Source organism: Fibrella aquatilis, assembly GCF_017353255.1.
Taxonomy (GTDB): Bacteria; Bacteroidota; Bacteroidia; order Cytophagales; family Spirosomataceae; genus Fibrella; species Fibrella aquatilis.
Window position 1 is genome coordinate 1 of sequence record NZ_JAFMYU010000027.1, and the last position, 57,064, is coordinate 57,064.

Sequence of the window (57,064 nt, forward strand, 5' to 3'; positions counted from 1 at the left end):
CGCCCCAATCCAAAATCCCCAATCCCATGACAACCAACCTTACCAAATCATTTGATGTTGAGCAGCCCATAGACCTGGTCTGGGCCACGCTGACCAACCCGCCCGAAATCGTGGATTGCGTGCCGGGGGCTTCGCTGACCGAGCAGGTCGATGCCGACAATTACAAAGGCTATGTCGGGCTAAAATTCGGTCCCGTGAAAGCGGGCTACGATGGCCTCGTTACGTTCGTAGAGCGTGATGTGGTCAATAAGAAAATGGCGCTCAAGGGCCTGGGCCTGGACAGTAAGGGCAAAGGTTCGGCAGAGATGCTGATGAACGCCACGCTGACAGAAGTAGACGGCCATACCCATGTGGAAGCTACCATGGATATCAGCATTACGGGGATGCTGGCGCAGTTTGGCGCCCGGCTGATCAACGACGTCTCGAACCAGGTGTTCGATCAGTTCGTGGGCAATTTCAAAAAGAAGTTAGCCAGCGCAGGTGCCGCCACTGCCGAGAGTGCAACAGACGAATCAACAACGGGTATTGGTGGATTCCTTAAAAAACTCTTCTGATATCCTCGCGGCTTTAGAGACGCACAGGTACGTCGCCGACGATGAGTTGGCGACGGCACTTTTTCTGATGCTGGCGCTCCGCAAACCCCTCCTGCTGGAGGGGCCACCGGGGGTTGGTAAAACCGAAATTGCGCTGGTAGTCAGTGAGTTATTGCAAACACCATTAATCCGGTTGCAGTGCTACGAAGGGCTGGACGTGAACGCGGCGGTCTATGAATGGAACTACCAGAAGCAGCTGCTGGGCATCAAACTTCAGGAGGGCAGCAGCCTGTCGGTGGGGGATAAGGAGAAACATATTTTCGGACCTGACTACCTGCTCAAGCGGCCACTGCTACAGTCTATTACGCACGAGAGCCAATCGCCGGTATTGCTGATTGATGAGCTGGACCGGTCGGATGAGGAGTTTGAAGCGTTTTTGCTCGAACTGCTGTCGGCCTTCCAGATCAGTATTCCCGAAATGGGAACGATCCGGGCCACGCACAAACCCTACATTATCCTGACCTCCAACCGCACCCGCGAGTTGAGCGACGCCCTGAAACGGCGGTGCCTCTACCACTGGATCGACTACCCAAGCCTGGAAAAGGAAATGGCCATTGTGCAGAAACGACTGCCTCAGATCGAAACCCAGTTGCTGACGCAGGTGGTGGCGTTTGTGCAGGACCTGCGGCAACAGAAACTGCTGAAAACCCCCGGCATTTCAGAAACCATCGACTGGGCCGAATCGCTGCTGGTGCTGGGGCATCGCGAACTAAGTCAGCAGGCCGTCCGCCAGACGATGGGTAGCCTGTTAAAATCGGTCGATGATATCCGACTGGTACACCATGAAGCAGCAAGCGTTCGCTACGAATAGCCTGACCGAGGCCATTGTTGCCTTTGCCCAGTTTGCGCGAAGTCACGGGTTGAACGTGGGCATTCAGGAAACGCAGGAGGCTCTGCTGGCGGCTGGTAATGGGCTGTTGGTCAGTCGATTATCATTAAAATTTTCGCTGAAAGCCCTCTTCTGTACCTCACCTGAAGAACGGCTGCTCTACGACCGGCTGTTCAGTTTGTACTGGGATACCAACCCGATTGACCTGCACGAAGAGCGGAACAAAACCACCATTCAGGGGTCGATTAATAAAAAGGCGAACAGCCACCTGGTGATGCTGGGGCAGGGCAACAACACCGACGCCGTGGAGGAAGCCAAGAGCGTGTCTGGTGCCAACGAGGCCGAGCGGCTGCAACAAACGGACTTTTCCAAAGTAAGCGCCGTAGAAGCCAAGCAGCTGGAAGACCTTGCCCAGCGGCTTTTCCACGAAATAGCCCTGCGCCTCCGCCGCCGGATGAAAGCCAGCCAAACAGCGGGGCAGATCAACCTGCGGCGCACCATCCGGCGGAGCCTCTGCTACGGCGGCGAACCGCTCGACCTGTTTCGGCAGGCGCGCAACCCCAAAAAACAACGCCTCGTGATCCTGCTCGACGTCAGTGGGTCGATGGACAAATACAGCTTTTACCTGCTGCGGTTCATCTTCGCCCTGCGCGAACACTTCCGGCAGCTGGAAGCCTTCGTGTTTAGCACCACGCTCATCCGCATCAGCAAAGCCGTGCAGGCCAACCGCATTGAAACCCTGCTGGACGTGCTGGCCAAACAGGCCGACAACTGGTCGGGCGGGACAAAAATTGGCGACTGCCTGGAAACGTATTACGACCAGTATGGCAAGCGAACCCTGAATGGATCGCCCACGGTCATTATCCTGAGCGACGGCCTGGAAACCGGCAGCGTGGAAAAACTGGCCGGGCAGCTACAGAAAATTCAGCGCCGGGCCAAAAAGGTAGTGTGGCTCAACCCGCTGAAAGGCATGCAGGGCTACGAACCCACAGCGCGGGGCATGGCCGCCGCCCTGCCTTCCGTCGACGAATTTCGGTCGGCCCACAACCTGCGTAGTTTACTTGAACTTGAAACCATCTTAGCCCATGCTTGACGAATTTTTAACCCAATATGCCCACCGCCGTCAGCAAAACGAGCTGTTTGCCACGGCCACCGTGGTCTGGCGCGAAGCCCCCAGTTCGGGCCATGCCGGCGACCGCGCCATCATCGACAGCCGAGGTGATGTTTGGGGCTGGGTGGGCGGCGGTTGCACCAAAGGCATTATGCTGAAAGAAGCCAGTGCGGCCATGCAGGAGGGGCAATCGCGCCTGGTGCGGGTAAGCCCCAACCCCGATATGACCCCGCAGACAGGCGTAAAGGCATACAAAATGACCTGCCAGAGCGGGGGGAGCGTCGACATTTTTATTGAACCCGTTATGCCCAAAACGCACCTCATTATCATGGGTAAATCGGCCATTGCGCAGGCAGTGGCGGCCACGGCTAAACTGCTCGACTACCGCGTTACGGTGATGGCCATGGGTGTGCCGGAGGGGGCGTTTGCGGGCGTCGATGAGATCAAAATGGCGTTCAGCCTGTCGAAAACGCCCATCAACAACCACACGTTTGTGGTAGTAGCCACGCAGGGTGAGCAGGACGAAATGGCCCTGAAAGCCGCCCTGAAGGCCCCATTGCGGTATCTGGCATTTGTGGCGAGCCGCAAAAAGCGCGATGCCGTGTTTGCCTACCTCCGGCAGTCGGGGGTGACGGAAGATGAACTGGCTACGGTCAAAACCCCTGCCGGGCTGGACATTAAAGCGGCCACCCCCAACGAGGTAGCCATCAGCATTTTGGCCGAAATCATTCAGACCATCAGGAGCCAGTCCACGCCGCCTAGCCTGCCGGAGAACCTGACCGGCGAGGAGAAATTTTACATCAACCCTGTTTGTGGTATTCCTGTAGACAAGACGGCCCCCAAACACGTTGTTGCGTATAAAGGAGAGGCCGTTTACTTCTGTTGTGACGGCTGCAAGGTGAAGTTTGATGCCAACCCTGCCAAGTACATGAAGGTATGAAAGAGATAAAAGCAATCATTGCCGGCTATGACCAGATCGACTGGGCCACCACGCAGGCGGCGCTGGCTACGGTGGTGCGGGTAGAGGGGTCGTCGTACCGGCGCACCGGTGCCCGGATGCTGGTGTTGAGCAACGGCGTCTGGATTGGCGGCATCAGCGGCGGCTGTCTGGAAGGTGACGCCCTCAACCGCGCCCGGCTGGCTATTGCCCGAGCTACCCCCTCGAAAATTACGTATGACACCACCACCGACGATGAACATCAGATTGGCGTGGGCCTGGGCTGCAACGGCATCATCGACGTGCTGTTTACGCCCCTGAACCCTGATGACCCTAATAACCCCGTCGAAGTGCTTAAACACTGCATGAACGAACGCCGCCAAACCCACGTCCTCATCACCATCACTGGCCTGAAAGGTAGCTGGCCAACCAGTAAGGAAGGCGACGTGATCCGGTACGTATCGGCTGATAGCCTGGCTGGACTTGATAATGCCGCTATTCAGGCGCAACTGGACGAAAAAGTACAGCAGCGGATTGCTAAAGGCGTGTCGGCTCCGTTCCGGTTTACGGGCCTGGCGGGCGAGGTGCTGGAGGCGTTTGTGGAAATACTGTCGCCCGAAATCCATTTGGTGTTGTGGGGGCATCAATACGACGTGTATCCCCTCACGCGGCTGGTGAAAGAACTCGGCTGGCGGATCACAGTGGTAGCTAATCCGCTGAAAGTCAACCGGAAGATTGCCGAACTGGTGGATGCCATCGTGGTGCCTGAACAGTTTTCCGACATCGTCATCGACGAGCATACGGCCGTAGTACTGATGTCGCACGATTACAAAACCGACAAGACCAACCTGCCCACCGTGGTGGCTACGTCGGCGCCTTACATCGGTATGCTGGGGCCACGGGTACGGTCGGAACGCATCTGGGCCGAACTCGCCGACGAAGGCCACCCCATTGCCGACGCTGACATGGTGCGTATTCATGCCCCCGTGGGCCTGGACATTGGCGCGGTTTCGCCCGAAGAGATTGCGCTGTCGCTGGCGGCTGAGATCCGGGCTTCGTTTTCGGGTCGCGATGGTACCTACCTGCGGCTGCGGCAAAGCACGATTCACGTCCGGGAAACGAGTTTATGACGTAAACGCATCTCAACAACGGTATGATTAACTCCATAAAGATTCTGATTGGCCTGCCCGTTCTCCTGCTGATCGTCATCGGCTACATACCCCCGCAACCGGCCACACCCCCGCCCGCCGCCCATCGGAAGGCCGTACTACCCAACATCATCTTTATCTTTTCAGACGACCACACCCATCAGGCCATCAGCGCCTATGGGAGCAAACTGGCCCGAACGCCCAACATTGACCGGATTGCCAACGAAGGAGCGATGCTGCATACCAACATCGTCACCAATTCTATTTGCGGACCCAGCCGGGCCACCTTGCTTACGGGGCAGTTCAGCCACGTGAACGGCTATAAACTCAACGAGAAAGTATTCGACGTTCGGCAGTCGGTGTTCCCAGAAGAATTGCAAAAAAATGGGTACCAGACGGCCTGGATTGGCAAGCTGCATCTGGGTGATCTGCCCAAAGGGTTCGACTACATGAACGTGCTGCCCGGGCATGGGCATTATTACAATTCGCTGTTTGTCAACTCGAAGAAAGACACCGTGCAGTACCCTGGGTACGTGACAAACGTGATCACCAAGCTGTCGCTCGACTGGCTGGGGCAGCGCGATCCGGCCAAGCCGTTTTTTCTGGTGGTGGGGCATAAAGCAACGCACCGGGAGTGGCTGCCCGACCTGCCGGACCTGGGGGCTTACGACAAGGTGACGTTTCCGCTACCCGCCACCTTCTACGATGACTACAAGGGTCGGCTGGCGGCGCAGGATCAGGACATGACCATCGACAAGACCATGCGCCTGAAAGAAGACCTGAAAGTACACGTCGACTTCAACAGCGATGGTCCCACGGCCCAGCCCCCCATCGATTCCAGAAAGCAGGGCGCTTATCAGCGCTTGACTGCTGACCAGAAAAAGATATTCGCTGCCTATTATGATCGAATCAGCCGCGAATTTGATGAAAAGAAACTCAGTGGAAAGGCCCTTGTCGAGTGGAAATACCAGCGTTATCTGAAAGATTATTTATCCGTAGCCAATTCACTGGATCGCAACATTGGCGAGTTGCTGAATTACCTGGACAAAACGGGACTGGCGAAAAATACCGTGATCGTGTATGCCTCTGATCAGGGTTTTTATTTAGGTGAACATGGCTGGTTCGATAAGCGATTTATTTACGAAGAATCGCTTAAGACACCGTTTGTTATCCGGTATCCCGGTGTCATAAAACCGCACACCCACATTAACCAGTTAATTTCCAATATCGACTGGGCACCAACGCTACTCAGCCTGACCGGAACGGCTATTCCGGGCTATATTCAGGGTAAATCGTTCCTGCCGCTGCTTACCGGAGCAAAGACCAACTGGCGTAAAGAAGCCTATTACCATTACTACGAATTTCCGCAGCCCCACCACGTTTATCCACATTTCGGCATCCGAACGGAGCAGTATACGTTAGCCCGGTTTTATGGGCCAAAAGATTTCTGGGAACTGTATGATATCAAACAGGATCCGCACAACCTGCATAATTTATACGGTGCCAAAGGTTATGAAACAATAACGGCCGATTTGAAGCGTCGACTCACGCAGGAAATTGACAAATACAACGATAAAGAAGCCCGCGCATTACTAGCCAGTAATCCGTAAATAAGAATTGTCAAAGCTGCTTATGACAATGCCTGCGCCACGGCTTTACCTATTCATTGGCTTGATCGGCACTTTTCAGGCCTGCTCACCCAACCGGTCGGCCAATATTGATCATACTGGCATGGTGCGTATCCCGGCGGGTCAATATGCGATGGGGGCCGATGGGCAACAGGGCCGACCCGACGAATACCCGAAGCATCAGGTGCAGGTAGATAGCTTCTGGATGGATGCCACCGAAGTGACCAACGCGCAGTTTGCCCGGTTTGTGAAAGCCACCGGCTACGTCACCACCGCCGAACGTAAACCAGACTGGGAAGAACTCCGCAAGCAACTGCCCCCAGGTACGCCCCACCCCGACGAAAAACTACTGGTTGCCAGCTCATTAGTGTTTAAATCTCCTTCGCAGGCCGTCTCCCTGACAGATTACAGCCAATGGTGGCAGTGGGTAGCCGGCGCCAACTGGCGGCATCCCGACGGGCCGGGTAGTTCTATTGTCAGTAAAGACAACTACCCCGTGGTGCAGGTCTCCTGGGACGATGCGCAGGCCTACGCTACCTGGGCGGGCAAACGCCTGCCTACCGAAGCCGAGTGGGAGTGGGCGGGACGTGGTGGGCGCACCAACGCCCTATATCCATGGGGCAACGAACCGGTTGAGGCCGGTACCCCCAAAGCCAATAGCTGGCAGGGCCATTTCCCGGATCAGAACACACGCTGGGATGGTTTCTACGGTGCCGCACCGGTGAAATCCTTCGCCCCCAACGGCTACGGGCTTTACGATATGGCGGGCAATGTCTGGGAATGGTGCGCCGACTGGTATGGAGCCGATTATTACCAGACCCAGGAAAGCATTAATCCTAAAGGCCCTGCGCAACCCTATGACCCACAGGACCCCACGGTACCTAAACGGGTGCAACGGGGCGGCTCGTTTCTCTGCAACGACTCGTATTGCAGCAGCTACCGGTCGTCGGCCCGCATGAAAGCAAGTCCGGATACGGGCTTATCACATACCGGCTTTCGGTGTGTTCAGTGAGCGCTTCGAGGGGCGTGTTAACCATTGCGTCACTTGCCGGTTATATGATTTCCAACGTTTACGAAAACTATGAATCGGGTATGGTGTATTTGTTTACTGGTATTGATGGGCTTAGGGTGTGGGTCGACGGTGAGGGCGCAGGCCAAGGTTGAACTCGATAAGCCAACACAACTCTCCACCACGGCTGGCGCTTCGCCTGATTCGGTCAGGGCGCGTGTAGGCAAGCCCCACGCGCTCACGTTTACGGCCTCTACCGATCAGCGTTTTTTCTTTTTTGGCGACACCCGCAACGACAATGGCAGGCGGGTGCCGGTAAGCGTATACGGTTTGCGGGCAGGGTTTTTATATCCCGTGCGGCACCCCGAACGGCAGGAAGCCGGTGGTATGCGGGCGGCGTTTAAGGCAGGCGGTGGTTTTTACTTCGTCAACCAGACGCTGAACCGGCCGGGGCTGTTGCCCAACACGTCTGAGGCCATAACCCGGCATCTGCGCATTGCCACGCTCTTTTTCGAGCCGTATCTGTACCGCAAAAAGGCCATTGAAGTGAGTGTGCCGTTGGAGATTGGCTACGGGCATTCGCGATATAATCGGGTGAGTGACCAGACGCTGGAAGGCGAAGAGGCACGGGGCGTGTTTATCCCGGCAGGGGCGGGGCTGTCGCTCTCGTATCAGTTTCCGGCCCTGAAGTGGTTTCGACCCCTGCACTGGACAGGCTTCAATATTCTGGGTGGGTATCGGTTCACGCTGAAACGGGATATCCCTGAAAGTCAGGTCAATTATAGCGGGTTTTACATCTCTATCGGCCCGTCGTTCTACCTCGAAAACCTCACCGCCGACATTGCGTATTGGCGTAAAAAGCACAAAGAGAAGAAAAAGTGAGTCTTCTGTCTTTAAAAGGTTGTCTTCTGTTGGCTGACGCGAGAGATGCTGGCGCGTCAGCCAACAGAAGACAACCTTTTAAAGACAGAAAACTTGTTCTATGTTTCGGTTTAAACAATTCACCATTCAGCAGGAGCGGGCGGCTATGAAAGTCTGCACGGATGCCTGTGTGCTGGGGGCATGGAGCGGGGTGGCAACGGGCATCAGGCTGCTGGACATTGGCACTGGAACGGGACTGCTGGCGCTCATGGTGGCCCAACGCAATGCCGATGCCCGGATTGATGCCGTAGAGCTGGATGCTGATGCTGCTCAGCAGGCGTGTGACAATGTGATGAACAGCCCGTTTGCCAACCGGGTCACTGTGGCACAAGCAAGCATTCAGGCATTTGCCGACACCATGCCTGCTCAGTTCTACGACCATATCCTGACCAATCCGCCGTTCTATACTAACTCCCTGCGTTCACCCGACGCGGCCGTAAATCGTGCCCTGCACAGCGACGAGCTGCCATTTCCTGATCTGATTAGGGTGGTTCATCGGTTACTCAAACAAGACGGCGCGTGGTGGGTACTGCTGCCCCCGCCAGAATCCGACCGGCTGGTGACACTAGCCCAGAAAGTCGGTTTACAACCCGTGCGGCAACTTTATCTGCGCCATCAGCCTCAGAAGCCCGTGTTCCGGCACCTGACCGAGTTCCGCTTTGCCGAAGCCGCCGCCCCACAAATTGCCGAGCTGTCTATCCGCGAACACGACGGCCAAACCTACACCCCCGATTTTCGCCGCCTGCTGCAACCCTATTATCTGGTATTCTGAAATCTTCCAGCGAGAAAAATGCACAATGCACAATGAACAATGCACAATGAGGCCTTTGGAGTAGCTTCGCGCCTGCAATCTGGCTTACGTAGCACCATTGTACATTGTGCATTGTTCATTGTACATTCAAGAAGCGCATGCAACTCACCCTCCTCATACCGCTTTATAACGAAGACGAATCGCTGCCCGAACTCCACGACTGGATTGTGCGGGTGGTGACTGAACATAACTATTCCTACGAACTGATCTTCGTGGACGATGGCAGCACCGACCAGTCGTGGGCGGTGATCGAGCATCTTGCCACGATCAATCAGCACGTGCGGGGCATCCGGTTTGCGCGTAATTCGGGGAAGACGGCTGCCCTGCAAACGGGGTTTCAGGCCGCCCGGGGCGAGGTCGTGATCACGATGGATGCCGACTTACAGGACAGCCCCGACGAGATTCCCGGCCTCTATAAAATGATTACCGAAGACGGCTACGACCTGGTGTCGGGCTGGAAGCAAAAGCGGTATGACCCCATCACCAAAACCCTGCCCACCAAGCTCTTTAATGGGGTAGCACGCTGGATTTCGGGCGTGAAACTCCACGATTTCAACTGCGGCCTGAAAGCCTACCGGCAGGAGGTAGTGAAGTCGCTGAACCTCTACGGCGATATGCACCGCAACATCCCGATTGTGGCAAACTGGAACGGCTTTGGTCGCATTGGCGAGAAGGTGGTGCAGCACCGTGCCCGCAAATACGGCACCACCAAATTCGGGCTGGAACGGTTCGTCAATGGCTTTCTCGACATGCTCGTGATTGCCTTCGTGCATAAGTTCAGCAAGCGGCCTATGCACTTCTTCGGCGGGCTGGGAACGCTGTCCTTTTTCCTCGGAACGATGATGGCGCTGACTATCGTTGGCCAGAAATTGTACAATATTTACCAGGGATTACGCTACCGCAACGCGACCGATAATCCCTTGTTTTACTTTGCCCTCGTGGCCATCATTCTGGGGGTGCAACTGTTTCTGGCGGGCTTCCTGGCCGAGCTATACATTCGGCAGGCAACAAACAAGACCACTGAATACCAAATAGCCCGAAAGATAGGTTTTCAGGACGTAGTGACGGTTTGATCTAACCAACCGGTTATCTTTGTGTTATCTAGTCAGTAAGCACACCGACCCGGTTATCCCGGCCTTTCCGATGGCATCGTTTGCGGTTGAGTATCACCCACGAGCCGTTGTCGAAAGCCGGGATACGTCGTTTTAGACGGAGCGTGTGTTTCGACGAATAGTACAATTTTATCAAACTCGAATTATGCAGGCTGAATTCTCAACCAAAGAAATTGAAACTACCGTTAAGGCCCAGTTTAAAGCCCACCCCTGGCACGGTATCACCCCCGGCGACGCGGCACCCGAACTGCTCACGGCCTTTATTGAAATTGTCCCGTCAGACACGGTGAAGTACGAGATCGACAAGCAAACGGGCTATCTGAAAATTGACCGTCCGCAGAAGTATTCCAACTTCATTCCGGCCTTGTATGGCTTCATTCCGCAGACCTATTGCGGAGCCGGTGTGGCGCAACTGGCTACCGACAAAACCGGTCGGCACATTGCCGAAGGTGACGGTGACCCGCTCGATATCTGCGTACTGAGCGAACACACCATCACCCACGGCGACATCCTGTTGCAGGCCCGGCCCATTGGTGGTTTCCGCCTGATCGACAAGGGCGAGGCCGACGACAAGATTATTGCCGTGCTCAAAGGTGACGCCATGTACGAAGCCTACACTGATCTGGACCAACTGCCCGAAAGCGTGGTTGACCGTCTGCAACACTACTTCCTGACCTACAAAAACCTGCCCGACCAACCCTCGGTCATGGAATTGGCCAGCATCTACGGCCGCGAAGAAGCTTTTGAAGTCATCCGCACGTCGATGGAAGATTACAAGGCGTTGTAAGCGAGTTTAAAGTCTAAAGTTCAAGGTTCAAAGTTGGCTGACGTGTTAGCAATTCTTGCGTCAGCCAACTCTGAACCTTGAACTTTAGACTTTAAACTACCCTTTCCCCATTCATCCCCTATTTCGCGCATTCAACCTAATAATGGCTTACCTCGGCGGGTAGGCCATTATTTTTGAGTAACTATATATTTCACGCAAACGAGTTATGCGACAATTCTTGAAATTCTTATTGGCCGTGCTGGTTGGTCTCTTTGTTTTCAGCCTGCTCAGCGTTATCATCTTTGCCGGTATTATCGGTGCGGCATCGTCTTCCAAGGGCGAAACTAAAATTGAGTCTAAGTCAGTACTGAAGCTGGAATTGAATGAACCCATTCAGGAACGCAGTGCCGACAATCCGTTTGCCCGGTTTGGCGGCGGCAGCGGTCCGGAAAGTGCCATGGGCCTGATTGACATTAAGGAAGTATTGAAGCGGGCTAAAAACGACGATAATATTCGCGGCGTGTATATTGAAGCTAAAAGCCCGCAGGCGGGTTGGGCCACGCTGGAAGAAGTGCGCAATGCGCTGATCGACTTTAAATCGTCGAAAAAGTTCGTGTACGCCTATGCAGAGGGCATGACCGAGAAGGCCTATTACATCGCCTCGGTGGCCGATAAAATCTACCTCAACCCCGCCGGCGACATGGAATGGAACGGCATCAGCGCCGAACTGTCGTTCTTTAAAGGCACCCTGGATAAGCTGGGCCTGAAACCCGAAATCTTCCGCGTGGGTGAGTACAAGAGCGCCGTGGAACCGTTTCTGCGCGAAGACATGAGCGAACCCAACCGGCGGCAATATGGCTCGTTCCTTAACTCGATCAACAACCACTTCCTGACGGGCGTATCCAAAAGCCGGAGTATCACCGTCGATTCGCTCCGCCGCTTTGCCGATAACCTCACCATTCAGCACCCCGCCGATGCCCTGCGCACGAAGCTGGTAACGAACCTGGGGTATTATGACGAAGTAGACGGCGACATGAAAACGCGGCTGGGTCTGGGTGACAAAAAGAAGGTCAATTTCGTGGGTCTGTCGAAATACAAAAACGCCAAGTCAGACGGCGAAGATGATAAGGAAGGTGACGACGAAGACAAAGCGCTCAGTAGCAACCGGATCGCCGTGATCATTGCATCGGGCGATATCAACACCGGCGACGGCGACGACAATAGCATTGGCTCTGACAAAATTGCGGGCGAGATCAGGAAGGCGCGGCTGAACGATAATATCAAAGCCATTGTGCTGCGCATCAACTCGGGCGGGGGTAGTGCCCTGGCCTCCGACGTGATGTGGCGCGAGGTGCAGCTTACCCGGAAGGTGAAACCCATTGTGGCGTCGTTCTCCGACTATGCCGCTTCGGGTGGGTATTACATGGCCATGGGCTGTAACAAGATTGTGGCGCAGCCCAACACCATTACGGGGTCTATCGGCGTGTTTGCCCTGCTGTTCAACACCCAGGATCTGTTTAAAGACAAGCTCGGCATCACCTTCGACCGGGTGCTCACCAACCCCCACGCCGACTTCCCCAGCGGTACCCGTCCGCTCACGGATTTCGACAAGAAAGTGCTTCAGAACGGCGTAGAACGTATTTATGCGGGCTTCACCAAAAAAGTAGCCGATGGCCGCAAACTGCCTATCGACAGCGTACGGGCCATTGCCGGTGGGCGCGTCTGGACGGGTACGCAGGGCAAAGCCATTGGCCTGGTAGATCAGCTTGGCGGGCTGGACGAGGCCGTGAAAGTGGCCGCTTCCGAAGCCAAACTGAAAGACGGCGACTACCGTCTCCGCTACCTGCCCACGCAGGAAGATTCGTTCAAGAAGATCATGAAGTATTTCGGCGGTGGCGACGACGATAACAACAGCCGGGTTCAAGCCGCGCTGGGTCCGCTAGCACCATATGTAAAGCAGATCAAAAAGCTGCAAACCCTGCAAAACGGCGTGCAGGCCCGGTTGCCGTTTGAGATGGATATCCGGTAAGGATGGATTGATTCGTTTAGTGAAAGCCCCGTCTGGATGCAGACGGGGCTTTTTTGTTGTGGCTTGGTGACAAGATTATCCTGCGGGCTGGCTTCGCGCTGTAGTGGGCTGACGCCCGGCCCCTCGACTGCGCTCGGGGTGACAACAAACTTGAATCAACTCAAGAACTTGTTATAATGCCCTGTCACCCCGAGCGCAGTCGAGGGGCCAAGCGTCAGCAACCTACAGCGCGAAGCCGACTCCGCAGGAGCACCTTGGTGCTTAACAGACAATTTATTCGCAGAATAACTATTTTACATACGCGGTTTTTCATTGGCTTGAACCCCCGACATTCGTTATGCACAACGTCATACCAACCGTCTATGAATCAGCTAACCAACTTGTTGCTCATTGCTACGGTCTTGCTCTTCAGCACTTGTCAGAAGGAAGACCCCCTGCCTCAAAGTACACAGACAGGGCAAAATACGCTGGGCTGTCTTATTGATGGCAAAGCGTATATACCCGATGGGGGTAAGCCATTTTCGGGCATAAAACCAGTGAACGGAGGGTTTCTTCAGATGTATAATCCGCTCAGATTAGGGATTAATGTCCGCTGTTATTCACAAGACAAAAAGCGCCTCTCACTATACCTGAACAATTACAAGCTTGGCAACCACGCTTTAAACCAAAACCCTGGCTCTGTCCCAGCAGCGCTATACGCTGCGCTTAACCCAAAGGACTATGGGTTATATGAGTCAAGCGAGGGTGACGTATATGCTACCTCGTCTAAGTATACTGGCTGGATTAGCCTCACCAAAGCTGACACTATCACTGGCGTAGTAGCCGGTACGTTTGAGTTCCAAGCAGCAACGCTTGATGGCAAAACGGTCTCTGTTACCAACGGTCGGTTTGATGTTAACGTACGTACTCAGTAAATTCTTTCAAGGTTCTTACCTTAAACCAGCTATTCATTACTGCAATTGTGCCGTGCTAGTCGCGTTAGCGACGTAATGTTTGTAGCCCGCAGGGGTAGATGAGCACCGTATGGGCAGCGTGCCGTAGGTACGAGACCACCCCGCCTGTGTTGTAGCGTACCTACGGCACGCTGCCCATACCTGGCCCATCCATCCCTGCGGGCTACAAACATTACGTCGCTACGCGACTGGCACGACCTTCGTTTAAGTGCGATTTGTAATAAAAAAGGCCCGGCTACTTCTAGCCGGGCCTCTTTGTGCAATCGGACGAAGAATGTCTATTTCTTCGTCAGTGTGTATTTGTTGGTACTCAGATCGAACTTCACGTCGTAGGTGCCAGCTTTCACAGCGATGTTGGCACCCTTGGCTACCAGTGCTCCGTTGGCTCCGCCGTATTCCACGTCCCACTTGTTGTTCTGGCGGAATTTGATGTCGCCATCCACCAGCTTCACGCCGTTAGCAAAGTAAACGCCTTCATTGGCAAAGTCGGGCATGAGGTTCACGTCGGGGCCGTCCCAGCCTTTGGGAGTAGCGCTACCCACAATACCCCAGCTATTGTAGGGTTCAACTTTGTAGGTCAGCTTGTTGAAATCGGCGGTAATCAGGTACAGGCCAGCTGCGGCCACTTTGAGGTTGTCGCCAGCTGAGACTAGCTTACCGGCACCACCACCAAAATTCACCGCCCAGTCGTTATTCTGGCGGAATTTGAACTCGTCGGCTTTCAGGCTTACAATAGCCCGCCACTGATCGGTGGAGGCATCGTACATAAACGGTTGATCGGGTCCGTTCCAGCCGTTAGCCGTAGCGGCACCCACCACACCCCAGGTAAAGGGTTCAATCTTGTAAGTAAGCACCGTGGGGTTGAGTGTAATTTTGTACGTCCCCGCTTTCACAGCAATGTTGTCGCCGTTGAGGGTGAGCTTGGCGGGTGTGCCGCCCAGGTTCACGTCCCACTTATTATTCTGGCGGAACTTGATCTCACCATCTTTCAGGCCAACGTATGCCACAATCTCGTTGGGGTTGGCCGTTTTGTAGAACGGTTGGTCCGGGCCATCCCAGCTATTGGCCGTGGCGCTGCCCACCACGCCCCAGATCGTGCTCAGGTCGAGCTTATCAAGGTAGGTAGTGGCTTTAACAGTAGCCAGTGCCGACGACAGCACGGTGCTGCCCCCCAATGCCGACATCACTTTCATGTCGAGGTCGGCGGTGGCGGCGGGGGCAATGCCCAGGCCCAGGATCAGCTTATTTAGTTCAGCCGTTTTAAACGTCTTGGTCGAGGCCGTGCCGAGGTTGATAGACACGGCTTTCGAGAAATCACCGCCCTTTTTGTCGACCATCAGGGTGTAGTTGGCGGGGGCATCGAAACCGTAGTTTGGCTTCGACCAGTTTACGGTGAGGGCATCGGTACCCTTATCGCCGTTTTCTTTGGTGAGCACCACCGTTGGTGCCGACACGCTCACAACGGGAATGGCCGTCGTGTCCAGAACAGGATTTATGCCTTCTTTTTCGCAGGAAGCCAGTAGCCCCAGGGCAACGCCAAACAGGGCTAACTTTTGTAGGTGTTTAAACATTGGTTTGTTGATTAATAGCCAGTATTCTGTTTCAACGATGGGTTAGCCACCAGGTCAGTCGATGGAATGGGATACAGGTTGAACTTGGCGTCGATGGCACGGCCTTCTTTCACGCCACCTTTCCAGGGCCAAAGGTAGGTCCCCCCCGCAAACCGGTCGTAACGGATGAGGTCGGTACGGCGGTAGCCTTCCCAGTACAGTTCGCGCGCGCGTTCCTGCAAGATCTGTTCGAGGTTAAGCGATGTCAGCGGGGCTGCTTTAGCACGGGTACGCAGCAGGTTTACGTAGCTGAGCGCCGTGGTCAGGTCACCGCCCGTGCCGCCGCGCAACACGGCTTCGGCATAGGTCAGGTACATGTCGCCCAGGCGAATAAGGGGGAAATCGGTATCTACGAAGGTGTCTGACGAACCAGGCTTACCAGCCGAGGTTACGTTCTTATATTTCGTTGACGGAATACCCTTGGTGAAATCGCCCAGGTTACTAATGTCCTGATCCTGCCCGTCTGTGTAAAACAAGCCCCGCTTGTCGGCGGTGGCCGTTACGTCGGGGAATTGGTCGGTTAGGTTTTTGGTAGACCGAATACCCCCCCAGCCACCATTTACGCCAAAGGTTGAGGGCGACATGCTGCCGCCCACGGCTGCGTGTACCAGGAAGGTCATGCCGCCGTAGGTTTGCGTACGGGTACCATCGAAGGTGATCGGGAAGATGATCTCCGGCGAGTTGTTATTGTCGGCCAAAAACAGGTTGGCGTAGCTGGCATCCAGCTTATAGGCACCACCATCGATTACTTTTTTGGCGTAGGCAACAGCGTCGGTGTAGCGGGCCGTACCCGTATACACCTGTGCGTTGAGGTACATGCGGGCCAGCAATGCCTGTGCAGCAGCGCGGTCGGCGCGGCCGTACTCACCAGCTTTGGGTGCTGCCAGTTCGGTTTCGATAGCTTTCAGTTCGCTCTCTACGTACGTGAACAATTCAGCCCGGCTAACCTGCTTGGGCAGGAATGAACCCGGCGCGTCGACTTCGGTTACGAAAGGTACCGCCCCAAACATGTCGATGGCGTGGAAATAGGCCAGGGCACGCAGGAAGCGGGCTTCGGCGCGGTAGGCCTTGGCGTCGGTAGCTGCCTGCCCGCTGATACCCCGCTCGCTCAGTTTACCATCCGACGTTTCGCGGATGAACTCGTTCGAGAGCGACACCATGTAGTAGATCCGGTTGTACATGGCCGTAATAAACCCATCGCTCGACGACCAGGTGATCTTGTTGATGTCCTGGATGGTGGCGTCGTTCCAGGCAATCTTGGCTTCGTCGGTTGGTAACTCCTGCAACTTCCACAGCAGACGCATGTAGTTGGAGGTACCCTCGTCGATGCCTGAAATGTCGGGCTTACCCGCAGGACCCTGCTGCCCGCTCACCGACAGGATGGCGTAGAGTTTGGCCAGCACACTTTTGTAGTTGGCCGGGTTGGCGTAGACCGATGCCGACGTGACATCGTATTTAGGCGTACGGTCGAGGTCACCGACACAGGCCGACACAGTGGCGAGGGTAGCGGCAAGCAAGCCTACTTTAATGGTTGATTTAAACATGGTTTGTTCGTTGATTAAAGATCAAGATTGAGACCTACCGAGAACGTACGCGGGCGGGGGTAGAAGTTGTTGTCGATGCCATTCGAAATTTCGGGGTCGATGCCGGTGTATTTCGTAATAACGAATACGTTTTGTACCGTTGCCGAAGCCCGCAGGTTCGACCGGCCACCAAACACATTGCCGAAATTGTAGCCCAGATTCAGGTTGTCCATGCGCACAAAGGCAGCGTTCTGAACATAATAGTCAGAGAAAAACTGCTGGTTGCGGAAGCGCGTATCGAGCACGTTGGTCGACCCGTTGGCCAGGTAACCAAACGAATTCACCAGGGTTTGGTAGGTACCTAATCTAGACTGTAGGTTGTTATAGACGTAGTTGCCGAAGTTGCCCCGCAGCACAAATCCACCTGAGAACCGACCGGCCGTCACCTGCGAGGTGAAGCCCAGGAATAGCTTAGGATTGGCCGTTTGGTACCGGTAGCGATCGTTTACGTTGATCGTGCCATCAACGCTACGATCTACGTAGACGCCTTCCAGCGGACGACCATTGGCACCGTATACCTGCTGGTTTACGAAAAACGAGTTAGTTGGATATCCTACCGACTGAATCTGAATTTGATTGCCTGTACCGCCTGAAATGTCGCCGGTCTGGTTGCCAATGTTATTTGGGTCAGGTACTTTCGAGAGGTTGGTGATCTTGTTTTCGTTGTAGGTGATGTTGAAACCCACATCGACACTCAGGTCTTCTTTCTTCACAGGCGTGGTGTTGATGGTAAATTCAACGCCCCGGTTTTGCAGGTTGCCTACGTTGGTCAGAATCCGGTTGGTCAGGTTAGAACCTGCTGCCACTGGAATAACGGCCAGAAGATCTTTCGTTTTCTTGTCGTAGAAGTCAATGCTACCCGAAATACGGCCGTTGAACAGGGCGTAGTCGACGGCGGCGTTGAGCGACTCGGTCTGTTCCCACTTCAGGTTGGCATCATAGCCTTCAGCCCGCAGGGTGGGGTAGAAGGTATTGCCAAACTGGTACTGCGCCGTGGGGTCCGAGCTTGTGTAGCGCGGTAGGTAGGCATAGTTGCTGGCACCCGTACCCGACAAATCCTGCTGACCCGTTACACCATAACCCAGCCGGAGTTTCAGGGCCGAAATGGTGGTCGAATTCTTCAGGAACGCCTCGTCTTTAATGCTCCACGCAGCCCCCACCGATGGGAACCAGCCCCAACGGGCGTCCTGCCCGAAACGCGACGTACCATCACGACGAATGGTGGCCGTGGCCGTGTAGCGTTCGTTGAAGGTGTAGTTGGCGCGGCCAAAGAAAGCCAGCAGCGTATACTGCGTATTGAACGGAATACCCGCCGGGTTCAACTGCCGACCGTCGTAGAGATTGTCAGCGTAGGCAGGCTCATCGCGGATGAAATCCTGATACGAATAACCACCCGTTACGTCTACCCGGCTGTTGATCGACTTGATGTCTTTGGCGTAGTTCAGGTAGAACTCCAGCGTTTTGTTGGTGCGCGTCTGCGAATACTGGTTGTTCCTGCCACCGATGGTGCTCAAATCGCCAGTGATGCCGGGACGGTTGGCACCCCGGGCATACTGCTCACCAGCGTAGGAAGGTATCACAATCGTACCTTTCGACGATGAGGCATCAAGTGCCAGGTTCAGGTTAGCCCGCAAGCCAGTCAGGAAGGGCAGTTTATAGTCGAGTTGCACATTACCAACGAACCGGTTTACCTGGCTACGATCTTCTTTGTTGTAGAGTAGACCAAGCGGGTTGCGGGGGGCCAGCGTATTGGGCCGACCAGTGGCGGGGTCGAGCCACTCGAAGAAACCACCGAACGTATCAACGCCGCTAAACACGGGCCGGGTAGGATCGAACTCGGCCGCCGCACCAATGGCACCTTCGTTGGCGAAGCGGTTGTTGATAATCGAACCTTTGGCACTGATGTCAACGCGCAGGTTGTTATTCAAAAACTTCGGCGACAAGTTCAGGGCTACCGAGTTACGCTGGAAGTTCGACGTTTTCAAGATACCATTTTGCGTGGTATACCCGTATGAAAGCCGGTAGGGGATGTTGTTCATCGACCCCGACACGCTGAGGTTATTGTCGCTGCTGATACCCGCCTGGAAAATCTGATCCTGCCAGTCGGTGCTGGCTGTGCCCAGCAGCTTGCGCTGATCGGCGGTGGCGAAGTTGGCTTCTGGCGAGGTATCATTAATAAGAGCGCGGTAGGCATCAGCGCTGAAAACAGACACTTTTTTAGTGAGCAGCGACACTGATCCCAACGTGCTAAAACTAATACGCGGAGCACCCGATGCACCCCGTTTGGTCGTGATCAGAATGACGCCGTTGGCTGCCCGAGCACCGTAGATGGCCGCTGCCGAGGCATCTTTCAACACCGTAAATGTCTCAATATCATTGGGGTTTATCAGGCTAAGTGCGTTGGCTGCACCTGAAACGTTCGTGTTGTCGACGGGTACGTTGTCGATCACCACGAGCGGATCATTGCTGGCGTTGAGCGACGAACCACCCCGAATACGGATTTGGCTAGTACCACCTGGCTGACCACTTGGCGGTGTGATGGCCACACCAGCCAGTTTACCCGTAATCAGCTGTTCGGGGGTTACGATGTTACCCTTCTGAAATTCTTCGGATGAGATGGCGGCAATAGAACCAGTCAGGTCTTTGCGGCGCTGCGTACCATAGCCGGTCACAACTACCTCCTGAAGGCTCTTCGAGTCATCGGCCAAGGTAATGTTCACTACTGTTTTGCCGCCAACGGGTACCTCCTGTGGCGTTTTGCCCACGAAGCTAAACACCAGCGTGCCGGTGGCGGGGGCCATAATCCGGTAGTTGCCCGTAGCGTCGGTGTTGGCACCGCGTGAGGTGCCTTTCAGTGCTACGGTAACACCGGGTAGGGGTGTGCCGTCTGTTTCGGTAACAACACCAGTAATAGTCTGGTCCTGCGCCATCACCCGGCCAGTGCCGAGGACGATAAGTAGAAGGAACGCCGCCAACGAATTGACGTCTATCGTCAACGCTCCCAAAAACCTGCTGATAAAGAGGTTCTTCATTTGTGATCGATTAATTGGTTGAATGTGACAAGAAGTTGCCTGGACGTAAGCGGCACAGACAACTTTATCTTACAAAATTACTATTAATCGGTATGAGTAGTCGTTCCAGTTTCTGTGTAAGTGTATATGACTGTTCTCTGTCTATTGATTTGACATATTATGTTGATTGTCAGAGATTTACGTAAAAAAAACGCGTACCATTTTAAGAAAACGGTACGCAGGGAAGCACGCAATGGCGAAAATTATTGGATTACGCTTCCAATTTTTCCAGTTCGCTATGAGCATTCAGGTACTCACTGGGTGTTTGATTGGTCAATTTCTTAAAGGAACGATTAAACGCTGTTTTTGAATTGAAACCTACTTCCAACGCCATACTCAGCAGCGTGTAGGAGCGGAACTGAGGGTTGTGTAGCCGCATCTTCAGTTCGTCGATCCGGTGCATGTTGATGAAATCGAAAAAGTTTTTCTCATAACCTTCGTTCAACACTTTCGAGAGCGCATGTGGGGGCATTTTCAGCTTAGCGGCTAGTTCGGCCAGGGTTAAGTTGGGGTTGGTGAACGGCTTATGACGGAGCATATACACGTCAATCTGCCGCTTGGTTGCTGTGATCTCTTCGGTGGTACGTAGGGCATCATCGACGTCAGTAGTCAGCAAAGCGGGCGTAGCAGTAGGGGGTACATGGGTAATGGTATTGAGTACTGGCTCTAACGGGTAGACCGGGGCAGTTTCCAGCAGCGGAAGGTGCTCTGTATCGGGTAGTTTAAACAGTTCCGGCTGATGAATGGCGTAGTAGCCCAGCAGGTAGACGATAGTAGACAGTGTAAGCCAGATAAAGTCGACGTACTTTTCCGCAATCGAGATCGTGTCGAAGGCGGCCAGGTTACTAGTGCCGATTAGCACGAAAAAGAAGGCCCACAGCCCCAGACATACTGCCAGGATGCCCAATACCGTATTGAGGTAATGCACCTGTGGTTCAGTAGATTGGCTCATCTGATGCTGATCCTGATAGGTACGTACTGCCCGCCAGCACAGCCACCAATAGAAGCAGTTGTAGGCGAGTGCCAGCAAACCTACCGTCAGAAAAACAGCCTGTAGCCACGGGTCTCGGTTCACGATCTTAAGTTGTAGCAGCTTATTGTCGGTCAGCAGAAACGGCATGTAAACCAGCGCCTGTATAATGGCAGGGACGAAATGCCGCCACCAGCCCGACGCAGGCCGGGCCGTGTTAAAAAGCAACTTACGGAGGTAGATATAGAGTAGGGGGCCGTACAGGAACAGCAAAAAATCGGGCAGCAATAGCAGTTTGGTATAAGCCTGGGCTACATCGCGGTAGGCAGCCACGGTGCGCACCAGTATCACTATTGACGTTAACCCAAGCAACAAACTCAGCCAGCGGTTGGCCGGCTGGTTATTGTTCTGAATGCCAGGAATAGCAATGAGTAGCAACACCCCCTGAAACGCCGCAAAAAGCATCAGAAGGTCGTAAAGCGAATAAAAATGGAACGTACCGGAGAGGTCTTCCCACGACTGAATCGTAACGTCTATTTCCTGATCTACGCCACTTGCAGCCCGGTAGAGTACCCTGTTTACACGGGCTTTGCCACTCTCGCGCCCCTCTACCGACGACCAGTCGCCCCGCGTAAACTTATATTCCAGCTTATCCAGCTTTGTCTGGATGGCTATGGTGTACGTACCGTCGGGTTGGTGTTTGAGTTGGTAAGCTGGGTTACCGGGGTTCCACTTGTTGAAATTGCCCGTCACAAAAAGCTGGGCATCGTGGGGTGTGTTTGGCGGAAAATCCGCCACCACAAAACGGTAGGTCGGCACGGTTGCCTGTGGTTGCGCCCAGCCCAATACAGCTACCAGCAGAAAGGCCCAGAACAACAGGCAGTTACGCATTTTGCTACTGAAAAGAGACTGTTGAACAGGGGTTACGTAGGGCATGGTGCACGAAAAAAGGCATTATTCGCAATAAAAACGCCAACACTGCCCCTCCAGATTGTGTTACTAAAGTACAATGCAAAACGCAACAAGCTGATGAAAATTAACGTAGAAGAAGGGCTGGACAAAGCATTCTTGCCAGACGGTCGCCATGAAGTCGAAATTACACACGTCGATGAAGGAACAAGTGAGTACAAGGGGGTGCCTTTCTTTGCCTGCCGTATGGAAAACGAAGAGGGGTTTGTCAATCAACGTTTCTATACCTCACCGGCTGGTATGCCGATCCTGCTGGAGCTTTTCCGGGCAGTAGGTATTGACGCGAAGGCCGACAAAGACCTTGATACTAACCAATTAGTTGGTAAAAGGTTGGCAATTGAGGTGGGCGATTACACCTACAACGATCCCGAAACGGGCAATGAAAAGACGCTCAAACAGGCATCGCACTTCGAGGCCGTAAAGTAGCAAGTCGGGCGTTTCTTCGGTGGTCTACGCTATATTTGCCACCACTTCCAACCAAGTCAGAGGCCATACTGGTCTCTGACTTTTTTCTGACTATGCGTAAACTAACGTTCCTGCTATTCATTTGCCTACCGTTCTGCGCCATTGCCCAGGCGCCCGTTTCCAGCCGTCTAAGCTCGGGAATGGAGATAGGGGCTTCCTTCAAGCCAAATGTGGTTAGCCCTTCGGCCACTTACTACCAATTGCTGAACCTAACCAACAATAAAATGCTGTCTATTGGCTGGACGAGCACATTTCGCACATTCTACGCCGACAATCTGGATTATACCACGGCCCCGGCTTACCTGTCGCGCGGGGGCAAAACTGGCTTTTATGCCCTGGGTGCACCCGTTATAGCAGCCAATCTGGACACACTGCAAATGAGCGGTGCATCGGGCACGTCGCTCAACTTCGGGGCCAGGGTGCAACTCCGCTTCGGCCCGCTCGAACTAGGTGCCAGCGCCGATATTCTGGGCCTCACCCTGGGCAGAACGCGGGTAGGTCAGTACCTATCGCAAAACGGGTATTTCACCGTTAAAAGTAATATTACCGGACGTGACTCAACGGCGTTTTTCGTTAAGGGTGCCAACGGGGTCGATAACCGGCCACAGTCGGCAAAGCCTACCATTGCAAACCTGCAACTATTGGGCGACAACAGCCTGGGTACACTAGCTACCGAAGTATATGCTAAACTACTGGTGGGCCAACGCTTGGGCGTGAAACTGGGCTACCAATGGGTTACCACCGAATACACCACCTCGGTACGCAACGTTGCCGACGACAACCGCCGCTTCCGCAACCGTACCGGCGGCATGCCCTACCTGGCGCTGTCGTTTCCGTTCTTCAACTAAAGAGTGAAAGGTGACGGTCCGGCGTTCCGGAGAGCGAAAGAGTGCCGGACCGTCACCTTTCACTCTTTAGTTAAAAGTTCGGCTTCATCAGGTACTTGTCGTAGAAATCGTCGATTACTTTGACGGCCTCGGTTGGGGTGTCTACCAGACTGATGAGCTTCATGTCTTCGGGGTTGATGTTGTGTTCTTCGTTGAGCATCACGTTCACGATCCAGTCCATCAGACCCTGCCAGTAGGTTTTGCCCACCAGCACAATCGGGAACCGTGCAATCTTTTTGGTCTGAATCAGGGTAAGTGCCTCAAACAGTTCATCGAGGGTACCCATGCCACCGGGCATGACCACAAAGCCCTGCGCATATTTCACAAACATCACTTTCCTGACAAAGAAGAAATCGAAGTTGATGTTCTTGTCGGGGTCGATATAGACGTTGCTGTGCTGCTCAAAGGGTAACTTGATATTAAGCCCTACCGATTTACCGCCCTGCTCATAGGCACCCTTGTTGCCTGCTTCCATAATGCCGGGGCCACCACCCGTGATGACGCCGTAGCCATGCCGCACCAGTTTGGCGGCAATCTCTTCGGCCATTTTGTAGTACGGGTTCTCTGACTTGGTCCGCGCCGAGCCGAAGATCGATACGCAGGGGCCAATCTGAGCCAGCTTGTCGAAACCCTCCACAAACTCGGCCATCACTTTGAAGATGACCCAGGAGTCGGCCGTTTTTACTTCATTCCAGTTACGGTCCTGAAACGCTTCTTTAATCCGCATCTCGTCGGGCGTGAGCAGCAGTTCATCCCGCTTGGTCAGGTCTTTCGAGATTTGTTGGGTAGTCTGTGTTTCAGACCGTTGAATGTTTTCTTTTGATCCCTGTGCCGCTGTAGGCGCAGGCGTTACGGTCGGTGCTACCTGCGCAGCCTCCGCCTGATTTACTGTTTCCATGGTTTGGTTTTGTTGGGAAAAGTGGGGTCGACAAATCTGGATGCCAGTCAGTGGCTGAGCCCCCCGAACGGTAAGTATGAGCCTGACTACGCATCGGGCAGCGGTCGTTTCCGCCACGCAAGGAGTGTCGGGGGAAATCAATAACCCTGGAAAGGGGGTATTCTGTTCAAAAACGCGATCAATTGTTCGCCGGTCTTCCGGTTCTTGTGCGCTCGTATAGATCAGCAGTGGCAGTGGGGCGATACTGCGCTGCCAGTGCTGGTACGCGGGCAAACAGCTTTGGCACTACCTGCTGCCGGTCGAGAATATAGTCGGGCGGGTCTTGCCTGAAATGATCGTAAACCTGAATAACGGCTTCGTAATTATCCAGGTTGCGCAGGTCATATTTGGCCAGGCCCCAGTTGAGGTAGGGCGTCGCTGGGCGGTTATAACGGTAAGCACTAAGGTCGTCGCCAATGACAAGCAAAGATCGGTTTCTGACCGTTGCGGGTAAGGCTGATGGTTTCACGCGCAGGTTGGTCAGCTGACCCACGTCAGAGGGAAACAAGCGTAGCGCACCCTGATACAAGATGCCGGCCATGCAGAGCAGCACACCTAGAAAGAGCAGCTCGCGAAGCCATACGCGCCGCAGGCTGGCGAAGTAGAGGACTGCGAAAAAGGCCATCGGCGGCACAAAGCAGATAAACATCATGGGGGCTAGAAAAGGCATCAGCGGAATGGTGAGCAGAGCTGTGAAGGCCCATAGCAGCATGATTTGCTGGCAACGCTGCTGAAAATTGACAAACCGGCTGGCGCTATTAAACAGACTGAGCACCCCCAGCACCCCCACTGTAAGCGGGATCACCAGCGACAAAGCCAGCGTTTTTAGGTCGCTCAGGTCATACTGCCGCACCCGAAACACCGACGTGAGCAAATTTCGGTTGAAACCGTCGAGCGAGTTGGTGAAATAATAGTAGAGCACCACCAGCAGAATGGGGAAGGCAAAGCCAAAGATGGTGAGCGAGTGCTGCCGTATCGTGGCGCCGGTAAACAGCAATAGCGACAGCGACGCCCAGACAATAAACAACGCCGAGGGCAGGTAGAACAAGGCCGCAATGCCTACGTATACGCCCACTTCAAATACCTCGTCGGTGGCTCCTTGCCGTTGCGTCAGCTGCCTGACAATGGTGCCAAAAGCCAGCAGCAGAAACGTAGTAGATAGCAACGTAGGCGAGAGGGTGGTGCAGTCGAAGGAGAGATTCAGGAAAAGGGTGTAGAACAGGCCCGGCCAGAACGTGCGCTCAGGAAAAATTTCGCGGGCGTTCATCACGTAATTAAAATAGATCATCTGCCCCACCGAAATGACCGTGGCCACTGCCCAGAATGCTACCTGCGACCGCCCCACGGCTAGATCAATGAGCCAATATACCCCCGCCGACAACGGACTTAGATTGTCCCAGATATCGCGATAGAGCGTATGGCCCTGACGCATTTGCTCGCCCACCAGCATCCAGTTCAGTTCGGGAACCAGCAGTGGAAACGGTTTTATGAGCAACGGTAAGCGTAGCAACAGCAGCACTACCAGCAGGCTGATATATTGATACGGGGCGAACGAGCGAAAAAAACTAAGCAAGGAGGGCGATTATCTTGACGAATGAATAGGCAACTAACAGGCGAAATTACGCCCTTTTTGGCATGGCCTGGTGCATTCTGCACCAAAAGGCCCCCACAGCTGTTAGCCTCTACCAGCCCGCAACCTATTAGCTGGACACCAAAACACCCGCGAAGTTGAGGATATTTGCTCTATGGAATCAAAACGACAACAAAAGGTAGCCCGCCAGCTACAGAAAGACCTTGGCGAGATCTTCCAGCGCGACCTGACCCACGCCTTCAACGGCCTGGGTGGTGGGGCGGTATTTATCACCGTCACCAACGTGCGCGTCTCGCCCGACCTGAGCGTGGCGCGGGTGTACCTGAGCCTGCTGAATGCTAAAAACAGAACCATGCTGATGGAGGCCATTCAGGAGAAAAGCCGTACCGTTCGCCAGTTGCTGGGTGAGCGCGTTCGGCATCAGTTGCGCATTGTGCCCGACCTCCAATTCTTCCTGGATGACACTGCCGAATACGCCGAAAAAATGGACAAACTCTTCGCCGGCATCGTTATCCCACCCGCCACAGAAGATAATGAAGAATGAAAAATGTAGAATGTAAAATGGGCTGACGCATCTGTTTGCATCGCCGACGCGTCAGCCCATTTTACATTCTACATTTTTCATTCTTCATTAACGTACCTCCCATGAACCTCCCCGCCTTCATTGCCCGTCGGTATTTCTTTTCGCGGAAAAAACGCAGCTTCATCAGTTACCTGTCGCTGCTGTCTATGCTGGGTGTGGGCGTGGGCACGATGGCACTGGTGGTAGTGCTGTCGGTGTTCAATGGCATGGAAGAGTTGAACAGGCAGCTATTTAAGTCGGTCGATGCTGATCTGACGCTCACGCCTGTGCAGGGTAAACGGCAGGCCATGGTACCTCAGCAGCTTGGCAGGTTGCGCGGGTTGGCCGGTATTCAGGTAATTACGACCGTAGCAACAGACAATGCCCTGGCTCGCTATGCCGACGGCCAAACCGTGGTGCGGGTAAAAGGTGTAGACAGCACCTTCCTGCAACAGCACCGCCTCGATACCGCTATGGTAGAGGGTCGGCAGGTATTGCAACAGAACGGCATTAACTACGCGCTCGTGGCCGACGGCATCCGTAACAGCCTGAGCATGAGTCCGGAAGACCCGCTGATTCCGCTCGAACTGTTGTTTCCTGAACGAAACCGCCGCCTTTCTTCGCTCACACCCGGTGCCTTCCGGCAGCAGCAGGTAGCCGTGTCGGGCGTGTTTTTCGTATCTGCGCCCAACTATAGTGATCTGGTTATCGTACCGTTTGAGTTAGCGCGCGAGCTACTGGGCTACGGCCCAGACGACTACGCCAGCCTGGAAGTGAAATTAAAACCTGGTGCCGACGAAGCTGCTGTACAGAAGGCTCTGCAACAAATGGCCGGTGCCAGTTGGCTGGTGCAAACCCGCGACGAAATCAATCGGGGGTTGTTTCGCGCCATCCGAGTAGAGAAGCTATTTGTGACCCTCACGCTGGCATTCATTATCCTGGTGGCCAGTATCAATATTTTCTATTCGCTGTCTATGCTGGTGCTGGAAAAAAAGGCCGATATCGGAGTGATGTTTGCCATGGGTGCTACGCCCTCGTTCATCAGACGTATTTTCTTGGCCGAAGGCATGATCATTGCTTTCACCGGTGCCGGTGTTGGCTTGCTGCTGGGGCTGTTGGTATGCTACCTTCAGCAACGCTATGGACTAATTGAATTAGGTACAACCGCTGGTTTGGTCAATGCGTACCCCGTCTCTGTGCGACCCAATGATGTCATTATTACTGGAGGCATAGTTATTGTGGTGACGGTTTTGACCTCCTGGTTTCCTGCTCAACGGGCGGCCCGAAAAAGTTTTGATTAAAATCGACAATGGCCTGTTACTTAGCAAAAAGGCCATCGTCTTAGTAAACAGAGGGGTTTAGTCTTAGATAAAATACTTAATTTGGCCGTTCAATCAGTTTAAGTATAACCGACCACGTAGTGTGGAAAGTTTTCCCCACAAAAGTTGCAAAGTCAACAACGTCTATAGATCTTTGTCATTACCTAATAACACCTACTGAGAATTACGTATGAATCTTGATCAATTCGTTCTGCTGTCATCGCTCATGGGCGATGAATTGTATAAAAACCCGTCGAAACACACGGCAGGTTGTGTGCCGGTGACTAATGAAAAATTGTTTCAGTTGCTAGCCAATAAGCCCATTGGTGCGTACATGACCAGCGGGTTGCCCAATTTCTGGGCGCATAAGAAAGTAGTGCCTCGTTTTATCTAATGGATTCCGCTGCCTCCGTAACTGAATAGTAGCCTGCCACCACGTAGCTTGCCAACCTGAAACGTATAAAGAAACAACTAGCTTACCTGACCTACCGTAGATTGATACGCGAAAACCCTGCCTCGTTGGCAGGGTTTTTTGTTTTCAGAGTTGTGAACTAAAAAGATAAATAAGGGGCCAACTTGTCAAGCGTGCGGGCATCCAGCACACGCACAGCTTTTAACGACTCCATTGTAGCATAGGCCCCATGCTGATTGCGGTAGTTGACAATCACTTCGGCCTGCCGCCGCGACAAAAAAGGAAACCGGTCAAGATCAGCCGCCGATGCCGTATTGATCGGCGTTTTGCGCACCGGTGATCTAATCTGTCCGTACAGTGTTAACTGGGCCAGATTGATTGAATCCATACCATAAATGTCTTTGTATTGCTCAGCCGATAGAAACCCCCCCAGCCCATCGCGGTGGTTAATGATGCGGCTGGCCATTTTCGAGCCAATCCCTTTTAAGGCAATGAGTTGCGTAGTATCAGCCGTGTTAATATCGAAGGGTTGCAGGGTTGGCTTTACATATCGTTCGGGAGTCGAAGCAGGCGGGTTGGGAAGGGGAGACGACGATGCGACATTTGCCTGTTTAGTAGAGGAGGGTTGCGTGTAATTACTGGCAGCAGGCTTTGTCGCGCCCGCTAGTTGGATGTATGGTTCGAGTTGTTCATAGGCTTCGGGCGGGAAATCGTAGATGCGAAGCAGGTCTTCTTTCTTCCGAAACTGCCCGCCCTTGCTCCGGTACTTATCAATCCGTTCGGCCAGCCAGCGGGGCAAACCCAACTGCTGCCAGCCTGCCACGCTCACCGTGTTGGGGTCGAACGGAAAGGGTTTGGCTTCGTGATACTGTTCGGACAAATGCGCCTCACCCGGCCCCCGCCCACTACCCCCGCCGGGTCTGCTCCGGTCATTGCCGAACCGCTGCTGCTCATCTCGTTCGCCGTCTACCTTCATCAAGGCTACCAAGCTATCGAGCTTACGTTGGTCGGCGGGGGTAGTTTGGCCCACCACCTCGGGCCGGAGCCAGCGGTACAGCCAGGGCGATACCAGGAAGAGAAGGGTAAGAAAAATGAGGAGAATAACGCCCTTGGCTTCGTTGTGCCCAATAGCGAAAAAGTCGATCACGTACGCGCGTAGTCGTTTCAGCACGAAGTAGTTATGGTTTAGGTACGGTGGTGCCGCAAGCTAAGCCGTACCGTTCTCATAATCAATGTAAATTCGCCTAATCTGCCCGATCCGCGTTCCGTAATGGGTGCAAAACCTATCTTTGCGGCCATTATGACGAGCAACGATTCTGCCACACCGGCCACTACGCTTCAGGATATCATTGCCCATGCCAAAGAGTATGGGTTTGTGTTTCCTTCTTCCGAAATATATGACGGGCTTCAGGCCGTGTATGACTACGGTCAGAACGGCGTGGAACTGAAAAACAACCTTAAATCGGTATGGTGGAAGGCCATGACCCAACTCCACGACGAGGTGGTGGGCATCGACGCATCTATCTTCATGCACCCGCTCACCTGGAAAGCCTCCGGCCACGTCGACTCGTTCAACGACCCGATGATTGACAACCGCGACTCGAAAAAGCGGTACCGGGCCGACCAACTGCTGGAAGCCAAAGCCGAAGAATATGCCAACGCTGGCGATGAGGCCCGGTCGCAGGCGCTGCTGACGGAGATGGGTCGTTTGCTGGGCGCCGAAGACCTGGAGGGCGTGCGCAACCTGATTATTTCCGAGGGTATCAAAGACCCTATTTCGGGCAATATGAACTGGACGGAGGTGCGGCAATTTAACCTCATGTTCTCTACACAGGTGGGGTCACTGGCCGAAGATGCCAGCACGATCTATCTGCGTCCAGAGACCGCACAGGGTATTTTCGTTAATTTTTTGAACGTGCAGAAAACGGGCCGGATGCGGGTGCCGTTTGGCATTGCCCAGATTGGTAAGGCCTTCCGCAACGAGATTGTGGCGCGGCAGTTCACGTTCCGTATGCGCGAATTCGAGCAGATGGAGATGCAGTACTTTGTGCGCCCCGGCACCGAAATGGCCTGGTATAACACCTGGAAAGCCAGCCGCATGGCGTTTCATCAGGCCATTGGTCTCCCCACTGAGCGCCTGAAATTCCACGACCACGAGAAGCTGGCCCACTACGCTAACGCCGCCGTTGACATTGAATACAAGTTTCCGTTTGGTTTCCGTGAAATGGAGGGTATCCACTCCCGCACCGACTTTGACCTGAAGGCGCACCAGGAGTTGAGCAAAAAGAAGCAGCAGTATTTCGATAACGACGTAGACCCCGCCACAGGCAAACCCTACGGCAACTACATTCCGTATGTGGTAGAGACCTCAGTGGGCGCCGACCGGCTCTTTCTGGCCACGCTTTGCAATGCGTTCACGAAGGAAACGGTAGGGGAGGGTGATGCGCAGAAGGAGCGTACGTACCTGAAATTACACCCGGCGTTGGCCCCCATCAAGGCGGCTATTTTCCCGCTGGTGCGTAAAGACGGCCTGCCCGAAAAAGCCGAGCAGATCATGAAGTCGCTCCGGTCCGAATTTCGGGTAATTACCGAAGAGCGCGACGCCATTGGCAAACGCTACACCCGGCAGGACCTGATTGGTACACCGTTCTGCATTGCCGTAGATTACCAGACGCTGGAAGACGACACCGTTACGATCCGCTACCGCGACACCACCGAACAAATCCGCGTACCCATCGCCGAACTCAAAGCCCGCATCGGCCACGAGGTATCGATGGAGCGAATTTTGGAGAAGCTATAGGAGTAGTCCAAAGTCTAATGTCCAACGTTTAAGGTTGGCTGACGCAAGCGAACTCTCGCGTCAGCCAACCTTAAACGTTGGACATTAGACTTTAAACCTAGAAAAGAACATGTTTCAACTCGACCCTACGCGGACGTACCCGGCGGAGACGGAATCGCGGACGATTATCCGGTTTCAGGACTGCGACCCGCTGCAACACCTCAACAACGCCAAGTATTTCGATTATTATTTCAACGCCCGCGAAGATCAGGTGGCCAAGCTCTATGGCTTTGCCCCGGCGCAATTGTTCCGCGAACTGAAAACCAGCTGGGTGGTGTATCAGCATCAGATCGCCTACGTGCGCCCCGCCCTGGTGAGCGAGTGGGTGCGGATCATGTCGCGGCTGGTGTATTTCAGCGAAGACACCACCATCACCGAGTATTACATGACCGACGACCGCAAAGAGCAGCTAAAAAATGTGCTCTGGGTCACGTCGAAATACATTAGCGTGGAAACGGGTAAGCGTATTCAGCACCACCCCGCCGTGATGGACCTGCTGGGGGCTATCAAACTCCCCGGCGAAGACCTCCACAATATTCCCTTCAACGACCGTATCCGGGAGATCAAGCATAGCCTGGTGAAGTGATACTGCTTACACGCCCGATTTCAGTTTGCCCGCCATGGCTTTGCGCATCTTGGCTACTTTGGGCATCGACACGCTCTGGATATACGGCTGCTCGGGGTGGAGTTTGCAGTAGTTCTGGTGGTAGCCCTCGGCGGGGTAGAAGACCGTAAACGGCACCACTTCCGTCACCACAGTACCATTGTAGTGCTTCGAGGCATTGACGGTTTTAATGGCGGCTTCGATGGCTGCTTTCTCGGCGGGGGTGCGGTAGAAAGCCACCGACCGGTAGTCGCGACCCTGGTCAGGTCCCTGCCGATTGAGCGTGGTGGGGTCGTGGGCAGCGAAAAAGCCAACCAGCAGGTCATCATACGAGATCACTTTAGGGTCGTAATAGACCTGTACGGCTTCGGCATGGCCGGTTTCGTCGGTGCCCACTTCGCGGTAGGTAGGGTTTTTGGTGTGCCCGCCCGCATAGCCCGAAATAACCTCCCGAACGCCCTTCAGCTGATCGAAGGCTTCTTCCTGTGCCCAGAAACAACCACCCGCAAAGGTCGCTACAGCCTCGCCTGGTTTGGGTGTGGGTAACTTGGCCGGGGCCATATCCTGCGCCGAGGCATAACCGGCCAGCAAGGATAAACTCAAGGCAATGAACTGACTTAGTTTCATGGTGACTGTATGTGATGATTGCTTTAATGGTTAACAAATTCTGCCCCTACTCCATTCATTTTTCTAGCGCTACCCTACCGGCCCCCAGCGTGGTTAAGGTGTTGGCCTGTTGCACGTAGGCAATCACGGCCCCGTTGGTGGGGTCGAAATCGGCGGGGGCGGTGAGGGTTGTCTGGCCGGTTTCCGAGGTGGGTACCGTGGCAAAGGCCCGCACTACGTTGTTATGCGTAAGGGTGTGGCCCGCGTTTTCGCCCCGACTCACCACCGTAGTTGTGGTCTGACTAACCAGCGCCACATTGAGCACCGTGCCCGCCAACCTACCCGCTAACTTGTAGTTGACAGTGATTGTCTTCCCCTGCTGATTGGCCGTAAGCTGAACTGCTACGGGCGGCGTCTCACGTAGCGCGTCGGCTAGCAGCGACGTCATTTGGGCGCGATTCGAGCCAACAAATTCACGCTTACCGTTCAGGACGGCCTGAGGTGTGTAGATACTTCCAAGCTTAAACTGTCGGGCATACTGTTGTTGACGGGCGGTGTATTTGGCATCGCTGTATGGGTCGCGCCACCCCAGCCGATCCCAATAATCGACATGGAAGGAGAGGGCATACAAGGACTGTCCACTGGCTACTGCCTGCCTGCTCACTTCGGTCAGCAACCGGTCGGCGGGGGGGCAGCTAGAGCAGCCCTGCGAGGTAAACAACTCTACTACCGCCACAGGTTTAGACGGTTCGGGCCGGTGCGCCTGCACGGCAAAAAGGCCTGCCAGCGCCAGCATGATTAAGGTACGGTTCATTTGGTTTGTTGTTAAAGCCCTAAGTAATAATCGTAACCGCGTTCGGCCCAGTAATCGCGGGGGCGCTCGTCGGCGAATGTGATCGAGCCGATGCGCTTGAGGTTTTTTACGCCGTATTTCACCGGAATCAGCAGCCGTAGCGGGGCACCGTGGGGGGCGGTGATGGCCTCACCGTTCATCTCGTAGGCCAGCAGCGTCTGGGGGTGCAGCGCACTCGCCACGTCGAGGCCCACGTAGTAGCCTTTGTCGGGCGTTTCCATGCCCAGATGTTTATAGAAATCGGCTTCGTCGGTGGGTTTTTGGCCTGTGCGGGTGCCCAGGTCGTATTTCGCCACCAGGTCGGCCAGCCGGGCACCGGCCCAGTGCTGCACCTGACTCCAGCCTTCCACGCACTTGAAATCGAACACCAGATCATACTTCGGCAAGGCCTTGATGTCGGCCATCGTGAGCGTCAGCGACTTGCCCGGCTGGTTGATCTGGAGTTGCCAGGTGGCTGGGTCAACCGCCCCGCGCAGCCCTTCCATACCATTGATGCCCACCTGTTTGGTGGCTTTCGACACCGCGAAGGTGGGGGCCAGATGCTGATTTGAAAAAAAGACATTGGCCAGCCCTTCGTTGGCGTTTAGAATAGACCGCAGTGCCTTCGGAACGCCCTGTTCGATGGGTTTGGCCGTCAGCGCTTTCCAGATACCAACGGGCAGCAGGCTGGCTAGCCCAAACCAGGCAAAGGCTTTCAGCGTGCGGCGGCGAATCTGCTGTTCGGTAGTCAGGGCCTCGCGTTCGGGCATGTGGGGTGTTTGTTCGGTATCCATTTGCATCAGGCTTTTTCGTCGACTACATCAAATCCGGCCACCATGCTTCTGAAATTGTTCCAGCCCGCCTTCACCACCTGCGCAATGTGGATGATGAAAAACAGCACATAGCCAATAGTAAGGGCAAAGTGAATGAGCCGGGCCATTTCGTAGCCCCCCAGCAGCGTGGTGAGCCACCAGAGCTGGGTGGGTTTGTAGATAGCCAGACCCGTCAGCAACGACCCCAGGCCCATGACAATAATGCTGGAATAGGCAATGCGCTGGGCGGCGTTGTATTTCTCTACTGGCAGCGGTGCCTTGCGGATACCCAGGTCGTGGAGGATTACCTGCCAGGCTTCGCGGAACGAATTACGTTTGGGCAGCAGGTAACGCCACTCGCCCGAAATAAACGTGTAGGCTACGTACAGGATGCCGTTGAGGGTGAAGAGCCACATAAACGCAAAGTGCCACGACATGCCCTGCGCCAGCCGGAAGGGCACGCCCAGGGCCTTGTAGAAGCCGTCGGGGAAAAACGACAGCAGCGTGTAGCCGCCCACGGTGATCTTGTAGGGGTCGTAGGCCCAGTAGATAAGCAGGCCGCTCCAGATCATGAGCGACAGCACGGGAAAGTTGATCCAGTGAAACCAGCGGATTGCCAGGGGGTGCTTATTGTCAACAATACGTTTCATGCGCTGTGCTGCTTTGTACTGTCAATATACGTGGTTGGCCTCCGGCAGGTTTGAGTGAGGCATTATTCGGTGGCAAGGTTGGGCCTGTTTAACCAGAAAATAATACGGCTTTGAGCCAACAATGTACGGGTGAAGGGGCGTTTACCTTTGGCTGTGAACGTGTAGCCTGAAGAACGAAACACCTCTGCTGCAACTGAATCGGCCCTGAATCTATACCTTTGGCCTTCCTAAGCACGTTCGCTGCCGTTAGCCACTTGGCCAGATCAGATCAATCAACCCGCATTTCCCTCAATGCATATGAATACACAAACACCCCCCAATACCTACGCCTTTGGCATGATTGGCCTGGGCACCATGGGCCGCAACCTGCTGCTCAACATGGCCGATCACGGTTTCGCCGTGGCCGGTTACGACAAAAATCCCGCCCAGTCGGTGCTGCTTCAGCAGGAAGCCACGCCGGGTACTACCGTGCAGGGCTTTACGGATATAGCGCCGTTTGTCAAGAGTCTGAAAAGCCCCCGTGCCATCATGATGCTGGTGCCCGCCGGTAAGATTGTCGACAGCGTCATTGCCGATCTGTTGCCCCTGCTCGATCAGGGCGACATTATCATCGACGGGGGTAATTCGCACTTTACCGATACGGCGCTCCGTGATGCGGCCTTGCAGGAAAAAGGCCTTCATTTCTTCGGCATGGGCATTTCGGGGGGCGAAGAAGGTGCCCGGCGCGGCCCTAGTATGATGCCCGGCGGCGACAAAGAGGCCTATCAGTACGTGAAGCCCATTCTGGACGCCGTGGCGGCGCAGGTGAATGGCGACCCCTGCGTGACCTACATTGGTCCTGGCGCGGCGGGGCACTTCGTGAAAATGGTGCACAATGGCATCGAGTACGCCCTCATGCAACTGATTGCCGAAACCTATGAATTGATGCGCAAAGGGCTCAAACTGGATAACGCCGCCATGGGGGCCGTGTTTACAGGCTGGAACGAGGGTCGCCTGCAATCGTTTCTGATCGACATTACCAAAGACATCTTCGCTTTCCACGAACCCGGCCAAACCGAGGTGCTGCTGGACCAGATTAAAGACGAGGCCCGCGCCAAAGGTACCGGCAAATGGACCTCACAGGTGGCCATGGACCTTGTCACGCCCATTCCGGCTATCGACAGTGCCGTTTCGTTGCGTGACCTCTCGAAATACAAGGCCCTCCGCGTGGCCGCTGCTGGTCTTTACAGCAACGAACTGCCAACGCTGAACGTAGATAAAGACGCGTTTCTGGCGAAACTGGAGCAGGCATTTTACTTTGCCATGATTACCACCTACGCCCAGGGTATGCACCTGCTGGCTTCGGCCTCGACCCAGATGAATTACGACCTGAACCTGACCGAGATCACCAAAATATGGCGGGGTGGCTGCATTATCCGAGCTGCTTTCCTGGAAACCATGCTCACGGCTTACCGGGCCAACCCCACGCTGGAGCACCTGCTGCTGGCCCCGGAAGTACAAAGCCTCATCGACGAAACCCAGGCTGGCATACGAGCGGTGGTGGCGGCGGGTATAACGGCGGGCATTGCCATCCCCACCTACGCCACCTCGCTTGGTTATTTTGATGCTCTGCGGACTGCCAACATGCCTGCCAACCTAATTCAGGCCCAGCGCGATTACTTTGGCGCGCACACCTACGAGCTGATCGGCAAAGAGGGCGTTTTCCACTCGCAATGGCAGGGCGACGCCACCGTAATGCCCGAGTAAGCTAATTTAGCTCCAACAGCGGTATAATGCAGGCTACCCTTGCATTATACCGCTGTTGCTGTACTAAAACTATTAATTGAGTGCTATTGACAATGGTAACTTGTAAAAACTGCCACCATCGTTTTGAAGGAAATTTTTGCAACACGTGCGGTCAGTCTGCGCATACGCACGACATTAACCTGCATTATATCATTCACGAAATTCAGCACGGGGTTATTCATGTTGACAGAGGCTTCTTTTTTACCATCAAAGAGTTGTTTACCAGACCCGGTGAATCAATCAGAGACTATATTGGAGGAAAACGGGTAGATCATTTCAAGCCACTAGCCTTTGTATTGATTTTATCGACTATTTATGCGTTTTTAAGTCATTCGTTGAATGACAACTCTTTTTTGGAAGATTTCATGTTGGGATTTAAATCAGTACCGGATAGCAAAGGAGAAAAAACGTCTTACGTGGCTGTTAATTGGTTAATAACACACTACGCATATACCAGTCTGCTACTTATTCCAATCTATTCACTGGCATCTTATTTAGCATTTATAAAGTCAAAATACAATTATTTTCAGCATCTAGTACTAAACGCATTTCTGTCAGGACAGGCAACACTAGTTCACATTGTATATCTCTTCATTACATACCTTATTAATAAAAACAACCCCAACTATGCGCTTGATTATATAGAAATACTGATTGGATTTCTGCTAACCTTATGGACCTACTCTCAATTCTTCAATGGCCTAAAAACGTGGCAAACTGTAGCGCTCACGGTTCTAAATTACATGTTAAATGTTGTTTTTGTAGCAGTGTGTTTTATGATACTATTTTTTCTATCAAAGCTGTTCAGCTAAAAATAAGGACTTCGCTGCACGGCTAACATAGACGTACAACGAAGTCCCTCAATTAAGTTTCGGCTACCAGCCTGAGCTGGTGATATGCTGATTACCCTTTAAAACTGCCCACCATGTTGTTGTGGAGCGTCTTGGCTGACCAGTAACCACTGGCAATAATCCGACGGATACTTTGAAGGGGATATTGCTCATCGCGTTTTTTGTCGGCCAGTTGGAAGGCGGCCAGGTACTTCAGCTTCTGCAATTCAACGGCGGCTTCATGGTTCCAGAGACCAAACGGGTACACAAAATACTTCACCGGCTTACCCGTGATTTCTTCCAGCAACTGCCGGGGTTCCACGGCCTGTGCCTGCCAGTCGGCCGCAGTGTATTTCTTGGCGTTATGGTGGTCCCAGGTGTGGCAGCATACTTCGTGGCCTTTGTCCGAGAGGTCTTTGATCTGGGCTTTGCTCATATAAGGCTGCTTGCCATGCCGACCAATGGCCACCGTCATGATGCCAAACATGGCCTTGAAACCGTGCTTGTTCAATATGGGCAGGGCGTTGGTATACTGGTCTTCGTCGCCATCGTCGAAAGTCAGAAATACGGGCTTGGTGGGCAAGGCGGCACCGGTGGTGAGGTAGGCGTAGAGTTGATCGGCGGTGATAGCGTGGTAGCCACTATCTTTCAACATCTGCATCTGCTGCACAAAAACGCTGGTAGGGCAGATGTAGTCTTTAGCGCTTTTCGAGTCGGTGCCGCGCCACTCCCGAATTTGGTGGTAGCATAGAATAGGTACCTGCTTGCGGGCAATGATCGTGGCTGGGTCAGCTAGTTTGCCCGTTGGCAGGGCCGTGGTGGCCGTTGCGCTGGTGTCGGTGCCAGAGCTAGTAGCTGGAGTAGCAGCCGTTTCAGTAACGGCCGTAGTAGCCTGACCGTCGCCGGTTTTTTTGTTGCTGTTACAGCTTGCGGCGAGTGTGCCCACTAACAGGGCCAGGAAAAGTGAGTTACGGGTGAACATAAGGCTATTTCAGTTTGGTCAAAATTAGCCATTCTAGTCATTATCCGAACTTATTCCAACGATGTAATAGGCTGTTGAATCAGTCGATGTCAACTGGGCAATGGTTTAGCTGTCGGGTAAAAATCTACTGACTTTGTAGAATATAATGCACAGCGAAAGTGCCCTTTAGTACGCTAACAGCCACATAATCAGGCATTGGTATGCATGTTGCCTATAAGGTTGGTAGTCTTATAAACTGACAACCCAAATCTTACAACATCATGGCAACGATTGGAAAACAAATTGCCGATTTTTTCGCTGGTGGATCAACCACCGACAATGATGAGGGCCTGCGTGGCCTGTTCGTCTCAGAGTTGCAGGGCATGTACTACGCCGAGAAAGCGCTGGTAGACAACATGCCCAACATGGCCGATGCCGCCACCACCGATGAGGTACGGCAGGCATTTCAGCACCACCTTGAAGAAACGCGCGGTCAGGTAACCCGTCTGGAACGCATCTTCGATAGCATTGGCGTATCAGCCGATGACAAAACATGCAACGCTATCGATGGCCTTGCCGATGATGCCGACGAGGTAATCAGCAGCACAGAATCGGGGTCACTGACGCGTGACGCCGGGCTGATTATTGCTGCGCAGAAAGTGGAACACCACGAGATTGCCGCCTATGGATCACTTCATGCCCTCGCGCAGTTGCTGGGCTACACCGAAGCAGCTCAGTTGATCGAGCAGTCGTTGCAGGAAGAAAAGAACACCGACAAGAAACTGACTCAGTTGGCCGAATCGTTCGTAAACGAGCGGGCAAAAGCCGAGGGCAAAAACGACCAAAATTATTCAAGCCCAAATCGCCTTAATTATTACGAAGATGATAACAACGGTAGGTCAACGGTAGGGTCGGAAAGCACCAGTGGCGATCGGTCTGGTTATGCTGCCGGAGCCAACTACCAAAGCGGTTCGGCCATGGATAACACAACCAGCTACAGCGGTAGCGGCTCAACCGATCGTGAGCCTATGCAACAGGCCGGTTTTTCACCAGGACGTGAAGGTTCATCAGGCAATGCAACGTCGGGTGGAACGTTAGGTGTATAGACGCCCTTTCGGAATCTTCCTCCATAAAAAAAGCGGCTCCATTTCTGGAGCCGCTTTTGCTGTTTAAACACCTACTGCCTCTCGATGCACCAGGGCTTCGCGATCTGGTCCGGTAGAGACAAACGTGATGGGTAGACTTAGCTCGTCTTCCAGATACTGCACATAAGTAGCTAGCTCGGCGGGCATCTTATCAAACGTGTGCACCCCATCCAGCGAAGTTTGCCAACCTGCAAAGTCCCTATAGATTGGTGTTACGTCGGTGTCGCAAAGGTCGTAGGGGAGTTGTTCGGTCAGGGTTCCATCGGGCATCTGATAGTGAGTGCAAACGCGGATGGTGTCGAAGATATTGAGCACGTCTACTTTCATCATTACCAGTTGGGTTACGCCGTTGAGCATGATGGCATATTTCAGGGCGGGCAAATCGAGCCAGCCGCACCGCCGCGGACGACCCGTGGTAGAGCCAAATTCGCGGCCTTCCTGCCGCATCCGCTCGCCGGTTTCTTCGAGCAATTCGGTGGGAAACGGGCCACTGCCCACGCGGGTGCAGTAGGCCTTGAAGATGCCATAGACCTCGCCAATCTGCCGGGGGGCAATGCCCAGACCCGTGCAGGCACCGGCGGTCATAGTGGTCGACGAGGTCACGAACGGGTACGAGCCAAAGTCAATGTCAAGCAGCGACCCTTGGGCACCTTCGGCCAGTACGCGCTTGCCTGCCGTGAGGGCGTTGTTGACATCATACTCGCTGTCGGTGAGGGTAAACGTTTTCAGAAACTCGACGGCAGCAAAAAACTTGGCTTCCGATTCGGGCAGCGCCGACGCGTAGTCGAAGTTGTGCCGATCCAGAATAACCTTGTGAGCATTGACCAGTGTCTCGTACTTTTTCTGAAAATCCGGCGAGAGCACATCGCCCACCCGCAGGCCCTGCCGGGCTACTTTGTCCTGATACGTCGGCCCGATGCCGCGCAGGGTTGAACCAATTTTGGCGGCTCCTTTGGCTTGTTCATAGGCGGCATCGAGCAGGCTGTGCGTGGGCACAATCAGCGATGCTTTTTTGGAGATAATGAGGTTCTTGTGCAGGTCCAGGTTGAACTTGCCCAGGGCGTCGATCTCTCGCCGAAACACGATGGGGTCAAGCACTACGCCATTGCCAATGATATTCAGCGCGTCGGGCCGAAAAATCCCCGACGGAATCTGGTGCAACACGTGCTTGATACCGTCAAATTCGAGCGTGTGCCCGGCGTTTGGTCCACCCTGAAACCGAGCAACCACTTGATAGTGAGGCGCTAAAACGTCCACAATTTTACCCTTACCCTCGTCGCCCCACTGGAGGCCCAATAATACGTCTACCATCAGAAATCAAAATAAAACGGACCGTTCTTTAATACGGTCCTCATCGTTAAAGCGGAAAATAAATTCGGTTGCTTCGCCAATAGGCGTGAGCGGCTCAATGCGGAAGTTATTTAAGCGAAAATGCCTGAATCTCATATCACGTTCAGCAATAAGGCAGTACTCATATCGAAAACCAGACCGCTCACCAACCTGTCTGCGGGCTGCGGCAGAGATACAGTCACCGCTTCTCGACATACTTACGGGCGCGGACTTTTGCTATACGAATAATGTGTTCCATGTCTCTAAAACGATCAAGTTCACGTTCCTCCTCCGCATTGAGCCTTGTCGTTCTGTTTTTGAACAGCAATTCACTTAGTCGATCCTGTGCTTCGGTTAACGGCTTAAAATCAATAATCTGTTCTGGGGTGACACCCGGAGCGATAAGGTCGATTAAATCAGCATAGACGTTCATAAGAGGGCTAGTAACGACGGTGATTTTATGCTATTAAGTTAAGCTTGTACGGCTGTTTCGCCCTGCCGGTCTTTGTTGCGGGCCGCCTCGTGGCGGTTTTCGCAGGGGTCGCGCTGGCAGGAGCCGTAGAAAATCAGCGAGTGGTGCATCACGTTGAACTTCAGCATGTCGCCCACCATGTTCTGAATATTCTGCACCCGTGGGTCGCAAAATTCCATCACCTTGTGGCAGTCGGTGCAGATGAGGTGATCGTGCTGCCGGTAGCCGTAGGACTTTTCATACTGCGCCAGATTCTTGCCAAACTGATGCTTCGTTACCAGGTCACAGTCTACCAGCACGTCGAGGGTATTGTAGACCGTGGCGCGGCTGACGCGGTAGTTTTTGTTTTTCATCGAGATATACAACTCGTCCACGTCGAAATGGTCCTGCCGGTTGTAGATCTCTTCCAGAATGGCGAACCGTTCGGGCGTTTTGCGCAGGCCTTTATTCTCTAAGTACGCCCGCAGAATCGTTTTCGCCGACTCGATATTGGCTTGATTTGGTGCTGCCATAGGGCAAAAGTAGTTAATCGAACCGTACTACATCAAAAACGCCATCCACGCTTTCCAGCTTTCGCATGAGGGTGTCGAGGTGGCTTGTGTTATTCACGTATAGCTTAATCATACCCTCGAAAACGCCGTCTGTCGAGTCAATCGTCACCGAGCGCATGTTAATGTGCAGTTCGTTGCTGATGACGCGCGTCACGTCATTGATGAGGCCAATGCGGTCGGTGCCCGTGATGCGCAACCCCGCCAGAAATGCCAGTTCCTTCTGCGACGTCCACTTGGCCTTAATGATCCGGTTGCCGTGGTTCGACATCAGTTCAACGGCATTGGGGCAACTAACCCGGTGAATCTTAATGCCTTCCATCACGGTCACAAACCCAAACACGTCGTCGCCGGCAATGGGGTTGCAGCAGCGGGCCAGTGTGTAGTCGATCTTGTCCATGTCCTCACCAATAAGGAGCATGTCGGCGTCGGTGCGTTCGCCGTGCATCTTTTTTAGCTCTTTGCCCACCGCCTTGGCGTCTTGCAGGGTGTCGGTGTTGAGCTTCAGGGCACGGTTTTCTTTGGCTTCCTTCTCGGCCTTAAACTTGTTGAGTTCCTTAACGTCGATATGGGCTTTACCCACGCGGTAATAGAAATCGCTGGTGGTTTTAGAACCAAAATACGCCCGCAACTGATTGACCAGTTCGTTGGTCATGTCCATGCGAAGAATCTTCAAGCGCTTGGTTACCAGTTCTTTACCGTCGGTAATGTAGCGCTTGTTGTCCTCTTTGATGAGGTCCTTGATCTTGGTCTTGGCTTTCGAGGTCACTACAAACCGCAGCCAGTCTTCGTTGGGCTTTTGCTTGTTGCTCGTGATCACCTCTACCTGATCGCCGTTGTGCAGCACGTGGCTCAAGGGCACCAGCACATTGTTGACTTTGGCAGCCATGCATTTGGCACCAATTTGCGTGTGAATGTCGAACGCGAAGTCGAGCGCCGTGGCCCCCCTTTGCAGCACTTTTAGTTCACCTTTTGGCGTAAACACAAATACTTCTTCCGAGTACAGGTTACTGCGGAAATCGTCGAGAAACTCCACAGCGGCGGTTTTATCGCCCTGTTCGGCCATCTCCAGCATCTCGCGCACCTGCCCGATCCACGAATCAATACCAGCCCCGGTGCGGGTGTCGTTTCCTTTATATTTCCAGTGGGCGGCGTAGCCTTTCTCGGCAATCTCGTTCATGCGGTCGGTACGGATCTGCACTTCCACCCACTGCCCCGAACGACTCATGACCGTGGTGTGCAGCGACTCGTAGCCGTTAGCGCGGGGGGTGCTGATCCAGTCTTTGAGCCGGTCGGGGTTAGGCTTGTAGTGATCCGTCACGATAGAATAGGCCCGCCAGCAGGCTGCCTTTTCCTGTTCGATGGGCACCTTCAAAATCACCCGTACGGCAAATAGATCATAAATCTCCTCAAACGGCTTTTTCGACTTGCTCAGCTTGTTCCAGATCGAATAAATCGACTTGGGCCGCCCCTTGATCACGTACGGGTACCCCGACGCAATGAGGTCATCTTCAATGGGTTTGATAAACGTGTTGATGAATCTATCCCGCGAGGTTTTCGATTCGCGGAGCTTGCGCGCCACGTCTTTGTAAGCCTCCGGCTCCACATATTTCAGGTACAGATCTTCCAGTTCGGTCTTTACCGCGTTCAGCCCCAGCCGGTGGGCTAGGGGGGCATAGATGTAGATCGTCTCGGAGGCAATTTTCAACTGCTTGTCGCGGGGCATCGAGTCCAGCGTCCGCATGTTGTGGAGGCGGTCGGCAAGTTTGATCAGGATCACCCGCACATCGTCGGAGAGGGTGAGCAGCATCTTGCGGAAGTTCTCGGCCTGCTGCGAGGTGCCATACTCGAAGATGCCCGAAATCTTGGTCAGCCCATCAATGATCTGGGCTACTTTTTTGCCGAAACCGCGCTCAATGTCGGCAATGGTAGTGTCGGTATCTTCGACCACGTCGTGGAGTAGGGCGGCCACGATAGAGGTGGTACCCAGGCCAATTTCTTCCACCGCAATCTGCGCCACGGCCAGCGGATGATATATATATGGTTCGCCTGACCGGCGGCGCATTTCCTTGTGTGCCTCGGCCGAGGTGTTGAAGGCTTTCTTGATCAGTTTGGCGTCATTCTCTTTCAGGTACGGCTTGGCCGACCGCAAAAGGCGGCGGTACCGTTTCAGGATTTCGTCCCGTTCCTGCGCTAAATCAATGACTGGTTCTACGGCTGTGTGCATAGGTAGGTGTCGTTTCCCTTGTGCGTTGTTCTGTTGGTTGTACTCGTATTCTCAAGGTACACCTTAAAAACAAAAAATCAGCCTGTCTAGATCGGAAATAAGTGATTCGGATTGGGCTGCACGGGTGGCTCAGGGTTTTGCGGTGAAAAATCATGACTACAGTTTGCCTTCCACAAAATCGTGCGTACCTTTGCGGGCCAAAACAGTGAATCTCGACAGCGGTACGTCGGTTTTTGGTTCACGGTTGACCACCTGCGGGCGTGGCGAAATTGGTAGACGTGCCAGACTTAGGATCTGGTGCCGCAAGGCATGGGGGTTCGAGTCCCTCCGCCCGTACAGAAGTTAATTGCGAATGAGCGATTGAGTGAATGAGTGAATACAAAACGGCCTTTTTCGGCCTATTCGCTCCATCACTCATTCGCTCATTCACTCATTTTAAACCAAATAGAATTGTGGATATATCCCTTGAAAAAGCGGGCGACACCAACGCGTCGCTTGTGATTACGCTGAAACCCGAAGACTACAAGCCCGAAGTCGACAAGAAGCTAAAGCAGTATGGTAAGCAGGTGCAGCTCAAGGGGTTCCGCCCCGGCCACGTGCCTGCCGCCGTGGTGCAGAAGATGTACGGCAAGGGTATTCTGGTAGAAGAGATCAACGCCATGCTCAGCAAATCGGTGAGCAGTTATATCCGCGAAAACAAGCTTCAGGTGGTAGGTGACCCCGTGCCCGACCGCTCGCAGGCCGACGCCATCGACTGGGACACGCAGGACGAGTTTACGTTTAGCTACCAACTGGGTCTGGCCTCTGATTTCGACGTTGATCTGGCTTCGCTGGGGGCTATTCCCCGCTACGAAATCGAAGCCGGTGAAGCTGAAGTAGACAGCACCATTGTTGATCTGCAAAAGCGTTTCCATGAGCATCAGCACGCCGAAGAAGCCGCCGAAGGTGATACCATCTTTGGTGAACTGGTGCAGTTGACCGGCGCCGACGAAAACGCCACCAAGCTGGAAACTAAAACGGCGCTGCCGCTCGATAAAGTGGCTCCAGATGCACTGGGGGCTTTTATTGGTAAGAAAAAAGGCGAAACGATCACCTTCGACATGGCCGCTGCTTTCCCTAATGAGAAGGACCGCGCGCTGGCAACGGGCGTGAAGAAAGAAGAAGCGGCTAACCTGGTGGGCGATTTTTCGTTCACGATTGAAGACGTAACGCGCCACGCCCCGGCAGAACTGAACCAGGCGTTTTTCGATAAAGTGCTGGGTGTGGGTGCTGCCGAAGATGAGGCTACCTTCCGCACCAAAGTGCATGAGATCATCACGCAGAACTATGGCCGTGAAGCTGACAATATGCTTCGTGCCGACATCGAGAAAGCGCTGCTCGACAATACGCTCATCAGCCTGCCCGATGAGTTTTTGAAAGACTGGCTCCTGACCATCAACGAAGGCAAATTCACGCCCGAGCAGGTAGAGGAGCAGTATGACGATTTCGCCAAGTCGGCCAAGTTGCAGCTCATTAAAAACAAAATTGCCGAACAGGCCGACATCAACGTGAACCCCGACGAGGTGCTGGAAGCCACCCGCCAGATGGTGCGCGATCAGTTTGGTTTTGCCGCCGGTAGTGATGACGACGGTATGAGCGAGACCATTGACAAAATTGCCCGCAACTACCTCATGGACGAGAAGAACAACGGCCAGAATTATACGGCTACGTTCAACCGCGTGTATGACGATAAAGTGATGGAGTACATTAAATCGAAGGTGACGATTGAGGCGCAACCCATCTCGATGGAGGGCTTCCGCGACCGCGCCGCCGCGACCCGCTAGTCGTCTCGCTGTTTTCGTAAAAAAGGCCCTGTGAACGTTCACAGGGCCTTTTTTATGTAGAGTCCAGATGAGTTAAAACTCGGCTTTCGGGTTGCCGTATCCTGCTGCCACCATGTTGTTTATTTCGTTCACACTACAACCGCACGACTTCGCCCGTAGGATGCTTTCGTCGCAGGCGAAGGCGATGTGGAGGCTGTTGACGGCAGCGGGGATATTGGCGGGGGACCAGATCTCCACCGGTAGCGGACGGTTGTAGCGCGGCGTCTCGCCATTCTTTGCGTGGAGTACGTCCCACTGCGCCGTATGCACCAACATCAGCGACCGCACCCCCACGGAATACGTCTCCCGCACGGCCAGTTCCGGCGCATCGGGCATCAGATCACCAAACACAAACTCAGGGCTATTCTGCGCCCGAATATGTATCTAAAAAACGTACTGCTTCTCTCAAGCCGTCGTAAAGTGCTAACTTACTTTTACGGCTAGACGGATGAAAATAATTTACTATGTTTATTCCTTTCCATGTATAGAAACCCCAATCATTTGAAGCCGTATTTACATTTTCAACTCCAAAAAGAGCTTCTACAAACCAATTGTACTTAAAGCAACAAATAATGATTGTGGGAGCAATTTCCTGTATCTGACGAAGTAATAAGGATCGGGTTTTTATTATGTATTCTCCAATTATAGCAGAGTTGGATGAAGACCCGCCACATACTTTTTTCACATTAATAAAAGCAATTGATTTTAATGCTTCATGCTTTCTATCAGCATCTTGAGCTTCAGCGTAAGGAGGAAAATTATTGGATATTCCATAAGCCCATTCACTTATTCTATGAGAAAAGGTGTACATAACATGCTGTTTCCACCAATCAGAATAGCTGGGATTGTCTTCGTATTCACGATTTAATTTATTGTGCTCTTTCGCTATAAAAAGAATTTTTATCTTCTGCTTGTTGCATAATTCGTCATTTATTATGCCATCCGATATAAACAGATTGCTATAATCTACAAGTCCTAATTTTTTGTATAGATCGACAAATTCAGCTTGAAGGTCTGTATTCATAGCTATAGATTTTTTTAAAAAATTATAAATTAAGATGGCTTGTACATAATTGCCGCCAATATATCTACCTCTTCCAAATGGGGGTACATCGTTACCAGATCAGCCGGGGTGGCTCCTTCAGAGAGTTTGCGCAGGATGAGTTCGACGGTGATGCGGGTGCCTTTGATGACGGGCTTACCCAACATGACCTGGTGATTGGCGGTGATACGGCTGAGGTAGGTCATTGTAATTTGCGTTTTGCAATTGGTTGTTCTATTATATCGCCTCCGTTAGCAGGAAACTCGTCCTGGTCGGATTGCTTTTCAGTTGGTATAATTCGGACAAGCAGCAACTCCTCAAGGGTGCGGAGCAGGTTGATCGCCTTGGGGTGAATCAGTTCAATCAAGACAGTGCTCATATCTAATTCAGTTTACTAGCAATATAAGGAATTATGTACTGTGTAGTTGACCAGTTTACCATTGAACAGGCAGTTACACAGCACATAATGCCGTTTACTCTCTCTATGCTACAGCCGCACGACTTCGCCGGTGCGTACGCTTTCGTCGCAGGCGAAGGCGATGCGGAGGCTGTTAACGGCGTCGGCAAGGTGGTCGGTGAGGTCGAGGTTTTCGGTGATGGCCTGGAGGAAATAGCGTTGCTCGCGGTTGCAAAGCTCCTGGTGATCCGGCTCGTCGGTCATGTCGATCCAGGTATCGGGCTGGGTAAACTCGTCGGTATCAGACAGTTGGGCGTGGTGTACGCGCAGTGATTCGGTCTTGGTATGGGCGTCCACATTGTCGGAGTTGCCGCCCGCCCCGGCGTTTTTCGCCACGATAGAGACGCAGCCTTTGGGGCCAATTACGTCTTTCACGAAGAAGGCCGTTTCGCTCACCATGGGTCCCCAGGCAGCTTCGTACCAGCCCACCGAGCCGTCGTCAAACCGCATCTGAAGCTGCCCGTAGTTGTAATTGTCGGCGGGGATCTCGTCGGTTAGCCGGGCACCGATGGCGCTTACCCAAACGGGCTTCGAGCGGGTCATCTGGCACATCACGTCGATGTAATGCACGCCACAGTCGACAATCGGGCTGAGTGATTTCATCAGGTTGCGGTGCACAGTCCACATGTAGCCGTGGCTTTGCTGGTTCAGGTTCATGCGCATCACCAGGGGCTTGCCCAGATGCTGCGCTTCGCTGATAAACCGCATCCAGGAGGGGTGAACCCGCAAAATATAGCCCACGACCACTTTTTTGCCCGCCTGCTGCGCCGCCGACACTACGCGCTCCGACCCCGCCACGGTGTCGGCCAAGGGTTTTTCGATGAACACGTGGCACCCGGCTTCGAGGGCCATGATGGCAAAGGCCTCGTGGGTATCGGGGTAGGTCGAGATGCAAACGGCGTCAGGCCGGGTGTCGGCAAGGGCGGTGGCGTAGTCGTCGAAAAGGGGGTAGGCGCCGCCGAGTTTTTGGTTCAGCACGACTTTGCTTTCGCCGGTGGAGACGAGGCCGACGATCTGGAAACCGTCGAGGGTATGGTAGGCGGTGGCGTGGGAAGCGCCCATGTTGCCGCAACCAACAACCAGCACGCGTAGGGGAGAGGGCATAGGGGGAATGAAAGATGAAGACACAACACCACAAAACTACACATTCACGGTATCGGATGAGGGCCGGTGACTGGTTTATAGGGCTGGTTTGTGGTGGGGTGCGTTACTTTACTACATCGCTCCAATATGACCCTCCGACAGCATCTCTTTCGCCTGACCCACTGGGAAACCTGGGATTACCGCATTAAACTCGTACCGCTGCTGCCCATCTGGTTCTGGCACTGCCTGCGGAGCCGGTCGCCCTGGTTTTTCACCCCGTCGAATCCCACGCTCACGTTCGGTGGCTTCGAGGGCGAAGGCAAGCGCGAGATGTACGAGCAACTCCCGCCCGATCTGTATCCAAAAAGCTTGTATATCAGCCCCAGTGACGATTTCGACGGGATATCGCTACTCGTAACAAGCACATTTGGCCAGTATCCGGTGGCGGTGAAACCCAACGTCGGCATGATGGGGCTACTGTTTCGCATTATCCAGTCACCCCATGAGTTGCGGCTGTATCATGAGCAGGTGGGGGTGGATTACATCGTGCAGGAACTGATTACGTACCCCATTGAAGTCAGCGTGTTTTACTACCGGATGCCGGGCGCGGAGCGGGGCACGATCACAGGCTTCGTACGCAAAGATGAACTGGCCGTGGTGGGTAATGGCCGCGCTACGCTCTGGACCCTGATGCAGGCCTACGCCCCCGTGCGCTATCGCCTGCCCGAAATGCAGGCGAAACACGCCAACCGCCTTAATATAGTGTTGCCTGCTGGAGAGGTATACTCTCTAAGCCACGCCCTGAACCAGACCCGTGGCGGGCAGTTGGTGAGCCTGGCCCACGAAAAAGACGACCAACTGCTAGCCCTTTTCGACCGCCTGAGCCATTACACAGGGGCGTTTTACTTTGGCCGGTACGACATCAAAACCACGTCGGTAGCCGATCTGAAAGCGGGGCACAACTTCTCGATTCTGGAGTTTAACGGGGCCGGGGCCGCCCCGCATCATGTTTACGGGAATGGGCATTCGCTCTGGCAAGCCTATGACATCGTACTGCACCACTGGGCGATGCTGGCCCGTATTTCGCGCGAAAACCACCGGCGCGGCGTGCCGTACTGGGGATTTCGGCGGGGCTGGAAGCAATTGAAAGACGCGCAAATTCACCTGCAACACCTCAAGGGCATGGACCTGACGCTGCTCGTAGAACCGGATGTGGTTGGAGTAGGGGTGTGATGAGAGTGGGGTGGCGGGTTGGCTACGCGCTCTAGGCCCCTCGACTGCGCTCGGGGTGACAGGCAAGTAGAGTCAAGTCTGCTAAGCTAAGTTGACTCTACTTGCCTGTCACCCCGAGCGCAGTCGAGGGGCCTAGAGCGCGTAGCTTACAGAAAACAGCAAACATAAAAAAAAGCCGTCCGGGGCAAATCCCGAACGGCCTTTTTTGTAAAAATTAGCACTCACTTCTACCGGCGGTTGCCGAAGAAACGGAGCAGGTAGAGGAACATATTGACAAAGTCGAGGTAAAGGCGGAGGGCACCCATAATGGCTCCCTTGCGCTCTTCCTGTGGGGTTAGTCCCAGAGTAATCATGGCCTTAATGCGCTGAGTGTCGTAGGCCGTTAAGCCCGTGAAAATCAGCACACCCACGAAACTCGTAATCCAGTAGACCGTTTCGCTGTGCAGGAAAATATTCACCACCGACGCGATAATCAGGCCGATGAGACCCATAAACAGCAGGTTGCCCCAACTACTTAGGTCCGTTTTGGTGAAGTACCCGTAGGCACTCATGGCCCCAAACGTACCCGCCGTAATGAAGAACGTCGATGCAATAGACGAGCCGGTGTACAGCAGGAATATAACGGCCATGGTGAGGCCGTTGAGGGCCGCGTAGGCAATAAACAGAGCCGTGGCTGCCGTTGGCGTCAGTTTATTGATAGCCGCCGACAAGCCCATCACCATCAGCACTTCGCCGATGAGTAACCCGTAGAAAACCAGCCGGTTACTGAAAATCATGGTCAGCAACGTTTCTGACGAAGCCGTGTAAATCGAGACTACCGCCGTAATCAGCAGGGCTATGCTCATCCAGCCATATACCTGCGACATAAAGGCGGCCTGCTCGCGCTGAATGTCTTCGGGCGTGAGGTACCTGTTTTGAACAAAAGATTGATTCTGATTCTCCATGCGACTGTCTGATCGAACTGTTTGTAACGTAAAGCTAGTAAACGTACTGATTTAACCAAGTGGCTTACTAGTAGAACAAAATTCGGGGCCGTATAGTGTTTTCAAGCCTCAAATTAGCGCACCACCAGCAGCCGTTCGGTGAGGCGTTTCGATCCCGATTCTACGGCCACCATATAGGTGCCCGCGGCCAGCGTCTGCACGTTCATGCCCATCGCGTGGTCGGTGAGGCGGCTGACGGGTACCCCCACAGCACGTCCGCTGGGGTCGAAGAGCGCCACCCGATCAATCCCCGCCGAATGGACGTCGGTTTCGAGCAACACCTGATCCGATGCCGGATTGGGATACAGCCGGAACGCCACGGGCGTGGGTTCGGTGGCAGTTATGGGCTGCTGGAAAATAGGGGCCACGTCGAAACTGCGTTGCAGCACCGCCGTCATCTCCGGTTTTCCCTCGCCCAGCCAGTCGGTCAGGAGGGCGGCGTATACCTGCCTGAAATCGGTCTGCATCCTGATGTTGTTATTGTCGAGGTCAGAGAGGTTCGGGTTCTTGCCGATCGTGCTGTTTTTTACCCCTTTGCCAAACACAAACAAGGGGGCCGCCACGCCGTGGTCAGTGCCGCGGCTGGCGTTGGAAACGGCCCGCCGACCAAATTCGGAGAAGGTCATGCCCGCCACCCGGTCGTCGATACCCTGCATCTTGAGGTCGTTCTGGAACGCTCTGATGGCGTCAGATAGCGTGCGCATTAGGTTGGCGTGGGTACCCACGGTGGTGTCGGTGGCCGTTACCTGCTCGGCGTGGGTATCAAACCCGCCAATGTTCACATAATAGACCCGCGTTTGCAGACCACCATGAATCAGCCGCGACACAATTTTGAGCTGATCGGCCAGGCCGTTGGTGGTGGGGTAGGTGGCCAGATTTTTACCCTTCGCCGCTGCCGCCTTGATCTGCGCCGCATAGGCCACCGACGATAGTTGTTGCTGCCGGATGTAGGTTACGTGTCTCCCCGCGGGCGTATTCGTTACAGTGCCTCCGTCAATCTGGGGTTTGTCGCCCACTAGCTGCGCAAACGTGTCAGGGTTGGGAATGGCCACGGCCATTGGCCCGGCGGGCCCGGCAAAGGCCGTAGAGGTGATGTAGCCGATCTGAATAGCCAGCGGGTCGGGGGTGTCTTTGGTGGGATAACCCGTGGGGTAGCCCGGCCATTCCTGGTTCAGGTACCGGCCCGTCCAGCCCGTGGTGAGCGTTTGGTTGCTGTCGGCCCCGGTAAACCAGATGTCGCTGGCGCGGAAGTGCGAAAAATTGGGCGTAGGGTACGATACACTATGGACAATGGACAGCATGCCCTCGTTATATAGGCTTTGCAGGCCCGTCATGGCGGGGTGCAGACCAGTAGCCAGATTGCCGCTCAACTTCAGCACTTTGGCTTCGGGCAGGGCAATGTTGCTCCGCAGCGTGTTATACTGGCTCATCTGGTCGAGCGGAATGACCATGTTGAGGCCATCGTTGCCGCCGTTGAGCTGGATCATCACCAGCACCCGGTCGGTGGCCGTGGCCAGGTTGGTCAGCGTTTCCATGAACGCCGACGTAGGCGAACCAAACGCCTTCGCCCCAAACCCGTCGATGAAAACGGGCAACAACATCGAGGCCGAAGCATGCTGAAGAAAGTGTCGACGATTCATAAAGAGCGAAAGTGTGAATGAGTGAAAGAGCGAAACGAGAGCAAGAATGACAGGCGACTATCACTCTTTCACTCTTCGGCTCTTTCACTCTTTAGCACAGTTGATACTCCGCCATGCGGAACATGAATTGGAGGGTGGTGTTGAGTTTGGTGCGCACGGCCATCAGCTTGTTTTTGTCGGTGGGGGCGGCGGCGTAGGTATTCCATTCGGCGGTCCATTCGTAGCGGGGCAGGCCCGACACCAGGACGTTATCGACCAGAAAATCGCGTTGTGATTTGGTGAGGTCTATGGCGAAAAACTGCGCCGTCCATTCATCAATCAGCTTTACGGGGTCGCTGGGGTCGGAGGTGCGCTGGGCCAGCACCACGGGGTCGAGCATGAGTTTGTCGGCTCCGTATTTCACGTTGCCCGCCGCTACCTGATCAGTGTAAAGGCCGCGCAGGGCTAGTGTCGTGCTGTTGATCCAGAGTTCGTAAAAACCCGTGTCGTAGTAGGGCCGCCAGCCAAACACCGTGGGCTGGTCCATGATGTCCTGTTGCAGGTCGCGGCTCTTCGACCAGATATAGGCCGTTAGCTGGGTAAAACCCGTGGGATTGGCCACCGGGTCGGGGGCGGTGATGCTGAAGTAGCGGAGTGTACCCAGGGTCAGTTCCAGCGGCGATTTCACCACGGCTCCCCGCAGAGCATCGTCGTAGAAGTGCTGGCTGGTGAGCATGGCCGTGAGTACAGTACGCATCTCGTAGCCCCCATCGCGGAAGACCTTGGCCAGGGGTTCAATGAAGTTCTGCTCTACGTCGGGCGTGAGTTCGGCGTTGATAAACCAGCGGTAAAGTTTGCGCACCAGAAAGCGGGCTGTTTCGGGTTGCCGGAGAATCATATCCACCAGGTCGCCCAGCTCATCATCGCCCGCTGTGGCTCCCGTGCGGCCCTTAATGACCGTTTTTTGGTACGAATCCGAAAAAACTTTGTCGGTTGTATCGTGCTGAGCCGCTTTGAACGTGGTCGTAATGTCGGCGGTGGTAGCGCTGCGGTAGCCCGTTTCGGTCCAGCCAGTCAGCACGCGGGCGGCGGCTTTTACATCGTCTTCGGTGTAGTTGCCCCGGCCAATGGTAAACAACTCCTGCAACTCACGGCCGTAGTTTTCGTTGGGCTTACCGGCCACATTCTGGTTACCGTTGAGGTAGCGCAGCATGGCCGGGTCTTTGGTCATGTCGATCACAAACGACCGGAAACTGCCTAGCGCGTGGCGGCGCAACACGGTGTTCTGCCGGTAGATGTAGCGGGCATCAGACACCTCATTGAAGGTAGAGACGAAATGGTTTTGCCAGAAGAGCGTCATCTTTTCCCGCAGCGACGTGCCCTCGTTGAGCATCAGACCCACCCACCAGTATTTGGTGGCCGACTGCCAGTTACCCTGTTGGTTGGCATCAAACGCCAGCGTATTAAAGGGCTTGCCGGTATTGGGGTCAACGGGTGGGGTGGGGGTGGGCGTAGTGGCCAGCAACAGTTGCAGCGCCGCCTGCGGAGTCATTCCCGTAAACTGCTGAATCTGAGCGGGCGACGGGCCAAAGGTGGCCCGGCGAAGCAGATGGGCTGCCTGTTGCAGCGTCAGGGGTTTCTTAACAGGGTCGAGTAGAGCCATAAGCAAAGCGTCTGCTATTTGGATTCCCCTAAGTTCTACATTCGTAAGCAATTTTACCGATTAAACTTTTTTAACCGGAAAGAAGGGAATTAGGATTTACGAGGTACGAATTACGATTTAGGCTGACGCCAGAGTATGCTGGCGTCAGCCTAAATCGTAATTCGTACCTCGTAAATCCTAATTCCCTACGTTCGCTTTTCGCGTTTCATATAGGTCGATGCACCGGTGCCACGCTGGTCGCCCATTTTGTGAAGCAGGCGGGCATCTTCCTGCGACATCAGTTGCAGGGCCGAATATTCCGTTTTGCCGGTGATCATGGGAAAGCCCGCCACGCGCTGGGCCGACGAGCAACGCACACAGGTACGGGTGCTGGGCACTGCCTTCAAACGACCTTCAGGGATCTCATTGCCACACTTATTGCAGTACATAACGTTGGTTGAGTTGGTTATCTATAGAACAGATCAACGCCCGGAATGGTGCCTGCTTTAGTGTGTTCTACGCGCCCGTAACTCGCAGAAAGACAACGTCATGCGGGGGAATTTGTACCGAATACTCTTTCTTAAAAAGACCCCGGTAAGCCTTCTGCCAGATGTCGCGGACGTTGGCTTTTTTGCCCGCGCCCAACTGCCCGAAATCCACGGTCATGGGGGCGGGTTGGTCGCCCAGGTTGAACAGGGCCACGTAGCGCGAACGGCCATCGGCGGCATCGGAGGTCCACACCACCAAATCGCCGTTGCGGCTTACCTGACGGCTGTTGGTGGCCGATTGGTTGGCAGCCAGGGCTTCTTCATTGGTGAGCAGGTTGTTGACAAATACGCTGTTGTCGGGCAGGTTGCCGCCCATCATCAGCGGTGAGCGGGCCATGCACCAGAGCGTTAGGTGGGTGCGTTGTTCGGCCTCGGTAAAGCGCGACAGGCGGGGCTTGCCCACGGGACCGCGCTTGGCAATTTTGCCCAGTTGCAGCATGTCAGCGTCGGGCCAGTGGCCGGGTTCGCCAATGGTGGCCCACTCGGCGCAGTAGTCGAACTGTTTTTTTAGCTGCGGCCATTCGTCCCAGAAGTCGTTGGAAATACGGAACAGGTTAGCGTATTGACGGAGGTGTTCGCTGTTGCTGAACGGCTGGTAGGGCGATACGCTAAACACAAACGGCCGCCGCGTGTTGGTAATAGCCGACCGGATGGCCTCGACCTCGGCTTTATAATACGTAAACGTGACCCGCTCCGGCCCGGTTTTGTCTACGGCTACCCGTTCCAGGCCCAGGTCATCGACCTTGATGTAGTCTACGCCCCACTGGGCATACAGGTCCAGCAGCGAATTGTAATATTCCTGGGCACCGGGCTTTTTCATGTCTACGCCATACATGTGGTTGAGCCAGGGGCAGGTAGACGTGGTGTCGGCAATCTGGTCGGCGGTGATGCCGTTGGCCCCTAGAATGGGCGATTTGGCCCAGACGGCCTGTTTCGGAATGCCCCGCATGACGTGGATGCCAAACTTTAGCCCCAGCCCATGTACATAATCAGCCAGGGGTTTGAAGCCCGCGCCCCGGTGCGCCGACGGAAATTTGCGCTCGTCGGGCAAGAGCCGTCCGTGGTCGTCCATGTTCAGCCAAGGCACATGCGCGCCGTCTTCCAGCCGGAACTGCTTGGGGTTGCTCTGGGTGCTGGCGGGCGGATGGGCATATGACCAGCAAAAATCAACGACCACAAACTGCCACCCCCGGGGCCGCAGGTATTCGGCCATGTAGGCTGCGTTCTCTTTCACCTCTGCCTCTGTCACCGTAGCCCCATACGCATTGTAGCTGTTCCAGCCCATCGGCGGCGACATAGCCACCGGAGCCTGCGCCCATACAGCGTTGTTGAGCGTGAGGGCTAGGACGAAGAGTAGATAGAGGCGTTTCATGGGAAGGGCCTAGCGCGCGAAGCCACTGCGCAACAGATAACAGTAAACTCCAAACAGTAAACTCCTTGAATGCGGCAATTAGTGTGCCAGCACCGTCGTGTCCATGTTTTCGAGGGAGGTGCCTTTTGTTTCGGGCATGAGCCGCCAGACGAAAAGGCCTTGCAGGACCATCATGGCGCAGAAAAAGGCGAAAAGCGTGGCCGGGCCGAAGCGTTCGGTCAGGATGGGGAAGGTGGCAGCTACCAGGGCGGCCATGATCCAATGGGTGAAACTGCCCAGCGCCTGCCCACTCGCGCGGACTTCGTTGGGAAATATTTCGGAGATAAACACCCAGATAACGGCCCCCTGCGAGAAGGCGAAAAAGGCGATGTAGATAAACAACAGCAGGGGCACGGTGATGCCGCCGAAGTCCTGCACGTAGAACGCCCGCGCCACCAACCCCAGCGTGAGCACCAGCCCCGCCGACCCCACCAGCATGAGCACCCGCCGCCCAAACCGGTCGATGAAGTTGAGCGCCAGAATGGTAAACAGGAAGTTAATCAACCCAATCCCCGCCGACGACAGCAAGGCCGATGACTTGCCCAGCCCGGCCATTTCGAAGATGCGGGGGGCGTAATAGATGATGGCGTTGATGCCCGATACCTGGTTGAACACGGCGAACAGCACCGCCAGCGTCACCGGAAACCGGTAGGCCGCGCTGAACAGGGCCGCTTTTGGTTTGGCGGCAGTTTGGCGACCGCCCTCGCTAATAGCAGCCAGGATAGCGTCGGCAGTGGTGGGGTCGATGAGGCGGAGCGTCTGGAGAGCACCGTGTTGGTCGCCGCGGTTGAGTACCAGCCAGCGGGGACTTTCGGGAATGCGCAGCACCGCCAGCATAAACAGCAGCGAGGGGGCCGCCTGTACACCCAGCATCCACCGCCACGAGTTTTCGCCAATGCCCTGCAACAGGTAATTCGACAGGTAGGCGATCAGGATACCGGCCACCACGTTGATCTGGAACATGGCCACCATGCGCCCCCGCGACGCCGCCGGCGAGACCTCGGTAATATACAGCGGTGCCGCTACCGACGACGCCCCCACGCCCAGCCCGCCCAGGAATCGGAAGGCCAGAAACAGCCACCAGTCGTGCGCCAGGGCTGAGCCAATAGCCGACACGAGGTAACAAACGGCAATGCCGAACAGGGTGGCCCGTCGCCCCAGCCTATCGGCCGGAATACCGCCGAGCATGGAACCAATGACGGTGCCGATGAGGGCAATGGAGACCGTGAAGCCATGTTCGGAGGCACTCAGGTGCCAGAGTTGCTGAATGGCGCGTTCGGCCCCGGAGATCACGGCCGTGTCGAAGCCAAACAGGAAGCCG

52 protein-coding genes and 1 tRNA gene (1 of these 53 cut by a window edge) are annotated in these 57,064 nt (G+C 54.3%); 26 read left to right on the top strand and 27 right to left on the bottom strand.

Annotation, left to right across the window (positions count from 1 at the left end; all coding sequences use genetic code 11):
- Positions 1-26: 26 nt before the first annotated feature.
- The 13 genes from J2I48_RS24085 (at position 27) to J2I48_RS24145 (ending at position 13,808) form a co-directional block, all read left to right on the top strand.
- Complete coding sequence (locus tag J2I48_RS24085; RefSeq protein WP_207338074.1) at positions 27-554, top strand: SRPBCC family protein; 528 nt, start codon at positions 27-29, stop codon at positions 552-554.
- 46 nt (positions 555-600) lie between these two features.
- On the top strand, positions 601-1,404 hold the full coding sequence (locus J2I48_RS24090) for an AAA family ATPase (RefSeq protein WP_207338075.1): 804 nt from the start codon (positions 601-603) through the stop codon (positions 1,402-1,404).
- The gene (locus J2I48_RS24095) at positions 1,376-2,515 is read left to right on the top strand and encodes a vWA domain-containing protein (protein ID WP_207338076.1); all 1,140 of its coding nucleotides are present in this window, start codon (positions 1,376-1,378) and stop codon (positions 2,513-2,515) included. The genes J2I48_RS24090 and J2I48_RS24095 overlap by 29 nt, the downstream gene beginning before the upstream one ends.
- The gene (locus tag J2I48_RS24100; protein ID WP_207338077.1) at positions 2,508-3,473 is read left to right on the top strand and encodes an XdhC family protein; all 966 of its coding nucleotides are present in this window, start codon (positions 2,508-2,510) and stop codon (positions 3,471-3,473) included. Before J2I48_RS24095 ends, J2I48_RS24100 begins: the two co-directional genes overlap by 8 nt.
- The gene (locus tag J2I48_RS24105; RefSeq protein ID WP_207338078.1) at positions 3,470-4,600 is read left to right on the top strand and encodes an XdhC family protein; all 1,131 of its coding nucleotides are present in this window, start codon (positions 3,470-3,472) and stop codon (positions 4,598-4,600) included. The genes J2I48_RS24100 and J2I48_RS24105 overlap by 4 nt, the downstream gene beginning before the upstream one ends.
- Positions 4,601-4,623: 23 nt before the next feature.
- Positions 4,624-6,228: a sulfatase family protein gene (locus tag J2I48_RS24110; RefSeq protein WP_207338079.1), complete on the top strand. Its 1,605-nt coding sequence runs from the start codon at positions 4,624-4,626 to the stop codon at positions 6,226-6,228.
- A gap of 22 nt (positions 6,229-6,250) precedes the next feature.
- Entirely contained in the window at positions 6,251-7,258 is a 1,008-nt protein-coding gene (locus J2I48_RS24115) for a formylglycine-generating enzyme family protein (RefSeq protein WP_207338080.1), read from the top strand.
- Between the two features lie 69 nt (positions 7,259-7,327).
- A complete protein-coding gene (locus tag J2I48_RS24120) occupies positions 7,328-8,137 on the top strand; it encodes a hypothetical protein (protein WP_207338081.1) in 810 nt (269 codons plus the stop codon).
- A gap of 100 nt (positions 8,138-8,237) precedes the next feature.
- Positions 8,238-8,948: a tRNA1(Val) (adenine(37)-N6)-methyltransferase gene (locus J2I48_RS24125; protein WP_207338082.1), complete on the top strand. Its 711-nt coding sequence runs from the start codon at positions 8,238-8,240 to the stop codon at positions 8,946-8,948.
- 137 nt (positions 8,949-9,085) lie between these two features.
- Positions 9,086-10,060, top strand: a complete 975-nt coding sequence (locus J2I48_RS24130; protein ID WP_207338083.1) for a glycosyltransferase family 2 protein — start codon at positions 9,086-9,088, stop codon at positions 10,058-10,060.
- 184 nt (positions 10,061-10,244) lie between these two features.
- Positions 10,245-10,886 carry an inorganic pyrophosphatase gene (locus J2I48_RS24135; protein WP_207338084.1) on the top strand — a complete coding sequence of 214 codons (642 nt, stop codon included), beginning with the start codon at positions 10,245-10,247 and terminating at the stop codon, positions 10,884-10,886.
- A 205-nt stretch (positions 10,887-11,091) separates the two neighbouring features.
- Positions 11,092-12,894: a signal peptide peptidase SppA gene (sppA, locus tag J2I48_RS24140; protein WP_207338085.1), complete on the top strand. Its 1,803-nt coding sequence runs from the start codon at positions 11,092-11,094 to the stop codon at positions 12,892-12,894.
- A gap of 362 nt (positions 12,895-13,256) precedes the next feature.
- Complete coding sequence (locus J2I48_RS24145; protein ID WP_207338086.1) at positions 13,257-13,808, top strand: Riean_0653 family protein; 552 nt, start codon at positions 13,257-13,259, stop codon at positions 13,806-13,808.
- Between the two features lie 317 nt (positions 13,809-14,125).
- On the opposite strand, the gene J2I48_RS24150 is transcribed toward J2I48_RS24145, so the two are convergent.
- The 4 genes from J2I48_RS24150 to J2I48_RS24165 form a co-directional block, all read right to left on the bottom strand.
- Positions 14,126-15,418 carry a SusE domain-containing protein gene (locus J2I48_RS24150; RefSeq protein ID WP_207338087.1) on the bottom strand — a complete coding sequence of 431 codons (1,293 nt, stop codon included), beginning with the start codon at positions 15,416-15,418 and terminating at the stop codon, positions 14,126-14,128.
- Positions 15,419-15,429: 11 nt separating this feature from the next.
- Positions 15,430-17,001: a RagB/SusD family nutrient uptake outer membrane protein gene (locus J2I48_RS24155; protein WP_207338088.1), complete on the bottom strand. Its 1,572-nt coding sequence runs from the start codon at positions 16,999-17,001 to the stop codon at positions 15,430-15,432.
- A gap of 14 nt (positions 17,002-17,015) precedes the next feature.
- A complete protein-coding gene (locus J2I48_RS24160; RefSeq protein WP_207338089.1) occupies positions 17,016-20,072 on the bottom strand; it encodes a SusC/RagA family TonB-linked outer membrane protein in 3,057 nt (1,018 codons plus the stop codon).
- A gap of 250 nt (positions 20,073-20,322) precedes the next feature.
- Positions 20,323-22,017 (bottom strand): helix-turn-helix domain-containing protein, encoded by a 1,695-nt coding sequence (locus tag J2I48_RS24165; RefSeq protein WP_229376753.1) that lies wholly within the window; start codon positions 22,015-22,017, stop codon positions 20,323-20,325.
- 93 nt (positions 22,018-22,110) lie between these two features.
- On the opposite strand from J2I48_RS24165, the gene J2I48_RS24170 reads away from it, so the two are divergent.
- Together J2I48_RS24170 and J2I48_RS24175 are read left to right on the top strand one after the other, a co-directional pair.
- Positions 22,111-22,476 carry a hypothetical protein gene (locus tag J2I48_RS24170; protein WP_207338090.1) on the top strand — a complete coding sequence of 122 codons (366 nt, stop codon included), beginning with the start codon at positions 22,111-22,113 and terminating at the stop codon, positions 22,474-22,476.
- Positions 22,477-22,568: 92 nt separating this feature from the next.
- Entirely contained in the window at positions 22,569-23,363 is a 795-nt protein-coding gene (locus J2I48_RS24175) for a hypothetical protein (protein WP_229376755.1), read from the top strand.
- Between the two features lie 70 nt (positions 23,364-23,433).
- Here J2I48_RS24175 and J2I48_RS24180 read toward each other — a convergent pair whose 3' ends face one another.
- Positions 23,434-24,300, bottom strand: a complete 867-nt coding sequence (locus tag J2I48_RS24180; protein WP_374758170.1) for an LOG family protein — start codon at positions 24,298-24,300, stop codon at positions 23,434-23,436.
- Between the two features lie 178 nt (positions 24,301-24,478).
- On the bottom strand, positions 24,479-25,912 hold the full coding sequence (locus tag J2I48_RS24185; protein ID WP_207338091.1) for a hypothetical protein: 1,434 nt from the start codon (positions 25,910-25,912) through the stop codon (positions 24,479-24,481).
- Between the two features lie 172 nt (positions 25,913-26,084).
- Between J2I48_RS24185 and rbfA the strand changes: the two genes are divergently transcribed.
- From rbfA to J2I48_RS24200, 3 genes are all read left to right on the top strand, one after another.
- Entirely contained in the window at positions 26,085-26,474 is a 390-nt protein-coding gene (gene rbfA / locus J2I48_RS24190) for a 30S ribosome-binding factor RbfA (protein WP_207338092.1), read from the top strand.
- A gap of 101 nt (positions 26,475-26,575) precedes the next feature.
- A complete protein-coding gene (locus J2I48_RS24195; RefSeq protein ID WP_207338093.1) occupies positions 26,576-27,793 on the top strand; it encodes an ABC transporter permease in 1,218 nt (405 codons plus the stop codon).
- A 208-nt stretch (positions 27,794-28,001) separates the two neighbouring features.
- Positions 28,002-28,205 (top strand): hypothetical protein, encoded by a 204-nt coding sequence (locus tag J2I48_RS24200; RefSeq protein WP_207338094.1) that lies wholly within the window; start codon positions 28,002-28,004, stop codon positions 28,203-28,205.
- A 157-nt stretch (positions 28,206-28,362) separates the two neighbouring features.
- Here J2I48_RS24200 and J2I48_RS24205 read toward each other — a convergent pair whose 3' ends face one another.
- Positions 28,363-29,394, bottom strand: coding sequence for a ComEA family DNA-binding protein (locus J2I48_RS24205; protein WP_207338095.1), 1,032 nt, complete (start codon positions 29,392-29,394; stop codon positions 28,363-28,365).
- A gap of 99 nt (positions 29,395-29,493) precedes the next feature.
- Between J2I48_RS24205 and J2I48_RS24210 the strand changes: the two genes are divergently transcribed.
- Both J2I48_RS24210 and J2I48_RS24215 read left to right on the top strand, forming a co-directional pair.
- Positions 29,494-31,023, top strand: coding sequence for a glycine--tRNA ligase (locus tag J2I48_RS24210; RefSeq protein WP_374758171.1), 1,530 nt, complete (start codon positions 29,494-29,496; stop codon positions 31,021-31,023).
- Between the two features lie 109 nt (positions 31,024-31,132).
- Positions 31,133-31,648 (top strand): acyl-CoA thioesterase, encoded by a 516-nt coding sequence (locus J2I48_RS24215; RefSeq protein ID WP_207338096.1) that lies wholly within the window; start codon positions 31,133-31,135, stop codon positions 31,646-31,648.
- A 6-nt stretch (positions 31,649-31,654) separates the two neighbouring features.
- Here the strand turns inward: J2I48_RS24215 and msrA are convergent, their stop codons facing one another.
- From msrA to J2I48_RS24235, 4 genes are read right to left on the bottom strand one after another with little or no spacing between them, the layout of a single operon-like run.
- Positions 31,655-32,293, bottom strand: a complete 639-nt coding sequence (msrA, locus tag J2I48_RS24220; RefSeq protein ID WP_207338097.1) for a peptide-methionine (S)-S-oxide reductase MsrA — start codon at positions 32,291-32,293, stop codon at positions 31,655-31,657.
- A gap of 55 nt (positions 32,294-32,348) precedes the next feature.
- Positions 32,349-33,086: a DUF1223 domain-containing protein gene (locus J2I48_RS24225; protein WP_207338098.1), complete on the bottom strand. Its 738-nt coding sequence runs from the start codon at positions 33,084-33,086 to the stop codon at positions 32,349-32,351.
- Between the two features lie 11 nt (positions 33,087-33,097).
- Positions 33,098-33,898 (bottom strand): molybdopterin-dependent oxidoreductase, encoded by an 801-nt coding sequence (locus J2I48_RS24230; RefSeq protein WP_207338099.1) that lies wholly within the window; start codon positions 33,896-33,898, stop codon positions 33,098-33,100.
- Between the two features lie 5 nt (positions 33,899-33,903).
- Positions 33,904-34,566 (bottom strand): cytochrome b/b6 domain-containing protein, encoded by a 663-nt coding sequence (locus J2I48_RS24235; protein WP_207338100.1) that lies wholly within the window; start codon positions 34,564-34,566, stop codon positions 33,904-33,906.
- Positions 34,567-34,863: 297 nt separating this feature from the next.
- Between J2I48_RS24235 and gnd the strand changes: the two genes are divergently transcribed.
- On the top strand, positions 34,864-36,312 hold the full coding sequence (gnd, locus tag J2I48_RS24240) for an NADP-dependent phosphogluconate dehydrogenase (RefSeq protein ID WP_229376757.1): 1,449 nt from the start codon (positions 34,864-34,866) through the stop codon (positions 36,310-36,312).
- A 92-nt stretch (positions 36,313-36,404) separates the two neighbouring features.
- On the top strand, positions 36,405-37,163 hold the full coding sequence (locus J2I48_RS28700) for a DUF3667 domain-containing protein (RefSeq protein ID WP_374758172.1): 759 nt from the start codon (positions 36,405-36,407) through the stop codon (positions 37,161-37,163).
- Positions 37,164-37,254: 91 nt separating this feature from the next.
- Here J2I48_RS28700 and J2I48_RS24250 read toward each other — a convergent pair whose 3' ends face one another.
- Positions 37,255-38,163 carry a polysaccharide deacetylase family protein gene (locus J2I48_RS24250; RefSeq protein ID WP_207338102.1) on the bottom strand — a complete coding sequence of 303 codons (909 nt, stop codon included), beginning with the start codon at positions 38,161-38,163 and terminating at the stop codon, positions 37,255-37,257.
- 260 nt (positions 38,164-38,423) lie between these two features.
- Here J2I48_RS24250 and J2I48_RS24255 point away from each other — a divergent pair, with 260 nt between their 5' ends.
- The gene (locus J2I48_RS24255) at positions 38,424-39,248 is read left to right on the top strand and encodes a YciE/YciF ferroxidase family protein (RefSeq protein WP_207338103.1); all 825 of its coding nucleotides are present in this window, start codon (positions 38,424-38,426) and stop codon (positions 39,246-39,248) included.
- Positions 39,249-39,311: 63 nt separating this feature from the next.
- On the opposite strand, the gene J2I48_RS24260 is transcribed toward J2I48_RS24255, so the two are convergent.
- From J2I48_RS24260 to J2I48_RS24275, 4 genes are all read right to left on the bottom strand, one after another.
- Positions 39,312-40,598 carry an adenylosuccinate synthase gene (locus J2I48_RS24260; RefSeq protein ID WP_207338104.1) on the bottom strand — a complete coding sequence of 429 codons (1,287 nt, stop codon included), beginning with the start codon at positions 40,596-40,598 and terminating at the stop codon, positions 39,312-39,314.
- A 217-nt stretch (positions 40,599-40,815) separates the two neighbouring features.
- The gene (locus tag J2I48_RS24265) at positions 40,816-41,049 is read right to left on the bottom strand and encodes a hypothetical protein (RefSeq protein ID WP_207338105.1); all 234 of its coding nucleotides are present in this window, start codon (positions 41,047-41,049) and stop codon (positions 40,816-40,818) included.
- Positions 41,050-41,087: 38 nt separating this feature from the next.
- Positions 41,088-41,600, bottom strand: coding sequence for a Fur family transcriptional regulator (locus J2I48_RS24270; RefSeq protein ID WP_207338106.1), 513 nt, complete (start codon positions 41,598-41,600; stop codon positions 41,088-41,090).
- A gap of 13 nt (positions 41,601-41,613) precedes the next feature.
- Complete coding sequence (locus J2I48_RS24275; RefSeq protein WP_207338107.1) at positions 41,614-43,863, bottom strand: RelA/SpoT family protein; 2,250 nt, start codon at positions 43,861-43,863, stop codon at positions 41,614-41,616.
- Positions 43,864-44,117: 254 nt separating this feature from the next.
- Between J2I48_RS24275 and J2I48_RS24280 the strand changes: the two genes are divergently transcribed.
- Together J2I48_RS24280 and tig are read left to right on the top strand one after the other, a co-directional pair.
- Positions 44,118-44,199, top strand: a tRNA-Leu gene (locus J2I48_RS24280).
- Between the two features lie 116 nt (positions 44,200-44,315).
- Positions 44,316-45,686 (top strand): trigger factor, encoded by a 1,371-nt coding sequence (tig, locus tag J2I48_RS24285; protein ID WP_207338108.1) that lies wholly within the window; start codon positions 44,316-44,318, stop codon positions 45,684-45,686.
- A 72-nt stretch (positions 45,687-45,758) separates the two neighbouring features.
- Here the strand turns inward: tig and J2I48_RS24290 are convergent, their stop codons facing one another.
- From J2I48_RS24290 to J2I48_RS24310, 5 genes are all read right to left on the bottom strand, one after another.
- Positions 45,759-46,076: a hypothetical protein gene (locus tag J2I48_RS24290; RefSeq protein ID WP_207338109.1), complete on the bottom strand. Its 318-nt coding sequence runs from the start codon at positions 46,074-46,076 to the stop codon at positions 45,759-45,761.
- Positions 46,077-46,086: 10 nt separating this feature from the next.
- Complete coding sequence (locus tag J2I48_RS24295) at positions 46,087-46,749, bottom strand: hypothetical protein (protein WP_207338110.1); 663 nt, start codon at positions 46,747-46,749, stop codon at positions 46,087-46,089.
- 29 nt (positions 46,750-46,778) lie between these two features.
- Positions 46,779-46,973, bottom strand: coding sequence for a DUF433 domain-containing protein (locus tag J2I48_RS24300; RefSeq protein WP_207338111.1), 195 nt, complete (start codon positions 46,971-46,973; stop codon positions 46,779-46,781).
- On the bottom strand, positions 46,970-47,146 hold the full coding sequence (locus J2I48_RS24305; protein WP_207338112.1) for a hypothetical protein: 177 nt from the start codon (positions 47,144-47,146) through the stop codon (positions 46,970-46,972). Before J2I48_RS24305 ends, J2I48_RS24300 begins: the two co-directional genes overlap by 4 nt.
- Positions 47,147-47,254: 108 nt before the next feature.
- Positions 47,255-48,328 (bottom strand): Gfo/Idh/MocA family protein, encoded by a 1,074-nt coding sequence (locus tag J2I48_RS24310; protein ID WP_207338113.1) that lies wholly within the window; start codon positions 48,326-48,328, stop codon positions 47,255-47,257.
- 126 nt (positions 48,329-48,454) lie between these two features.
- On the opposite strand from J2I48_RS24310, the gene J2I48_RS24315 reads away from it, so the two are divergent.
- Positions 48,455-49,540, top strand: coding sequence for an ATP-grasp domain-containing protein (locus J2I48_RS24315; RefSeq protein ID WP_207338114.1), 1,086 nt, complete (start codon positions 48,455-48,457; stop codon positions 49,538-49,540).
- Positions 49,541-49,767: 227 nt separating this feature from the next.
- On the opposite strand, the gene J2I48_RS24320 is transcribed toward J2I48_RS24315, so the two are convergent.
- The 6 genes from J2I48_RS24320 to J2I48_RS24345 form a co-directional block, all read right to left on the bottom strand.
- Positions 49,768-50,484 (bottom strand): Bax inhibitor-1/YccA family protein, encoded by a 717-nt coding sequence (locus J2I48_RS24320; RefSeq protein ID WP_207338115.1) that lies wholly within the window; start codon positions 50,482-50,484, stop codon positions 49,768-49,770.
- Positions 50,485-50,597: 113 nt separating this feature from the next.
- Positions 50,598-52,163, bottom strand: a complete 1,566-nt coding sequence (locus J2I48_RS24325; protein ID WP_207338116.1) for a DUF1501 domain-containing protein — start codon at positions 52,161-52,163, stop codon at positions 50,598-50,600.
- 91 nt (positions 52,164-52,254) lie between these two features.
- Positions 52,255-53,805, bottom strand: coding sequence for a DUF1800 domain-containing protein (locus J2I48_RS24330; RefSeq protein WP_207338117.1), 1,551 nt, complete (start codon positions 53,803-53,805; stop codon positions 52,255-52,257).
- A 185-nt stretch (positions 53,806-53,990) separates the two neighbouring features.
- Entirely contained in the window at positions 53,991-54,233 is a 243-nt protein-coding gene (locus J2I48_RS24335) for a TraR/DksA family transcriptional regulator (RefSeq protein WP_207338118.1), read from the bottom strand.
- Positions 54,234-54,300: 67 nt separating this feature from the next.
- Positions 54,301-55,704, bottom strand: a complete 1,404-nt coding sequence (locus J2I48_RS24340; RefSeq protein ID WP_207338119.1) for a glycoside hydrolase family 27 protein — start codon at positions 55,702-55,704, stop codon at positions 54,301-54,303.
- 78 nt (positions 55,705-55,782) lie between these two features.
- Positions 55,783-57,064 carry the 3' portion of a sugar porter family MFS transporter gene (locus J2I48_RS24345; RefSeq protein ID WP_207338120.1) on the bottom strand. It continues 47 nt past the right edge of the window, so only the last 1,282 of its 1,329 coding nucleotides appear in the window; its start codon lies beyond the right edge, outside the window — the gene reads right to left on this strand; it ends in the stop codon at positions 55,783-55,785.

What these genes read in the sequence shown, in the direction of transcription:
- J2I48_RS24330 (WP_207338117.1), bottom strand. Translation starts at nt 53,805, where the DNA reads ATGGCTCTACTCGACCCTGTTAAGAAACCCCTGACGCTGCAACAGGCA.
- J2I48_RS24325 (WP_207338116.1), bottom strand. Translation starts at nt 52,163, where the DNA reads ATGAATCGTCGACACTTTCTTCAGCATGCTTCGGCCTCGATGTTGTTG.
- J2I48_RS24335 (WP_207338118.1), bottom strand. Translation starts at nt 54,233, where the DNA reads ATGTACTGCAATAAGTGTGGCAATGAGATCCCTGAAGGTCGTTTGAAG.
- J2I48_RS24260 (WP_207338104.1), bottom strand. Translation starts at nt 40,598, where the DNA reads ATGGTAGACGTATTATTGGGCCTCCAGTGGGGCGACGAGGGTAAGGGT.
- J2I48_RS24115 (WP_207338080.1), top strand. Translation starts at nt 6,251, where the DNA reads ATGACAATGCCTGCGCCACGGCTTTACCTATTCATTGGCTTGATCGGC.
- J2I48_RS24235 (WP_207338100.1), bottom strand. Translation starts at nt 34,566, where the DNA reads ATGAAACGTATTGTTGACAATAAGCACCCCCTGGCAATCCGCTGGTTT.
- J2I48_RS24100 (WP_207338077.1), top strand. Translation starts at nt 2,508, where the DNA reads ATGCTTGACGAATTTTTAACCCAATATGCCCACCGCCGTCAGCAAAAC.
- J2I48_RS24300 (WP_207338111.1), bottom strand. Translation starts at nt 46,973, where the DNA reads ATGACCTACCTCAGCCGTATCACCGCCAATCACCAGGTCATGTTGGGT.
- J2I48_RS24230 (WP_207338099.1), bottom strand. Translation starts at nt 33,898, where the DNA reads ATGGATACCGAACAAACACCCCACATGCCCGAACGCGAGGCCCTGACT.
- J2I48_RS24195 (WP_207338093.1), top strand. Translation starts at nt 26,576, where the DNA reads ATGAACCTCCCCGCCTTCATTGCCCGTCGGTATTTCTTTTCGCGGAAA.
- J2I48_RS24275 (WP_207338107.1), bottom strand. Translation starts at nt 43,863, where the DNA reads ATGCACACAGCCGTAGAACCAGTCATTGATTTAGCGCAGGAACGGGAC.
- J2I48_RS24120 (WP_207338081.1), top strand. Translation starts at nt 7,328, where the DNA reads ATGAATCGGGTATGGTGTATTTGTTTACTGGTATTGATGGGCTTAGGG.
- J2I48_RS24250 (WP_207338102.1), bottom strand. Translation starts at nt 38,163, where the DNA reads ATGTTCACCCGTAACTCACTTTTCCTGGCCCTGTTAGTGGGCACACTC.
- J2I48_RS24305 (WP_207338112.1), bottom strand. Translation starts at nt 47,146, where the DNA reads ATGAGCACTGTCTTGATTGAACTGATTCACCCCAAGGCGATCAACCTG.
- J2I48_RS24215 (WP_207338096.1), top strand. Translation starts at nt 31,133, where the DNA reads ATGTTTCAACTCGACCCTACGCGGACGTACCCGGCGGAGACGGAATCG.
- msrA (WP_207338097.1), bottom strand. Translation starts at nt 32,293, where the DNA reads ATGAAACTAAGTCAGTTCATTGCCTTGAGTTTATCCTTGCTGGCCGGT.
- J2I48_RS24315 (WP_207338114.1), top strand. Translation starts at nt 48,455, where the DNA reads ATGACCCTCCGACAGCATCTCTTTCGCCTGACCCACTGGGAAACCTGG.
- J2I48_RS24210 (WP_374758171.1), top strand. Translation starts at nt 29,494, where the DNA reads ATGGGTGCAAAACCTATCTTTGCGGCCATTATGACGAGCAACGATTCT.
- J2I48_RS24085 (WP_207338074.1), top strand. Translation starts at nt 27, where the DNA reads ATGACAACCAACCTTACCAAATCATTTGATGTTGAGCAGCCCATAGAC.
- J2I48_RS24135 (WP_207338084.1), top strand. Translation starts at nt 10,245, where the DNA reads ATGCAGGCTGAATTCTCAACCAAAGAAATTGAAACTACCGTTAAGGCC.
- J2I48_RS24130 (WP_207338083.1), top strand. Translation starts at nt 9,086, where the DNA reads ATGCAACTCACCCTCCTCATACCGCTTTATAACGAAGACGAATCGCTG.
- J2I48_RS24175 (WP_229376755.1), top strand. Translation starts at nt 22,569, where the DNA reads ATGCGTAAACTAACGTTCCTGCTATTCATTTGCCTACCGTTCTGCGCC.
- sppA (WP_207338085.1), top strand. Translation starts at nt 11,092, where the DNA reads ATGCGACAATTCTTGAAATTCTTATTGGCCGTGCTGGTTGGTCTCTTT.
- J2I48_RS24145 (WP_207338086.1), top strand. Translation starts at nt 13,257, where the DNA reads ATGAATCAGCTAACCAACTTGTTGCTCATTGCTACGGTCTTGCTCTTC.
- J2I48_RS28700 (WP_374758172.1), top strand. Translation starts at nt 36,405, where the DNA reads ATGGTAACTTGTAAAAACTGCCACCATCGTTTTGAAGGAAATTTTTGC.
- J2I48_RS24340 (WP_207338119.1), bottom strand. Translation starts at nt 55,704, where the DNA reads ATGAAACGCCTCTATCTACTCTTCGTCCTAGCCCTCACGCTCAACAAC.
- J2I48_RS24200 (WP_207338094.1), top strand. Translation starts at nt 28,002, where the DNA reads ATGAATCTTGATCAATTCGTTCTGCTGTCATCGCTCATGGGCGATGAA.
- J2I48_RS24155 (WP_207338088.1), bottom strand. Translation starts at nt 17,001, where the DNA reads ATGTTTAAATCAACCATTAAAGTAGGCTTGCTTGCCGCTACCCTCGCC.
- J2I48_RS24165 (WP_229376753.1), bottom strand. Translation starts at nt 22,017, where the DNA reads ATGCCCTACGTAACCCCTGTTCAACAGTCTCTTTTCAGTAGCAAAATG.
- J2I48_RS24150 (WP_207338087.1), bottom strand. Translation starts at nt 15,418, where the DNA reads ATGTTTAAACACCTACAAAAGTTAGCCCTGTTTGGCGTTGCCCTGGGG.
- J2I48_RS24225 (WP_207338098.1), bottom strand. Translation starts at nt 33,086, where the DNA reads ATGAACCGTACCTTAATCATGCTGGCGCTGGCAGGCCTTTTTGCCGTG.
- J2I48_RS24170 (WP_207338090.1), top strand. Translation starts at nt 22,111, where the DNA reads ATGAAAATTAACGTAGAAGAAGGGCTGGACAAAGCATTCTTGCCAGAC.
- J2I48_RS24095 (WP_207338076.1), top strand. Translation starts at nt 1,376, where the DNA reads ATGAAGCAGCAAGCGTTCGCTACGAATAGCCTGACCGAGGCCATTGTT.
- J2I48_RS24295 (WP_207338110.1), bottom strand. Translation starts at nt 46,749, where the DNA reads ATGAATACAGACCTTCAAGCTGAATTTGTCGATCTATACAAAAAATTA.
- J2I48_RS24160 (WP_207338089.1), bottom strand. Translation starts at nt 20,072, where the DNA reads ATGAAGAACCTCTTTATCAGCAGGTTTTTGGGAGCGTTGACGATAGAC.
- J2I48_RS24310 (WP_207338113.1), bottom strand. Translation starts at nt 48,328, where the DNA reads ATGCCCTCTCCCCTACGCGTGCTGGTTGTTGGTTGCGGCAACATGGGC.
- J2I48_RS24320 (WP_207338115.1), bottom strand. Translation starts at nt 50,484, where the DNA reads ATGGAGAATCAGAATCAATCTTTTGTTCAAAACAGGTACCTCACGCCC.
- J2I48_RS24105 (WP_207338078.1), top strand. Translation starts at nt 3,470, where the DNA reads ATGAAAGAGATAAAAGCAATCATTGCCGGCTATGACCAGATCGACTGG.
- J2I48_RS24180 (WP_374758170.1), bottom strand. Translation starts at nt 24,300, where the DNA reads ATGGAAACAGTAAATCAGGCGGAGGCTGCGCAGGTAGCACCGACCGTA.
- J2I48_RS24255 (WP_207338103.1), top strand. Translation starts at nt 38,424, where the DNA reads ATGGCAACGATTGGAAAACAAATTGCCGATTTTTTCGCTGGTGGATCA.
- J2I48_RS24265 (WP_207338105.1), bottom strand. Translation starts at nt 41,049, where the DNA reads ATGAACGTCTATGCTGATTTAATCGACCTTATCGCTCCGGGTGTCACC.
- rbfA (WP_207338092.1), top strand. Translation starts at nt 26,085, where the DNA reads ATGGAATCAAAACGACAACAAAAGGTAGCCCGCCAGCTACAGAAAGAC.
- J2I48_RS24270 (WP_207338106.1), bottom strand. Translation starts at nt 41,600, where the DNA reads ATGGCAGCACCAAATCAAGCCAATATCGAGTCGGCGAAAACGATTCTG.
- J2I48_RS24110 (WP_207338079.1), top strand. Translation starts at nt 4,624, where the DNA reads ATGATTAACTCCATAAAGATTCTGATTGGCCTGCCCGTTCTCCTGCTG.
- gnd (WP_229376757.1), top strand. Translation starts at nt 34,864, where the DNA reads ATGAATACACAAACACCCCCCAATACCTACGCCTTTGGCATGATTGGC.
- J2I48_RS24125 (WP_207338082.1), top strand. Translation starts at nt 8,238, where the DNA reads ATGTTTCGGTTTAAACAATTCACCATTCAGCAGGAGCGGGCGGCTATG.